Origin of the sequence: Elizabethkingia sp. YR214 (assembly GCF_003058195.1) — a bacterium.
GTDB lineage: Bacteria > Bacteroidota > Bacteroidia > Flavobacteriales > Weeksellaceae > Elizabethkingia.
The window spans coordinates 1-56562 of the sequence record NZ_QBUH01000012.1 but is presented as its reverse complement, the minus strand read 5'-3'; the positions used below and the strand labels follow the sequence as shown (position 1 = coordinate 56562).

Below are 56562 nucleotides of genomic sequence, written 5' to 3'. Positions count from 1 at the left end.
CAAAACTTTTGCTGGAGAAAGCCTGTAGCTTAGGCAGCCCAAAAGCCTGCGACCATTTGAAAGTGCTGAAAGAGTGTGAAAACAAAAAATAGTATAGGTGAAAATGAGCCATTGACAAAAGAATAAAGAAATTATATGCCTGGTGTGGTATAGTATTTTGATACAATCGATAAGAAAAAATGAACATCAGTAAAAAGACAAAGCATGAAAGTCCCTGTTTCAAAACAATTAATCAACTATCTTCTTCTTATCTGTATATCTGTTGCAGGTACAGGGATATTTGGTATGGTGGCAACAGGGCAAAAGTGGGATCTAAATATCATACTCATCTTGTTATCTGGAATACCGGCTATTTTATTTGCCTGCTTTTTGCTGAGTAAAAAAGTAGAATTTAGAGATCATAAAAAAATCCGCAAGCAGGACCGGATTTTCCGACTACCTTTTTCTTCCACAGTAGCCTTTGCGGCGTTTGTTGTCTGCATCCTTTTTTTAATAGCAGGATTGGCAACGGTTGTTGAAAATAAGGATACTATAGGACTGCTGATGTTGCTGGTCAGTTTGTCGATAATTATTTTTACTGCTGTTTGTGTAGAACATCCCGGAATATGGTTCAGCGATACATTCAATGCTGAGGATGCCATTGAACAATTTAGAGATGCATCACCAAAATCTTCATTGGATGAAGACGGTATTTTTTCATATGATAACAGTTCTTTTACCATACGGTTTGTGGAAGAGATCAAGACGATTCGTTGGGATGATATTGTTTTAATCAGCACTTATAAAAAAGACCTGTTAACAGTAGATTGCATCATGATAGAAATTCATTTAAAAGAAACTTTAATTTCAATTAATGATCAAGCCGAAGGATACATGAAGTTTATGGAAACCGCATCGCAACGGTTGCAGCATTTTAAGAAAGACTGGTTTATGGCGGTTGCTTTCCCTGCGTTTGAAACAAATGAAACAGTTATTTATAAAAGATTGAACGATGAAAAAACATAAAAAGAAAGTAGTATTCTGGATATGTCTGTTGATGTTTATGGCAGGAGTTTATATTGCCCTGCGCCTTGCTTTCGGTATATTTACCCCCCATAATCACTTTACTGCAAAACAGGAAATAAAACAAGGAAAGATCCGGATTATTGAAATAGGAGAGCTGCCTCCCAATTTTGATCAGAAGCAGGCATTGGCCAAAGCCTATGGCTTTGAATTTGAACCGGCCGGTTGCGAAGTGGCCTTGGAAAAGATTAATGGAATAAAGCACTACAATAAATTAATGATTAAAGCACTGGAAAAAGAACATGGAGCAGGCTGGTGGGAAAAATTTCAGTCCCGGTTGGATAGTATAGATGCTGCAAATACACAGGCTCCTTAACCTATAAGCTAATTACAGCGTATAATGGAAATTTTAAAAATACGACATCTGGTTTTTGTTCTGTTTACCTCATTCGCCATAAGCGGATATGCGCAAACAATGGACAACAGGGTACAACAAATAAGCAAAGAAGTAGAAAGCATATACACATCAAAGCTTGAAGCAAGACCGTATGCATATAGGAATAATTGCGGAGTAACTCAGGCCATCATTACAATATATCATGAAAATGGTGAGGTGAGAAAGGTAACGGACATTGGCACGGGCGATGATGATAAGGCATCTGGTTCATGGCACTATGAATACTATTATAAAAATGGGCATCTGATTTTTTCGTCCGAAACCAAACGGTATTATAACAATGAAATGAATAGACAGTACCGCGAAGACATCAGACAATATTTTGTAGAAAACCAGCTAATCAAGCAAATAGAAAACGGGAAAACCATTTGTCCAAAAAAAACTTTTATCAGTAAAAATGACATGAGATATGGACTTAAAACAATTACCAAAACATTAGATATTGGAGAGATTTACAAGTGTCCCGGTTTGTAATATTCATTAATAAAAAGTCATTACATTATAAAATATTTTATGAAAAAACCGTTATTATTATTCATTTGTTTGATATCTTTCACAATCCGAGCGGCATCTCAAACGCCCGAGCAAAGAACAGCTTCAGAGACCATTCGCAGTTTTGTAAAGTGGTATGGAGAGAATTGGGAAAAATTATCTAGGCTGGAATCAAATGCCATCAATACCGGAATTTCCGATCCAAAAGAAAAAACAATACCTTCACTCTATTCGATTAACTTTAGAGAAGTGGAAAAATATATAGCTGAGCTATCCAGTACCTGTTTTTTTTCTGAAGAATATCTGGAAGTACAAAGACAACAGTTTGAGGACGCCGATACATATTTTAAGGAAAATCCTCAGTATGAAGGACCGCCTGAAGGATTTCAGTATGATCGTTTCTTCCTGACTCAGGAAGATTTTTTTGAAGATATAAAAAATATTGACAATATCAGGATCACCGAAAAGCTATTGAAAAATAATGCTACCAATGTACGTATGTACTTGTCACATTGTAATATGACTTATAGCTACCTGCTTTCCATGCAAAAAGGCGAATGGCAAATTGATTCGATTACAGTTTACAGTATTCCATATGGCTAATATAATATTGAAGCAAATTTCCTTAAATCTTGAAGCAAAGAGTTCGAAATTTGTTCCTGTGAGTCTAAAAACAGGCAAAAAAAGGCTCAGATTTTAAATCCAAGCCTTTATGTTGTTATTTCAACTCTTCAGAAATCATTACTTTTTCGTTAATAATATTATCCCAAAGATTCTTATATGATATAATAATTCATCTTCTTCCATTAAACTCAAAATAAAAGTCATAAGAACCACCCACAATACCCTTTTCAGGAATATAAACAAAGCGATCTATACCCCTGTCGACATTGTAATTATCGGTTACATTCCAGCTATCAAAAGTCCAAAACTGGTAAGCTATTTGATTCTTCAGCATATACTGCTTGGAAAGATAATTTCTAATTAGAGTATAATCCAGTCCTACAAGGTGAAAAGCTAAATTACTAGTGTCCATTGGAAATAACTCCTTGTTAGCAGAGTAATTTTCTTTATAAAATTGAGACATCTCCTTTATTGAAAAAGGATTTTCTTTTATATTGATTGTCCCATAATCTACAATTAAAGGATACTTATAATCCCTGAGTTTAAAAAATTCTGTTAAACAATGGTCAGGTATGAAATAGTCATTTCCAACTTTTTTATAATACCATATTTTAACGTTTTTTTTATTTCCTTTTCAGTTTCATTATCTTTGAAAGAAATATCCTCAATTTTAGGAGATTTCATAATTTTATCCTTAATTAAATCATACTTTACACTATGATTCTTACTTTTGGAAAAGTCTTCTATAAAAAACAACTTTTTATATTTATGTTCTGATTTCTACCCTTGTCCAAAAAGTAGAAAAACTATAGAAAGCCAAAGCTAATGTTAACAAAATTTTACTTCTCATAATATTTATGGTTTTGAGCATTTAGTCCCAGCAGCAGTTTAGATTCCCTTTCGTTTTTTTCAAGTTCCAATTCCTTCATCAACCCCATTTGTCAATCCCCCAATAGCCAGATTATTTGCTAGCCTTCTAGGGAAATTAGGATTATAAGCTTGAATAGCATCAGCTACCATACTAATAAGCGGTAAATATGCTTAGTGATCACCTGAAATAAATTTAAATTTCATATCTCCCCCAACTGTATAAGATTAGAAAGACTGCTATTAAGATCAAGTAGCTGTTCTACAAATTTTTGTGCACGAAGATAGTCTTGAAGTTTATTAATAATTTCTTGATTAACATTTGGAGCAGGTGAACTACCTACCCCCTGATCAACTCCAGGATCACATAATTCATATGGAAGACTTCCACTACCATTACCGCCACCAGGATATGATGTTCCACCGCCGCCACCTCTTGGAGGTACATCGATAACAACCTTTGGAATATAATAATTGTCATACCCAAAATTGCCACTAGAGCAACCAGAACCTGCTATTGGTTTTATACTTGCATTTAATGCTAAAGTTACTCTTTGTTTTTGGTATCTAGCCAGAACTTCCTGAAAGTGATTTAAATTTCTTTTATATAGCTCATCTCCTTCGTTTATTGTATGATAACTAAAATAGGTTTCTTTTTGGCTAAGAACTGTCGCAACAAGGCTTACAACTTTATTTCCCTCAACTTTTGGAAAAACTACCCATTTATCACCATTTTCTTCTGTAATCGTTTAGGATCTGACAGCAAATTCAACATAAACACCTTTATTCTGGAAAACCGAAGCAGTTTTACTAGTAGAAGCGGTTAGGTTACCTAAAATAGCATTTTGCTAATGCCTGATAAGTTAGTTTTATAAAGCTCATCATATCTTTTCATTAGAAATGCAAAGCCATTAGCATAATTAATCTTTTCACCAGCTTTGGGAATGAATATTAGGAAATGATTGGAAGATTTCAGTTGAGATTGTTTTGTGGGGAGAGTGATTTTTATGCCTTTAACACTAATCTATTGAAAGAAAGTTACCTGATCCTTGGATAGAATGGTAAAAGAAACCCGCCGAATAAATCATTTGGCTAAAAACGAAATTTAAATATGAACACAGATTAACTATGTTTTTTGTATATTCGTTTTTGTGTAATTAATCATTGAGATTCAATATTTTAATAATACTTCAGACTCAATAAATATAAGTTAATGACAGGTATGAATTCAGCGGCTTTTCCAGTTTTGAAAACCGAAAGATTAACTCTTAGGCAATTATCGATTGATGATTGGCAAGATATTTTTGCTTTGCGTTCTGACCCCAAAATTAACGAGTTCCTTGACCGGCAAATCTGCAAGACAAAAGAAGATGCGATAAATTTCATCAACAGTGTCAATGGCAATTTTGAAAAAGGCAATTCTTTTTATTGGGCAATCACCTTGACTAAAACAAATACACTTGCAGGTACCGTAAGCTTATTTGACCTTTCAAGCGAAAATAGCAGTTGTGAAATTGGATATGAACTAATGACTGAATTCCAGGGACAAGGAATAATGACAGAAGCGATTCAAGCAGTAACTGACTATGTATTTCACACATTAAAATTCAAAAAAATTCTTGCTTTCACACACTATAAGAATAAAAATTCAATCAACCTTCTGCAAAAGTCTAATTTTATAAAATCAGCAGAATCGTCTACAGAAAATTCTAATTTGACTATTTTTACTTTGACACACTAATATTGACCTATTCTATAGATAAATTCCTGGCAGGTAGGTATAAAGTATAACAAACAAAAATCTCTAAGATCACAAATTGCAATCTTAAAGACTATGAATGACATACTCCGTGAAGCATCACGGTTGCAGCAATATTAATTAATTGTGAAAATTTATCAATGATGTCTTAGTTGAGTTCGTAATTCAAAATAACCAGACGCAAAATAAAGTGAACATAATCCTCATCAACTACCTTCCTGTTAATAAGTTTGTTTCTATACTCGTATGAACCTAGTATTTTCACTAACTTCTGATAGGTAACCAACTCCTCTCCTTTTATCATAATTCGATTATTGCCATTTTTAGTTTTAATAATAGCATCATCTAATGTTCTAACTTTAAATAACACATGGTTAAATTTTAAATCAGAACGTGTTGACCCAATATGTCTTTCAACAATATTAACCTTGAACGAATCAAATACAATATTGTTAAAAACAAGACTAGAACCTGATCCTTGTGTGTTAAGTTCAAGTTTATAATTCATACATTTTATCTTTTATTAATTTATGCAAAAGCGAAAGTCACATCACGCGTCACTGTTTTAAAAACTTGTTTCGAGCAGCAATTTCACCAACTTCACAATAGTACCTCAACTCTATCTTTTGATGCTTTTACATTCAATAAATATACTTCAGGAACAAAGGAATAAAATTACACATAATACTACATTTCTGTCGAATTTTTACCACATATTTTCAAATTTTAAAATAGATCGAGGTTTAGTCACAAAAGAAACAGACATTTTTCACTTTACAAAACATGTATAACATTGTGTGGTATATGATGTTAACTTTATACTATACCCAAAATAAAGGGGAAAATTTCCAACAGATTTTAGAAGACGATGTACACCGAAGACATCTTCTTATTTTGCAATCTTAATTCATGATTCATCAATAATACAGACAACGGAAATTTGTATTTTTACTCATATTTAGAGTAAACAAAAATAGCATCCGTGACAAAAATTAAAACGTATCACTTTCTTCCATGTAAGTATGGATTAGAATTACTGTTGGATATCGGGCGTATCGAAACACTGAATAATTATGTATTAGACAATACGTTGCATCAACTTAGTTTTTACGAAGTAATTTTCATCGAAGAAGGAACCGGAACATTTACACTGGGGGAAAATAAGATATTGATAGCTCCGCAAACTATTATTTTTACTAGTCCCGGGCAGGTGCGTTGCTGGGAAATTGAAGAAAAAGTTAAAGGCTACACACTGTTCTTTGATAAAGACTTTATTCATCTCTTTTTCTCAGACGAACTATTCCTATATCGTTTTCAGTATTTTCATCAATATTCACATCCTACTGAAATGCATATACCGGAGGAATCATTTGGAAAATGCCTGGAACTTGTGCAGGAAATAGAACAGGAATTTGGTCAACTTCAAAATGATAGCAATCATTTAATCAGGTCTCTTTTATATCAATTACTTGTCATCCTCAATCGATACTATGCAGATATTCATAACGTCCCTAGGGATACCTATGTTCATTCGGATTTTTACAGATTTAGATCTTTATTAGAAAAGAAATTTATAGACGACCGAAGTGTTGAAGCTTATTCAAAAGCACTTAATATCAGCGCTGGATTTCTTAATAAAATTTGCCGGCAGTTTAGTGGGTTATCTACTCAGCAAATGATCCATTACAAGATGATTTCAGAAATAAAAAAACAGCTTTATCAAAACAAGTCTGTAAAAGAAATCTCCTATGAATTTGGATTTTCGGATCCATCCAATTTTAATCGTTTCTTTAAAAAGCTTACAGGTATCACTCCCCAACAGTACCGAAAGAAAATATAAATGACCTTTTTAAAGATAAAATGACCTTTTTAGAAATTAGGCTTGTAACTAATTTTACAAAAAAAAGGAATATGAAAAAATACACATTTAGTTTTCTATTGTTGGTAATGAGCATACTCTTCGTACAGGCGGAACAATTACACGTTAACCCCAAGACCGGTAATGACAGTAATTCCGGAACAAGGACACAACCGCTAAAGACAGTTATGGAGGCAGCAAAACGTGTAAACTTAAATAAAGAACCGGAAGCAACGACAATTTTTCTTTCCGAGGGAGTACACTTATTAACTCAAACTGTTGTGTTCAACAATGACAAGTATACTTTGAAAAACCGTCTTATCATTCGTGCAGATGTTATGCCCGACGATTCAGAATGGACTCCTCAAAAAATGCCGGTTGTAGTAACTGCAGTCCCTCTTGAACCAGGTGTGGGCGGAGAAGAAGCTAAAGGTATACAACCAGAAGTGAGCCATGTTACCATTGAAGGCCTACGTTTTACTGGCAGCCCGGATTACTCGTATATAGATGGCACTAATCTTCGTCGCTCTTATCCTATCTGGCGGGATGGAAAAAACTTGGACGATTTACTTGTTACACAATGCCTGTTTACCGGAAATGCAGATGTATTACCATTGCACGTAGGAGTTATAGCCAATGGCTACGGTCTGGTAATCGATCATTGCGTCTTTTTTAATTGTAAAATTCCGGTTGTTTTTTGGAAAAACGATGGTAGAACTGGTAGTCGCAGTGCCATGCGCTATTCACTTGTATATGGCGGTTACTTTTGTGGTGTCTGGACTACACAAGGAACCAACGGAGACAATTTTGATTTTCACCACAACATCATAGCAAGTACCAATACAGTATGGATCAGAGAAAAAGGAAGTAAAAACCGATATAAAGCTTCTGATTGTATTTTTACCGGTTATAACAAACTAGCGGGATATGGAAGCGGCCCATTAAGCGATAGCGATGCAACTGCAACAGATTTTCTGGAAATAAAAAATGTACAAACCACCGGAACTATAAAAATTGAAAAAGATCAAAGTAAGCGTAATTACCTGCAATTAGCTGAAGGCTCGATTGGTTCAAACTTAATGGCAGGACTATTCAAAAAGAATTGATAAACTATAAAATATAGCAAAATCATAGCTTAATACTTTATATAAAAGGCTATATCGTGTAGATATAGCCTTTTATAAAGATATACTTATTGAATCTACTATTTTGTCAACACCACATTTGGTACTTTTGTAATATTTCCAAAAGTGACATTTACATTATTTATAGTAGCATCCTTATAGCCAGTCGTTTTATCAGTACTGAAGTTAACATCATAACTTCCGGAAGGAAGTCCCTGCATTTTAAAATAGCCATCCATATTAGGAATAGCTGAAGCAATGGTATCCGTACCTTTCAATGTGTATACTGTAGCCTTAGCTTCTTTAGGTCCTACATTTCCTTCAATCATTCCATTGGTTAGTTCTGTGAAAGTACGAATCACTGGTTTTAAACTGTAAGATCCGTTACCTGTTTTAACAATAGATTTAGCAGCATCAAAATCTATCCAAATCTTATATACTTTTCCCGCTTCTAAAGTATAATGTACATTAAGCTTTAGTCCACTCTGTTGGGCAGAAGGTGTTTCCAATGGAGAGGTAATCCCATTTACTCGGATTGTATTATTGTTCCCCAATACCAGCCTTAGCTGAGAAACCGTTCCTACTGGTAAGGAATTATCTCCTAATAATACATCCACTCCGTTTCTTAAATCTAAAAGATTGATAACTCCGGATTTACTAAGAGTAAATGTTTTCCAGGAATCTCCACCAGTCTGATATTCGATCGATTTAATATCAAGATTTATCTGTTCATAGTCTGCAGGTGCATCCGTAAGACGAATTTGCATTTGAGCAGTATCACTACCCGAACTATCATTATTAGAACAGGAAATAAAGGTTAATGTACTAAGTGACATTAATCCAATAGTAGTCAATAGCTTTTTCATAACAAGTTAATTTAAATATTGAAAAAAGGAGAGGTCAAGCCATTGAATATAATTTTTTGTTATAGATATATCATCGTTAATATCAAAAACCATACTAAGCATAACATGATGAATCTGATGCTTAATTTGTAATTACAAACGTATTTTCTTGATATTTATTATCTCATAAATATTTTATACTCATAAGTATTAGTATTTCAAGAATTAGCTATAATAAATATCCATTTATTAATCGAGTATAGAATATTTGTTGTCTTCATAAAATATTATCTTAACTAATAACTATTTATCTTTCATTAAAAAATAGCTTTATTTCAAAACTTATTGAATATGCTATTAACTTTGTGCCATGGCAAAAATAAAGAGAATAACTCCGACAGATTTTAGAGGGCAATATATGCCGGAGATATCTTCTGACTTTGCAATTTTAAAAACACCTATTCAGGTACATGATATAGCCAAGACATCTGGTTTTATCAAAGTTCCCACGCCACTACACAGACCCGAATTCAATTTCATAGTTCACATTACCAAAGGAAATGCAAAACAGCAGGTAGATGCTAATCTGGTCTCAATAAAAGAGAATGAAATCTTATTTGTCAGACAGGGAAACGTAACTTCGCTGGTAGAGGTAAGCCCTGATGCTGCCGGACATATGATCTTATTCGAGGATCAAACACTAAACCAACTTTTGTCCAAACAGGAATTGATTAAGCTTTTTTCCGCAAATGTGGTTATTCACCTGCCAAAGGAAAACAGTATATGGCTTGATTCTTTATTTGAGTTATTAACAATCGAGATTTATCAACCGGATCCAAACCTTGGTATCTGCTATTCTCTTTTCCAGGCCGGTCTCCAGAAAATATTTACCTCGGCCAAAGAGCTCAATAAAAATATGAATCGAAGTGCTGAGATCACTTTCAATTTTAAAGAGCTGGTTTACAAAAACTATCTGGAGCATAAATCGATACTTTTTTATGCCGATGCTTTATCTGTTTCCGAAAACTACCTTCACAGATGTATAAAAGAAACTATTGGCGAGGGACCAAAAGAATGGATTAATAAAGTTAATATACTGCAAAGCCAGTTGCTTTTACAAGACCTGACAAAGAGTATATCCGAAATTGCTTTTGAGCTTAATTATGGTGATCCTAGTTATTTTGGACGCCTCTTCAAAAAGATAACCGGAGAAACACCTTCAGAATATCGGACAGCTTTTATGCAAGATTTGTCCGGGTAAAGCGTGGTTTAGTTTTAAAGCTGCCTTTGTTTTCAGCCCATCTTTGTATCATTAAATACAGAGAAAATGAAAACATTCGTAATTCTAAAAAAAAGAGATCACAAATCTCCCTTCTATGACACACAAAGTATAACATCCAAATGGTTATATTTTGGTTTAGTTGTTCTTTTTACCTTTTTCTTTTCAGGTAAAATTTATGCCCAGATTATTCAGGATATTGGCGGGATATCAGTCACAAGCCATAGCAAAGCAACATTTAAAGATTTACCGCCAGAAAGTCCGGATCCGGAAAATAAATTTAGACTGAATACGTATGATGCATGGATACCTATACCCCAGGTTAAAATAGGAAAGACAAGCATTTTTGGAAATCTGAATTACCGTCTGATGGATTTTAATTATGATAACAATACCATAGATGATCCAAACCGACTTAAAAGAATTCAGGAAATAAAACCAACCATAATTATCCGACATCCTATTTCAGAAAAATGGTCTATTCTGGCGATAGCCATGCCGGCACTTGCAGGAGAAAAGTCCGTTTCTTTCGATAATTTAGTTCTCGACGGCATCCTTGGTGTGTCTAAAAAATTTGGCCCCGAATCAAATTTCGAAATCGGCGTTGGTGTCCATGCTCTCCACTCTTTCGGAGAAACTTTAATTACTCCCGGAATATCAATCGACTACAGAAGTACAGATAATAAATGGCTGGCACAGTTTTACTGGCCAAGACTAAATGTACTCTATAATGTAAGTCCGAATACCCAAATAGGCCTGGCTGGTTCGATAGACTGGACAAGGTTTAAACTAAAAAGCTTTCGCGGCTATAATGGCAAAGAAGCCGACTATGCTCAGTTCTCTACCATTCATGGCGGGCTACAGCTAAATCAACGTATTGCAGGGGGAATCTGGTTACAGTTACAAGGAGGGGCAGGACTTTTCAACAGCTATGAGCTATTTGACATAAATCAGAAAACTGTAAACAATTTTTCTGTTTCCAACATGGCTTATGGAAAAGTAACACTCACCTATCGTATTGGCAAGAAATAAATAAGCAACGGAAAAATTACATGAATATCATGAAAGAGAAAAACTATATTTCCTCAGGTTTTAGTATCCAATCTATGATTGCTGCAGCACTACCTTCCTATATATTTCCTGCTCTGATGTCTTTTTTATCAGGTTACTTTTTTCAGAAGACCGAACTTATGGCAGCAAGCTACACAACTATAGGCATGTCTTCATTACTATCCACAATATTAAGTTTTATTATATTATGGCAGTTTAGATTGAGACTAATTTTAGCACGGAACAAATCGATAAGATCTTTGTTAATCATATTATTGATGATGGCCTTGGGACTAGCTTTCACCTTCATCACTAACCTTCCATCAGAGCGATTCAATATAACTTTTTCAGCTTTTCTGGGCGCAGCAATAATAACAATCCGTCAACAGATAAAAGATTATAAAGATGAACAATATTAAACCTGTTATCGTTGTCTTTGGATGTACAGGTACCATCGGAAGAGAAGTAATGCAGCAACTAAAAGGTCGCGACTGTATTGCACGAGGAGTTCTTAGAAATCCTGAACGCATCTACCCCGTACCAATCTCATCAAACATCACTTATGTAAGCGCTAGTCTTCACTCTATAAAACAGCTTAAAGAAGTATGCTCCGGAGCGGACGCTTTATTTCTTCTGACGGCTACATCTCCGGATCAAATTGAAAATGAAATTAACATAATCAATGCAGCCAGACAATGTGGTATCAAAAGAATTGTCAAACTATCTGCGCCCGCAGTACAGCCATTATCCATTGTAAAAGTCAGCCAGTGGCATAGCACAATAGATAATTACCTTATGCGTAATATAGATGAATTTTGTTGTCTGAAACCACATTCATTTATGCAAAATTGGGAACGTAATACATTTACAATTCAGCATTTTGGGAAAATTTACGGATCATTAGACAATGCTAAAAGAAACTATATTGATAGCCGCGATGTGGCGGAGATAGCTGTAAATTATTTATTAACAACTAAAGAGGTAAAACAAAGTTCGGTTATCCTGGCAGGGTCACAAGCTATTACAAATATAGAAATGGCAGAAAAACTATCCCATGTAACAGGCCAGAAAATCGAATATATAAACATTACACCGGATGAATTATTCAGTCAATTAACAAAGAAAGCAAAGCTACCGGAATGGCTGGCCTCGCATATTATTGAACTTGATGATCTGGCAATTAAAGTTCCTGAACCGGAAAGTGATACCATAGCAAGCTTAATTTCAAGAAAACCACGAATAATGGATGAATACCTACAGGAATCCAGACATCTTTTTAAAAGAAAATCGCTTTGGAAATTGTTGTTTTAATTTCTAAATTATATTGGGTTATAAAAATGTTTTACTCTTTCTTTCTAATCCTTCTGCAGTAGATTTCATTTAAACTTTGGCCAATTATTATGTGGATTGTCTAATTTAATAACATCACCTAAATTCTCTTTATTACAGATAAATAATATCGTTTTTGGTCTTTCGTTTACAATCTTTAGGTCCTGATCCGGAATTTTCTCATTTATTTCTCTAAGGCTCTCAGGACTTTTAGGATTGAAAATTGAAACTAATTTAATCACCCTGTCCTTAGTACTCCAAGTATAAGTATAAATATTTGAGTATTTACCATATCCTTTTAAGTCGACTTTTGTTTCATCACCATAGAAACGAATTAAATTAGTATACAATTTATTAACCTCTTCAGGCTTAAGATATGCTTCAGAATTGATTATCATTAATTTTCCTCCTTTTGAGGCTATCGCATTTATAGTAGAAAAATTAGTCTCATCAAATTTAGCTACAATATTTTTATTTGAATATTTAACCACCTGAAATTCAATCAATCCATTGTCAAAATCACTGACCTTAACATATTGCTTATTGTTTGAAATTTTCAGATTTTCTTCTTTATTCGAGTTAATATAGAATTTTTCTGCATTTATTGTCTTCAGATCTAAGGTTTTTAAATCAATTATATCTTTTTGGTACTCCTGTCCATTGCAATAAATGTAGAACGAAAAAACAGTAAATAATAATACTCTCATCTGGATTTGAAATTTGCTATTGTCTTAGTTATATATACAGCATAAACTTTAAACTTATTTTCACTCTCAATTTAATATTTATTTTTAATTTCTTAATAATATAAAATTCATGCAACTCTAATTTATAATTGTTTTAAAATCTAAGAACAAATGGACTATTACAGGCTATTTAGGAACAATATTTGCATGCTTACGCCCTGATTTTCAATTTAGAATTACCTGTAAATTTTACTGAAAAATTTATACCTTAAAAAAATAGATTTAATTTTTAGTAATGCTCTCAAAAGATTCCCTGCTGTTGAAAATAAAACTTCGTATTTAAAGTAATAAATCAGTTATAATTATGAGAAAAATATTTATCCCATTAATGATATGTTTCGGAATGGCAGTTCAGGCTCAGGTCAGCATCGGAGTAAGAGTTAATGCTCTATTCAACACCTCATCCTCCAACTGGAATGCCATCGGTACTACGGCAAAAAATGCTTTTACCAATCCAAAAGATGTAGCCGGTTTTAATATTGGACTTTCTACAAAATTTAAACTACCTGCTACTCCGATATTTTTAATGCCTGAGATCTACTATACAAACTTTAAAAGTAAAGTTACCTATGTAGATTATGATAACAGAGATATTTTTGAGATTTCAGCAAAGAGCCAGAGAATAGATATTCCGATACTGGCAGGTATTGACGTTATTGGACCTGTAAGTGTTTTTGCCGGGCCTGTATTATCTACTAACCTGTCCAATAATAAAGATTCCGGAAATTTTGAAGTTGATGGATCCGGAAAATTATCTGTAGGATATCAATTCGGAGCAAATGTAAAAATCTCTAAAATCATTGTAAACGCCAGGTATGAAGGTTCTTTTTCCAGAGACGAACGTAAATTCATCAATAAAACGAGTGGTAAAGCTATAAACTACGACAACAGACCAAGCATGCTTCTCCTTGGTTTAGGCTATCAATTCTAAAAACAATAAAAAAGCAGATAAATATTTATCTGCTTTTTTGATTTAATATATCTCAACATAATAAAACTGTTTTACTATGAAAAACGATGATGAATTAATGCTTGTTGATAAATACGCTGCTAAACCATTATTATATTTTTTTTTATTTATACTAGTTTTAATAATATCATCTATCGTATATTTTTGTTCTACAGATGAAAGGAGACACGACCATATTACGCTTATATTAGAAAAACACGCCAAAGTTATAAAAATTGCACCCTTTCCATCACAGCCAAGAGATCTTGCAGTTTCTTGGAATGATGGTAAAGTATCAACCTGGATGTTTAATTTAAAAGTAGGTGATTCTGTATCAAAAAACAAAGGCGATTATATTCTCTATATTTTCAGAAAAGATTCCATTATCCCAATAAGTCTGCCTTCTCAAGAAAAGTGGACTATAAATTCTTTATTTTAAATAGTCCCTATAGTTTTTTTGCATTTAACTCTACCTGAATTTCCCTTAGCTTTTCAGCATGATATTGTTCCTCACTCCGGTCAACAATTTCGAAATGTATAGTAGTTTCACCATAGGTATTATACAAATCCTGAAGTTCCTTATTAGAATGCGCTCCTGCTTTTAGCATACGGATATGGTGTTTTATTTTCTGTCGTACAATAACCGATGCATCTATAAATACATCTTTGGTTACCGAACAGTAAAAAATATAAATCCCTGAGACTAACTTCATACTGCAAGCTAAGCATAATTTAGTTTATATAAATTTCCTGGCATTTGCATAGAAATAAAAAACCTTCACCAAAATGGTAAAGGTTTTTACTTTATTAGAATTGTTATTTACTTCTGTGTAAAAGTCTGATAATGGTCTTTTGTTACATATACAAGTCCATCATTACTCATAATCAGACGGTCTGCATTTCTGTTTCCGCAGTTGTAGTTAAGGTCTGCTTCGTAATAGGTTCTGTTTGTCTTTTTTGGCAAAAGACCTTCTCTGTTCCCAAAGACATCTCCACCGATAGCTTTCCCTGGTAATACCGTACAAAGATTTCCTTTTGAAGCTACCCAACCAGCCTTTTGAGCCACACTTTTGGTAACATAGTAGTTAGGTAATTTTTTGTTCTTTTTTACATAGTCTACAACAACATCTTCATTGGTAAGTTGGTAAATATCAGAAGCAGCTGCAATCTGAGCTTTAGCCTCCGCAGAACCATTTAAATCTGCCCGGCTGTCATCGTTACTACATCCCGTAAAAATTGTGAAAATTGCTAAAATAGCAATGAATAAAAACTTTGCTTTCATAAAATTGTTTTGATGATTTACGCAAAGCTAATCTTATTCTGCGGTTTATAAGTTAATTGAATATTATATTTAAATATTAAGCATTCGTGGATCTATAATATCCATTGTAAGTTGCTTTTGTTTCCAATGTTCGGCCCTGCTTGAATATAGAAAAAACTTTCCTAGCTTATATTTAAATTTTAAATATCCCCTAAATTCTATTCCTTCAAAAACTCTGTACGGAGTCTCAGGATTTTCTTTTAGGCTCGCCTCAATTCCTGTTGTATAGGCAGTAGGTCCCGTTGTTTTATGAATATCATTTGGATACCTGTGATTTTCAATATTATCAACAATATGCTCTAAAACTTTTGCCAAAAAAGGATGTCCTTTTTCATAGACCAATGCCCACTGCACAAAAAACTGAGGATGGCGCTCTCTGCTCAGCACAGCAACATCATCAGGTCTTATTAGCGCTTTAAGAGGCTTCGATATACCACTATCTATATCAAGATATACCCCTCCTTTCTTATAGAGAATAGCATAACGAAAAAAATCTGCTTTCGCAGCTCCGATTGTTAAACGTTTATAAGCTTCGAAATACCGTGGTGGAAATTCTTCCTGCAGAAATTTGTCGATATCATCATCATCGTACAAATGGTAAGAGTAATCAGGATTCAGCCTTTTAATTTTCCAAATATGAAATCTCGTGAGCAGAGGAAGCTTCTTAGTTTTAAATGTCTGAAAGATGTTTTTTTGTATAGACATACTAATTAAGGTTTATTAATTTACTATTAGTTTTCTTTAAGTTTTCTTTAAGCTTAGATAAACTTTTATAAAAGGGGTTAAAAGAAAAAAAGAAGTTTAACATCTATTAACAAACAACTAAACAGATATAATTAACGAAAAACAGCCAAAATATATAAAATTAATCTATTGGATATTTAAATCGATATGAAATTACTTTTATATTCAAATTAATAATAAATCAATATATTAATAAATAAATAGTTTTATTACAAATAGTTATAAATTATTTTCAATAAAAAAAGCAGTAAAAAAAATAAAGAAACATTCCTGCATATTTTTTTTACTTTCATATAAACTTTTACCAGAATTTGATAAAATATACTGAAGCATTAAACTTAATTTTGGGGATAATTCTTATTAAATAATATTAGCCATGAAAGCAATGCTCAGAAATACATCTCTTATTATTTTCAGTTCTGTTATAATATATGCATGCAACACTGATAAACCTAAGAATAATACTCAGGCGATGGCAGAACAGATGACGGCAACTCCGTCCGACGGTAGATATGCCAAGGGGGACAAAGTACCAAATGAAACAGTATGCATGGTGAACGATGCTTATATGGGAAAGAAGCAAATAGAAGTTCCCCATGATGGCAAAACTTATTATGGCTGTTGCGAAATGTGTGTAGAACGTATTCCGAAAGATAAAAGTGTAAGAGAAGCTACTGATCCATTTAGTGGAGAAAAAATAGACAAGGCAAATGCATATATTGTAATGGTGGGCGACAATGGTGAAGTTGCCTATTTCAAGAATGAAGATAATTATAAAAAATTTGTAGCTCAAAATTCTTAGAAGAAGATTTTAGACGCTAAAAAACACAAAAGGCAGTATCATGTGATACTGCCTTTTCATTTTTCTTGTTTCTCAATATTATCCTTGAAGTGATAGCTTTAGATTTTTGTTATCCTCCTTCGTGAGTACCATAATATTTTTCACCTAGTTTTATTTTCTCCCGTCCATTTTCCATTCTCCATTTGTTGGTATCTCGTAAAGAATAGGCACAGCCACAATATTCCTGCATATAAAACTGCTCCTGCTTACTAATTTCCAGCATTCTTGCCGAACCACCTTTCTTTCTCCAATTATATGTCCAGTAGATGATGCCATCATAATGGCCGGCAGCCCGCATACCACAATCATTAATTTGTTCCATATTCTTCCACCTGGAAATCCCTAAAGAACTGGATATTATATCAAATCCATTTTCATAAGCATATAATGCGGTACGCTCAAAACGCATATCAAAACACATCGTACAACGTATTCCTTTTTCAGGTTCCCATTCCATTCCTTTTGCCCGGGAAAACCAATTATCTACATCATAATCTGCATCTACAAAAGGGATATTATACTTTTCTGCAAAGCGTATATTTTCTTCTTTTCGCAAAACATATTCCTTTTGGGGATGAATATTTGGATTGTAAAAGAATATTGTAAACTCTATACCCGAAGCAATAATTGCTTCCATCACCTCTCCTGAACATGGCGCACAACAAGAATGTAATAATAGTTTTTTACCTTCTTCCGGCAATACCAGTTTCTCTCTTATCAAACTCATATATTAATATATAATCTTTATTTCCCCTTAAAATCAGGAGTACGTTTTTCAACAAAGGCCCCAATGCCTTCATTGTGATCTTCTGTATCGAAGAGTTCTCCAAACAGGTAAGCTTCCTGTTTCAGGCCGTCAGTAATATGTATTTCAACTCCTGTATTTAGGGACTGCTTAGCTTTCGCTACTGCAGCAGGACCTCTGGAGGCAATAGTTACAGCCAGTTTACAGGCTTCATCCAGTAGTTTTTCCGGAGCAATTACACGATTGACAAAACCAAATTCTTGGCAACTTTCAGCTGTATAGAACTCACCAGAGAAAACTATTTCTTTTGCTTTGTACAATCCTATTGCTCTGGGCAGACGCTGCGTTCCACCAAAGCAGGGTAAAAGTCCCAGCGTAACTTCTGGCAAACCAAATCTGGCTTTTTCACTTGCCAGAATTATATCACATGCCAATGCAAGTTCACAACCTCCACCCAATGCAAATCCATTTACTGCAGCTATAACAGCGAAAGGTAATGCCTCGATTGCATTAAATACTGTCTGAGCAGTAACCGAAAATTTTTCTGCCTCTTCGGGGGTCATTTCCTGCATTGCTTTTATATCTGCTCCGGCTACAAAAGCTTTATCACCAGCCCCGGTAATTATAAGAGCCCGTATCTCTTTATTTGTTTTAATATAATCTGTAAATACCTTCAGTTCTTTTAATATATCTGCATTTAGAGCATTCAAAGCCTGTGGACGGTTAATCGTTAATATGCCAGTATATCCGTCCTGTGTATAAATTAATGTTTCGAAATCCATAGTCGTTATTGTTTGTTGAGAAACTGAATAATACTGGAGAAATCTATTTTTCCGTTACCTGCATCGCTCCACATTCGGTACAGGTTTAATGCTGTACTTCCCAGCGGAGTGGCTGTTTTTGTTTCCAATCCTGCTGCCGTTGCCAGGCCAAGATCTTTTGCCATAAGATCTACAGCAAAACCACCTGCATAATCTTTTGATGCGGGTGCATTCTCCATAACTCCCGGATAAGGATTGTAGACTTCCAGAGACCAGTTCCCACCTGAGCTCTTCTTCATGATCTCACTCAGTACTTTAGCATCCAGTCCTTGTCTTACCCCTAAATTAATAGCCTCTGAAGTTCCTATCATATGAACTGCCAGAAGCATATTATTACACATTTTAGCAACCTGCCCAGCTCCGGATTCTCCGGCATGGAAAATATTTTTCCCCATACATTCCAGTATGGGCTTTGCTTTTTCAAAGTTTTCCTGTGTTCCGCCAACAATAAAAGTTAACGTCCCGGCTTTTGCGCCACTCGTTCCTCCCGAAACAGGAGCATCTATCATGCTACAACCTTTTAGCTGTACTTTATCGGCAACCGTTCTGGCAGTAACAGCATCAATTGTACTGCTGTCTATCAGAAGCGCACCAGACCTCAGATTATTTATGAATTCATCGGAATACAAATCGGAAACATGTTTACCTGAAGGCAACATTGTAATAACTACATCTGCATCTTTAATAGCTTCTATCGAAGATGCAGCAACATGGCCTCCGGCTTCTTTTAAATGATTCAAGGCATCTGCTGAAAGATCAAAACCTTTAACCTCATAACCTTTTCTTACCAGGTTTGCAGCCATAGGCCCACCCATATTTCCTAATCCTATAAATGCGATTTTCTTCATGATCATCAATTAATTTATACTTAAATTCTTCAAAGGATGCTCTTCCACATTCCAGATGGGAGAAAAATAACCACCTACCCATTCTTCAGTAATTTCATCCTGCGTTGCCGGAACCCATTTTGGAGACTGATCCTTATCTACCAATAGAGCACGTACTCCTTCCGCAAAATCCGGATGTATACAACATTGACATGATAGGTTGAGTTCTGAGCGAAATACTTCCTCCAGACTCAGCTTAACTCCCAGCTTCAACTGTCTGAAAATGATAGCAGCCGAACTCGGAGAGCCCGATTTAAATGTTTTGATCCCCGTATCTATCCATTCATCTTCTCCCTGATGTGCTGTTAAAATATCAGCAAATTCTTTCAAGGTGTTTACCCCTTCAAACTTACGGATGAACAACTCACGGGCAGCAGCTTTAGATTCAGGCATTTTAATGCGGGCCGAAAATTTTTCGAGTACCTCAGAAACTGTTTTATAACGTCCACCACTCCAGTCTGCCTGTTCCAAAGCTTTTACAAGATCCTGTTTTGAGGCAGACTCTACATAATAGTCTGCCAGCCCCAGAAATCTACAGTCCGCACCATCCAGTCTGGCCCCCGTTAAACCAGAATACAAACCATAAGCGAAAGGCATTCTGTTTAAAAACCAGGTTCCACCGACATCTGGGTACAAACCTATTGTAATTTCAGGCATGGCCAGTTTACTTTTCTCTGTAACAATACGATGAGAAGCTCCTACCATCAGACCTATTCCGCCACCCATTACAATACCACTTCCCCATACAATTACAGGCTTGGGATACGTATGAATAGCATAATCTACTTTGTATTCTTTAGAGAAAAAATCAAGGCATTCTTGCGGAACTCTATTTGGATCAATCGCCTTTTGTTCCACAATTGCATCATAAAGTTTTCTCACATCGCCTCCGGCACAAAAGGCCTTCTCCCCTGCTCCCTGCAAAAAGATACAGGCAACCTCATCGGACAGTTCCCACTTTTTCAGAGCAGCACCCAATTGTTCTATCATCGGAAGTGAAAGAGAATTAAGGGTCTTTTCTGAATTAAGTGTAATAAACCCGACTTTATTTTTTATTTCTGTAAGTATTAAATCCATATTTTTAAGTGAAAATGAAGTGAATATAAAGTTAAGCTTTATCTGATCTGGAGCGTAGCTCCTTCCTCCAGTATTTTTCTGGAGATTACCAGTTTCATAATTTCATTTGTTCCCTCTACTACTTGATGTACTCTTGCATCGCGCATTAACCTTTCCACAGGAAAATCCTGCGTACAGCCATATCCGCCCAGAATCTGTAAAGCCTCGTTACAGATATTAAAACACATATCGGTAGCCAATCTTTTAGCCATTGCGCAGTATGTAGTAGCATTAGGGTCATTGGAATCCAGCTTAAATGCTGCCAGATGAATCATCTGCCGGGCTGCAACTAATTCTGTTACCATATCAGCAATCTTAAATTGTAATGACTGGAACTGTGCTAAAGATTTCCCGAACTGTTGTCTCTCGTGCATATAACGTTGTGCCTGGTTAATAGCTCCCTGAGCAGCTCCTACAGAACACGTTCCAATATTGATACGCCCGCCGTCCAATCCTTTCAGGGCAATTTTAAAACCTTCGCCCAATGTTCCCAAAAGATGACTTTCGTCCACCTCTACCTGATCTAAAAATATAAATCGTGTTGGTTGCGTATTCCAGCCCAGTTTTTTTTCATTTTCACCAAAGCTTATTCCCGGGCTTTTCGCAGAAACAACAAAAGCGCTAATTCCTTTTGAAGAAGCATCTCCTGTGCGTACCATTACAATAAGCACATCACTTTCTCCGGCTCCGGAAATAAATGCTTTTGTACCAGTTATCAGATATTTATCGCCTTTCTTTACAGCTGTTGTCTTGAGACTTGCTGCATCCGATCCGGATCCAGGTTCGGTAAGACAATATGATCCCAGAAGATCTCCTGTTGATAATTTTGGACACAATTCTTTCCGGATTTCTTCTTTTCCGTATTTATCAATCATCCACGAAACCATATTATGAATAGTAATATAGGCTGTAGTAGACGGGCATGCTGCTGCCAGTTCTTCAAATATAATAGCAGCATCCAGTCTCGAAAGACCTAAACCACCACTTTCCTCGCTTGTATAAATGCCACAAAATCCCAGCTCTCCGGCTTTTAAAATAGCTTCTCTGGGAAATATCTTTTTAGCATCCCATTCCGAAGCATACGGTGCTAACTCTTTATGGGCAAAACTCCTTGCTGCCTCCTGAAAGGCATACTGGTTTTCGTTTAAGTTAAACTGCATATCTTATTCGGTTAAAAATTGAATACTGAATATATGTTCAGCTCATTATTTTAAAGCTATAGTCATGTTTACATTGCCTCCCGGTACATCCTCCTCGAACCAGCGTGCAGTAATTGTCTTGGTCTCTGTATAAAACCGCACTCCTTGCTTTCCGTAGGAATGCAGATCTCCGAAAAACGATTTGCGCCAGCCTGTAAAAGAAAAGAATGGTAAAGGAACCGGTATCGGAAGATTAATCCCGATCTGTCCAACTTCTATTTCATGCTGAAACTTCCGGGCTGCTGCTCCGGAATTAGTAAAAATAGAGGTTCCGTTACCATAAGGATTGGCATTAATAATCTTTATAGCCTCATCCAATGTATCAGCCTTTAACAGCAACAATGCGGGCCCAAAAATTTCTTCTTTGTAAATATCCATATCTACCGAAACATTACTAAACAAAGTCGGCCCTACAAAATATCCGTTCTCATAACCTTCTACAGTACAGACACTGCCATCCAGCAATACTTCTGCACCCTGATTGTATGCACTCTGGATAAGCCTCAGAACCTTTTCTTTAGATTGTTTGTTGATCAGCGGACCATAAGCTGCAGAGTCATCGGACCACACACCAGGTTTAATATTGCTTAATGCTTTTTTGATATCATCGGTCCAGTTCTGAGCCTCACCCACCAAAACAGCTACACTAATTGCCATACAGCGTTGTCCAGCTGCTCCACAAGAAGCCCCAACCAGATTATTAATAACCTGCTCTTTGTTGGCATCAGGCATTACAACCATATGGTTTTTAGCCCCACCAAAAGCCTGTACCCGCTTCAGGTTATGCGTTCCTGTTCTATAAACATGCTCTGCAACAGGAACCGATCCTACAAAAGAAATAGCCCTTATATCAGGATGGTTCAGAAGATGATTCACCTGATCTTTGGCACCATGAACAATATTCAGTATACCTTTCGGGAAGCCTGCTTCATAGAATAGCTCTGCCATTCTCACAGAAGTCATAGGTGTCTGTTCCGATGGCTTTAGGATAAAAGTATTTCCACAGGCAATAGCCATAGGAAACATCCATAACGGAATCATTGCCGGAAAGTTGAATGGTGTAATACCTGCACATACGCCTAATGGCTGTACGTAACTATAAGTATCTACTGCTCTGGCTACATTTTCTACTGTCTCCCCCATCATCAGTGTAGGAATATTGCAAGCATGCTCTACCACCTCTATACCGCGCCATACATCTCCCATTGCATCGGCAAAGGTTTTACCGTTTTCTTTGGAAAGTATTTCTGCAAGTTCTTTCTGATGTTCTTTCAGGAGTTGCTGATATTTAAGAAAAAGCCGTGCCCGCTCAGGAGTAGCAACTTCCTTCCATATTTTAAAGGCTGCAGATGCTGTTTCAATAGCTTCATCTATCTCAGACAACAAGGTTAGCGGAACCTCAGCAATAGTTTCTTGTGTTGCCGGGTTTTCCACAGGTAAGTATTCGGTAGTTTTACTTTCTGTAAAAGCACCGTTTATTAATATTTTTATTTTTTCTGACATTATAAATAGGATTGGTGTAAATGGTATAAAAACGGAAAGCTAAGGTTACCAGAACGGTCCTTAACTTTCCGTTCAGTATAGTTTAAATCACTAGTAAATCGACAAATTCGTTTACGTCAAGATTCACCAGTGTATTGTAATCCAGTGATTTTTCCAGTAAAATCCGCTGTTGTTTTTCAGGGAAAATACGAGCCAGATTAACTTTATATTTTTTAATCAGCTCCGGAATACCTTCTTCTCTTCTGCGTTTGTGCCCGATAGGATATTCAACAATTATTTCGTCCAGTATCGTTCCGTCATTTAGTTCAACAGTAAGTGCATTGGCTATGGAACGTTTTTCAGGATCATGATAATCTTTAGTAAACTGTACATCTTCTACACATTCCATTTTGCCTCGCAGAATATCTATTCTTTCATCAGATGCTATGTTGTCTTCATAATCTGCTGCCGTAAGCCTTCCGAAGATAAGAGGTACAGCAATCATATACTGAAGACAATGATCGCGGTCTGCCGGATTATTCAGAGGTCCTTTTTTATCAATAATACGGATAGCAGCTTCATGTGTGCGGATTGTAATTTTGCGGATATCTGCAGTTGTTTTTCCTAATTCGTTCAGCTTTTTATGAAGTGTCATGGCCACTTCTACAGCTGTCTGAGAGTGGAATTCTGCAGGGAAAGAAATTTTGAATAATACATTTTCCATAACATAAGAACCATATTCTCTCTGGAATTTAAACTCATTTCCCTTGAAGGAAACATCATAAAACCCCCATGTTTTTGCGGTCAGAACAGAGGGATAGCCCATTTCCCCTGTTTTGGCAATTAATGCCAGACGGACTGCTCTGGAAGTAGCATCACCTGCTGCCCAGGATTTACGACTCCCTGTATTAGGTGCATGTCGGTATGTTCTTAGAGACTGCCCATCTACAAATGCAAGTGAAACAGCATTAATCAGTTCGTCTCTGGTAAGGCCAATCAGTTTTCCGACAACAGCTGTGGAAGCCAATTTCACTAACAACACATGATCCAGACCAACTTTATTAAATGAATTCTCTAAAGCAATTATCCCTTGAATCTCATGTGCCATAATCATGGCTTCCAATACCTGTTTTATTTTCAGAGGCTTTTTACCTTCTGCTATATTGGTTCTCGACAACCAGTCTGCCGTTGCCAGAATTCCACCCAGGTTATCGGAAGGATGTCCCCATTCAGCGGCCAGCCAGGTATCATTAAAATCTAACCAGCGAATAATTGCACCTATATTAAAAGCAGCCTGAACCGGGTCCAGCTGAAACTGTGTTCCCGGTACTTTAGCGCCATTGGGTACAATGGTTCCTTTTACAATTGGGCCCAGCAATTTGGTACATGCCGGATATGTTAATGCCTCCAAGCCACATCCTATCGTGTCCAATAGACAATAGTGTGCGGTTTTCCAGGCTAAATCATTCTTTATTTCGTAGTTCAGTACATAATCCGCAATAGCTGTTAAAACATGATCTGGTTGCGGTCTTTCGTTTGATATATGACTCATTGTAGTTTAAAATTGAATGTTATTTATTACTTAAAGGGTTTAGTAGGTTTACTTTCTGTCTGTAATAGAGACAAATTCTTTATTCTCTGGTCCAATGTAATTAGCACTTGGCCTGATTATTTTTCCATCTTGTCTTTGCTCTATGATATGAGCACTCCATCCTGTAACTCTGGAAATAACAAACAATGGTGTAAACATTAATGTTGGTACTCCCATCTGATGGTATGATACTGCCGAGAACCAATCCAGATTGGGAAACATTTTCTTTTCTTCCCACATTACTGCTTCCAGTCTTTCGGCAATATTAAATAGCAACATATCGCCTGACTCTTCGGAAAGCTCTCTTGCAACTTCCTTGATAACTACATTTCTTGGATCTGATATTGTATAAACAGGATGACCAAAACCTATGATCACTTCCTTATTAGTGATCCGTTGGCGGATATCTGCTTCAGCTTCATCCGGAGAGTTATACCTGCTTTGTATTTCAAAAGCAACCTCATTAGCCCCGCCATGTTTCGGGCCTCTTAACGCTCCAATTGCTCCTGTAATAGCAGAATAAAAGTCTGAACCTGTTCCGGCAATAACCCTACTTGTAAAAGTAGATGCATTAAATTCGTGTTCAGCATACAGGTTAAGTGAAATCTGCATGGCTTTTACCCAGGATTCAGAAGGCACTTTACCATGTAACAAATGCAGAAAGTGACCGCCAATTGTATCATCATCAGTATTTACTTCTATTTCTTTCCCGTTATGGCTGTAATGATACCAGTATAATAAGCCTGAACTGAAGGAAGCTAATAATTTGTCAGCAATATCTCTTGCTCCTGCCACATTATGATCGTCTTTCTCCGGTTGTATACTTCCAATAGCCGAAACCATAGAACGCATTACATCCATCGGATGTGCAGCCGCAGGAATACTTTTCAGAATGTTTCTAACGGAGTTAGGCAGGCCTCTCAGTGATTTTAGCTTAGATTTATAATTTTTCAATTGTGCTTCTGTAGGCAGCTGGCCGTATATAAGCAGGTAAGCAACTTCTTCGAACTGAGCTTTCACGGCCAGATCAAGAATATTATAACCTCTGTAATGTAAATCGTTTCCGCTTTTGCCGACGCTGCAAAGCGCTGTATTTCCTGCCACTACTCCCGAAAGAGCTACACTTTTTTTAGGTTTGAAAGTTCCTTCGTTACTTGACATCTTGGTTTGTTTTAAACAGTTTATCTAATTTTTGCTCATAATCGTAGTAGCCAATACTGGCATACAGTTCTTCTCTCGTTTGCATCGTATCCAATACATTGGCCTGTGTACCATCTTTGCGGATATGTTCATATACATTGAGGGCTGCCTTGTTTGCAGCGCGGAAGGCAGACAGCGGATATAATACCAGCCCTACCCCGGCAGCTTTCAGCTCGTCCACAGTGTACATTTTAATCATCCCGAATTCGGTAATATTTGCCAATACAGGAATACCTGTAGCATCTACGAATTTTTGATAAACACCAAGATCAGGAACAGCTTCTGCAAAAATAAAGTCGGCCCCTGCCTCTTTATAAGCTACAGCACGTTCCAATGTTTTTTCCAGCCCTTCATTAGCGAAAGCATCTGTGCGGGCACCGATCACAAAATTGTCGTCTGTGCGGGCATCTGTTGCTGCTTTCAGCCTGTCCGACATTTCCTCTTTGCTTACCAGTTCTTTACCCGGACGATGACCACAACGTTTCGCACCAACCTGGTCTTCAATGTGTAAAGCAGCTGCTCCGGCTTTAATCAAGGAAGTTACTGTACGGGCAATATTAAAGGCAGATGGACCGAAACCGGTATCAACATCTACCAATAAAGGCAGATCGCAAACATTTGTAATACGCTGAATGTCTGTAAGTACATCATCCAATGTTGTAATACCCAGATCCGGAACTCCTAGTGAACCCGCTGCTACTCCACCTCCTGAAAGGTATATTGCATTAAAACCTGCCTGCTGGGCTAGTAATGCATGGTTAGCATTAACAGCACCTACGATCTGAAGAGGATTTTCTTTTTGCATTGCCTCCCGGAATCGTAAACCGGGAGATCCTAAACTCGCATTTTTACTCATTTCAATACTATTGTTAATTTCATGTTTTTCTATCTGTAAAGCCTGTTGCTTTCTATCCTTTGGGACATCAGAATTTCAAAGTCAGTTAGTCCGATTAAAAACCAGAATTACATTCTTTGTAAGCTTTCTAAAAACTTTTACGGGGAATACTAAGAGGATCAGAATACGGGATATACTACAGAAGATAAGATGACTCTGTGTATATCATTCCTGTGAAATGATAATAATGTTGGGTAATACCAGAATATGCTTCTTTTTTACTATTATCAAAAAACAAAATACGTATCATACCTGACTATAAGCTTCAGACCGCGAAAGCATCGTCAATTCGAAAAAAGGCAGGTCTCCTGACTTGTAACAGTTATCATCGTTCTTCCCATTCTGTTGAATGAACAGTGAACTTATTGTTGATAATAACCTTATGTATTGTTACTTACAGTTGCGCGACAGTTCGTGATTTTCACACGATTCCCTTTTAATACACATCTAAGTGTAACCAATTCCGGTTGATATTAGAAACAAAAGAATTTGTTCCTGTTCTAAATATAGAAAATTTTGCCTATCATTTGTAAATATTTCAGTTCGGAGCTGGAAATTATTTATATTTTAAAGCGAACCAAAAGCCGGATCTTCGTCTGTAAGGGCATTATTGATATTTTGTATCTATGCAGTAAATAATTTATTTCACCCCGATACAATGGCATTTTTCGCCTGATTTTCAGGCAGTATACTCACCTAAAATAGGCACAGAAATCCAATATTTTGATTTTCAGGCAAGAATATTATAAAATATTCCGGACTAGTTCGACAGAATATAAACTAAAAAAGCCTCCTTACGGAGGCTTTAATTGTCATTTAATTCTATTTCTATTTTTTAAAAATCCATTCCTGAAGATTCTTCGGCATATCGTGAATAATCTTCTTTACCTCTTCAATATTGTCACATTTTTCGATATTGATACTAAACTTGAAGTTAGGCATCAAACATAGACTCACTTTTCCATAGTAATCGGATAGTTTCTGATAAAGTTCCTTTCGGATATTTTCGAAATAAAACTTTGCATCACTGAAGTTATCTCCGATACCGGAAACGTTATTATTTACTAACACTATTTCCATAAGGCTATATTTTATAATTGCTTAAAAATAAGAATTTTACATAAAATAAAAGGCATTATTTACTAACATTTCCACAATAACGTTCTTAAATTATTGATAATATTTCATCATAAAAGCAACACGATACAATAACAGAAAAGTACTATCAGGGTATTCCTTACTTTCTTAATCTGGTAATCTTTTCCACTTTTAGCCGAAACAAAAAGCCGGAGAAATAAATCCTCCGGCCACTTCATAAAAACAGATGTTTTTATATTAACATTATTTTTTATCTACAACAATTCTGTCTGGTCTGTTTGCCAAATCCCATGCTATAGTGAATACTAACTGAGTTCTCTTCATCAACAACGGATAATCTATTTTATCTGGTGTATCTGTAGGCTTATGATAATCTTCGTGGATACCATCGAAGAAGAAAGCAATCGGAATATTGTGCTTTGCAAAATTATAGTGGTCTGAACGGTAATAGATTCTGTCCGGATCTTTCGGATCATCATATTTATAATCCAGATACAGGTTGTGTGTTGCTTTATTAGCTTTCTCCACAGCTTCTTTCAACTGGGAACTTAGCATTTCTGAACCTACTACATATACAAAGTTCGGGTTATCTTTATGCAATGGGTCTACTCTTCCTATCATGTCGATATTCAAATCTGCCACAGTATTAGCCAACGGGAAAATTGGATTATCGGAATAATAGCTTGATCCGAAAAGACCTTTCTCTTCTCCGGTTACGTGAAGGAATAAAATAGAACGCTTTGGTCCATGGCCTGCTTTTTTAGCTTTGTGAAAAGCTTCAGCAATTGCCATAACACCAACAGTTCCGGATCCGTCATCATCAGCACCATTATAAATCTGGCCATTGTTCATTCCTACATGGTCATAGTGTGCAGAAACTACAATAATTTCGTTTGGCTTTTCTGATCCTTCGATGTAAGCAAGAATATTTTCAGAATCGTTGATCTTTTTTCTTTTGCTCATGTATTCTGAAGGAACTTTCTGATAATAAGAACTCATGCTGGGTGGATGTCCTATCCCGTTCTTTTTGTATTGGTTTATCATGTATTCACCAGCTTTCTTCTGTCCCGGAGAGCCAGTGTCCCTTCCCTGCATTTCATCACTTGCAATAATATACAAGTCTCGTTTCAGGTTCTCAGCCGAAATACTTTTCAGGGAACTTTCATATACTTTCTGAGGGTTCTGTACAGCACATGAAAAAAGAACAAGTGCCGACCCTACAGCCAATACAATTTTCTTCATAAACAATAATTTTTCCCGAAGATAAATAATTATTACAAAAAAACCGATAACTATTTTGAAATATCAAATAATTATCGGTTTTATATATTTTATTCTCAGTTGTTTTACACCCTGGTAATCAGAGTTAGTAAACAAAAGTTAAACCTGCGCTCCATCCCATATCACTATCATAATGTGAGGATAGCTGCAACCATTTCTGAAGAATATAACTAAGCCCCAATCGGTATTCCCGGTCTGTATTCACCATAAAATTACCTCTGATTCTCGGCGTTATCGGAATATCCTCACGTTGTAATACTAATCTTACCTTACCATTCTGATCCACACTTGCATCTGCTGTTACCAACCACGGCAGAATATATTGGAAACCAGCGGTGAAAACATGTCGGTTATTATGCTGTGCCAACTGATTGAACATTGTTCTTCTCGCATCTCCAGGTTCATTGTCCCTACTTCGGGTCTGGAAGCCAACATACGGATATAGCCATTGGAATTTACCTAAATAACGTCCAAATCTAACCTCAGCTTCATAACCATTTGTTTTGGTATATCCGGTATGCAATTCTCCTTGTAACTCATAACGGGCATCTCCTGCTCTTACAGCGACATGTGAACTTCTTGATTCCAATGCTACAGTAGCAGTATTAGCCCACATATGATTATCTTTCAGGAAATCCTTCCAGTCTTTCTTAGGATTGGTAAGATTGGGATTAGGTTTTGAATCTTCATAACTGAAAATCCTTCCCATTCCGGCCATCATGTGGTATAATATATGACAGTGGAAGAACCAGTCTCCATCCTGATTTGCAGGAAACTCTATTGTTACGGTCTCCATAGGCATAAGATCCAGTACATTTTTCAACGGAGCATAATCTCCTTTGCTATTGATTACTCTGAAATCATGTCCGTGAAGATGCATCGGATGACGCATCATGGAGTTGTTATATAAGGTAATACGAACTATTTCTCCACGCTTGATCTTAATTTTATCAGTTTCTATAACTGTTTTATTATCCAGCGACCATACATAACGACGCATATTCCCTTCCAATGTAAATTTCAGCTCTTTTACAGGAGCATCAGCAGGTAATGATGTCATTTCTGTAGATGCCAGCATATCATAATTCAGGATAACAGGTTTTTCTTTTGACATATCAGCCATATTATGACCAGCATGTTCGTCTGCTTTAGAATCTGAAAGTTGTAACGGAGCATCTTCATTTTTATTCCCCATATCATGTCCGGCATGTTCATCTGCTTTGGAGTCAGAGAGCTTTAGCGGCATATCATTTCCTGAATGATTTTCTTTTTTAGGTTTAAGCTTTTTCGGAGGATTCATCATGTCTTTCAGATGCTGCATTGTAGCTTTCCTTTCTTCTTCGGGTACTTCAGGATACATTACTGAATTAGCATCCATCTTTTGTAATCCCATTTTCATGTTCATTGGCTTCATATCCCCGTTCATCTTCATCATGTTATTCATACTTTTCATTCCTTCAAAAAGCATCAGTCTTTTTAGTTCCGGAGCTTCAACTTTTTCTCCTTCACCCAGCCATAATGATGAATGTCCGGTTCTGTCTTCAGAAGTTGCCCGAAATTCAAAACTTTTATTCTCAGGAATTGTCACCTCTACATCATACGTTTCAGAAATTCCGACGATCAATTTATCAACCTCTACAGGTTCTACATCGTTACCATCATTTCCTACTACTGTCATTTTTCCGCCAGCGTACGTCAGCCAAAAATAAGAAGAAGCCCCCCCATTCGCAATTCTCAATCTTACCTTGTCACCTGCCTTGAGGTTTTTATAAGAAGTCGAAGGCTGTCCGTTTAGCAAGAATTTATCATAATAGACATCGCTGATATCCATAGCCTCCATTCGCTTCCATTCGTTTTTCAGTTTGGTAAAGAAATTTCCGGAAGCAATAGCCTCGGAGTAACTTTGTACCGATTTCTTTTTTATCGCATACCAGTCGGCTACGCCCATCTGCAGCCTGCGCATTACCTGATGTGGATGTTCATCCGTCCATTCACTCAGCATTACAGGAATATCTGCCTGAACCTTTCGATCTGCTTCGGTTTCGCCTCTTTTCCGGAAAACCAGCATCCCATACATCCCCATTTGCTCCTGCAATCCCTCATGGGAATGATACCAGTATGTACCGTTCTGTGAGATTTTAAACCTGTAGACATAGGTTTCACCAGGTTTTATGGGTTTCTGGGTAAGAAAAGGAATACCATCTTCTTTGTTTTCAAGCATTACACCATGCCAGTGGAGTGCTGTATTTTCTTTTTTCAGTCTGTTATGCACATGTATTTCTGCTGTATCTCCTTCTGTAAAATAGAGTGTCGGAGCAGGAAGCTGACCATTAATGGCGTAAGCATGACCATGTTTCCCGGTATAATTCACCATGGAATCACTTACATAGAGATCGTAACGCACAATCTTGCCTTCAAAATTCACCAGCCCATTCTTAGGATTCCTTTTCAGGTCCAAATCTTCCTGTATCCTCTTTTCTTCTTTCATAGGTACCAGCTCCATTCCGCATTTAGGGCATTTTCCGGGTTTATCGCTTATCACTTCAGGATGCATAGGACAGGTATATTTCTGTACTGTAGCACTTTGTTGTAAGTTGGCTTTTTGTCCGGTATTTCCTTCATGCTGATGCTGTGCCTGTGAAAGGCTAAAGCCTGACACAAACAATATCATCAATAATTTCCTCATCGGTTTACTTTTTAATTTCAGATTTTACTGAACCACAAGTAAGCATAGAGTTGCCATAATAAGGATTTTTAATCTCCTTTTCATCACTTAACCATTGCCCTTTTGCCATAGGGCAATATTGTACATAAACTGGAGTTGAGGAAACTTTGAAATAATTGGCTATTGCAGCCATGTTATCGGAAAGATTGAAAAAATAATTTCTTTGTGTTGATATATTTTTTGCTTCTATAATAGCGCCTGCATCTTTTCTCAGTTTATTTACATTATCTTCTGACAGAACTTTAAAATCAACTGCAGATGCAGATTGTAAGAATACTTTTGCTGCAGCAGAAGCTTTTGCAGTATCATCCTGAGTTAAGGCATTCTTTATAGCTATATAATTATCGTAAAGTTTTTCAATCTGAGTGTTTGACTTTTGAGCAAAAGCAGTGATAGAAGTAGCCGAAAATAAAAGGCTTAAAAATAATTTTTTCATGTCTGTTGAATTTAGATTTTTATAAAATTTGAATTAAAAAACAGCTATGCACACATAGCATTATTGGATACTGCTTCAACTAAGAAACAGCTATTTTAATCAAATTCTATAATCTAAAATTACAGTTCAGTATAAAAATAGGAAGTTGCCGTAGCTCTGGCGGTGCATTGCTTAGATAATCATATCCTTTCTCTTCTTCAGAAAATAATACATTCTGACTAATAAAAGAAACCTCAGGCAACAATGCAAATGATGAAGCCAGTTGTAACTGTAGCAATTCTGCATTTTTAGCTACATCGGTTTTTACAAGCTCCAGTTTTGTTTTACAGCAATCCGGAGTCTTTACAGCTTTGCATTCGTCGGGTGAAGAAACCGGTGGTGTATGATTCATACCACAAGTCATAACCTCCTCTACACAGTAATGCATTTTCACTACTGCACCGGAGGATACCGCAGAGTAGAAAAATGCTAATAATATGAGAATGGTTTTCTTCATGACCCTGACAAAGTTATATATATTTTTTTATCTCAACTTATATTTTTCTGGGTTAATGTTAACAATGGCTATACAAACTGCTGCTATAAGAAAAACCATGAACTGGATCAACACAAAGTTCCAGCCGCCATAATGCCAGCAGTTGACTCCTAAAACTGTTCCTAAAGCTCCACCAATGAAATAACATGTCATGTAAACCGTGTTGATCCGACTGTTGGCTGATTCGTCCAATGTATAGATTGTCGCAATATTGGTAATCTGCATGGCCTGTACACCAACATCCATTATAAATACAGAGAATACAATCATCCATATATTCGATGGAAATACCATCATCAGAATCACTGAAGCTACTACAACCAGAATACTGTATAGAATTCCACGGGCAGGGCTTCCTTTGTCAGCCATCCTCCCAACAATTGGAGCTAACAAAGCTCCACCCAGTGCAACGATACCTAATAGTCCTATTTTATCACTTTTTAGGAAAAATGGTTCTCCGGTAAGGTGAAATGTAATTGTGGTCCAGAATGAGCAAAAAACACCAAATACCAATGCTCCTATAATGGATAATCTTCTCAACTTTGGGAAACGCTTGTACTGCGCAACGGTGCTTTTCAGTAACTCCCCATAGGTTCCGCTAAATTGTGTCCCTACATTGGGAAGGGTAAAATATACTAAAAGCATCATGACCATTATGACAAAAGCTGATATCATATAGATAGACTGCCATCCCCATAACCTAGCACTATAGCCGCTGACAACTCTGGCCAGAAGGATTCCGGATAGTAGCCCGGTAAAAACCATTCCCACTATTTTACCTTTATTTTCGGTTGCCAAAGTTGCTGCCATAGGCATTACAACCTGAGCAGCAGCTCCCATTGCACCTATAATCAGACTCATAAAATAAATACCATAAAGATTATGGATCAGTGCCATTCCAAATAATGCAAGAACCAGGACAAAAAGCATCACCAGGATTAATTTTTTCCGGTCCATCTTATCACCATAGGGTGTAATGAAAAAAAGCCCCAAACCATAGCCAGCCTGAGCCAAAGCCGGAAGAAGCCCAACCTCATTTTCGGATTTATGTAAAGATTTGGATACCTCATCCAGAATAGGCTGTACATAATACAAACTGGCTACACTAACACCAGCGGTAATGGCCATAATCAAAATCTGTAATCGGGATAATCCTTTTTGTATGCTATTTTCCATGCTGCAAATTTAAATCATACGCCATAAAAAAATCCCTTTAGTAGGGATTTAGACAATCTATTATATAAAAGATACAAGTATTAATTTTGTGGTGAATAAATCATCAGATTGCGGTAATGCTCTTTGAATCCTTTATTCAGGTATAATAACAGTGCATTTTTGTTATGTCTTTCAATTTCCAGCATTACTACTTTTAGCCCCTGCTCTTTGGCAAAATCTTTTACAAAGTCTACAGCCAGCTTTCCATAACCTTTACCTCTTGCTTTCTCATTCAGGAAAAGTTCATCCAGAAAAGCTATTCTTCCTCCGAACTCAAAACTGAATATATAAGTCAGGATTACATATCCAATCACCTCATTTCCTTCGTTGTACATAACAAAAGCACTTCCCAAATCCGGGTTTCGTACAAACTGGTGGAAGTTAGATCTGGTAAGATCTTCGTTAAAAGGGTATTGATCGATTGCATAAAATTCACGCATCATTGTTACCATTTCTTCTATTTGTCCTTCATCCAGTTTTCTGAAAAATTGATGTTCCATAAATAATCTGTTTGTAACAAAGATAAGCAAAGCTTTCTCAAGAATCAATTTCCAGATCGTAGTTATCCAATAAGCCAGCAAGATTTTGTGCTGAAAATTTTGCTTTCTTAACTTTATTTTTTGACAGATCAACAGAAAAGTATTTCGCTGTCCGGAAATCTGTTCGCTCTAATATGCTTCCTGAAAATACAGATCCTGACAGATCACTATTATCAAAAACAACATAGGAAAGGTTTGTATCACTAAAATCAGTTTCTATAATTCTGCAGTTTTTAAACAGCGTTTTGGCAATATTTTGCTGATAAAAAGATGAGTGCAAGATCTGACAGTCTTCAAAACGAAAAGACAAACCAAAAGGATTGCAGTTTTCAAAATGCAGCCCCATGAGCTTACAGTCATTAAACTTTACATCCTTGAAACTTGTTCTACCAAATTTTGTAAGACTAAAATTACAGTTCACAAATTGGCATTCCATAAATGAGATTGAGAATAAATCTGTTTCGGAAAAATCACAATTATTAAAGCTGCAAAACTCATAATCACCTTTTGGAAAAGGAGCATCTTTGAAATTGATTTTTTCAAAAGTTTTATCTAATTCGTAAACGGACATTGGGCATAATTTTAAGAAGTCACAAGTTAATGAAAATACTAAAGAAAAGTGCAACCTGTACAGGCTGCACTTCCAGATCAAAACATCTCATTTTTTTTGGTTCAACAAAATAAAAAAGGTTTGCCGACGTGCAAACCTTAATTTTTTTCAAAATTTATATTCTCAGATACAATTATGTCGATGAATAATTTCACTTTCTTATTTTCAACATCTTAAAGTTAAGAAAAAAAATATTCCGTTGGTATGAATCAATGTTAATTTTTTGCAATATTTAAATTATCCGTATCTACTTTGTCTTCCTTGATATTCCCGACATAAATATAAATAAACACGGCTATGAGGAGTAAGAAAAGGTAGAAACTGTTCTTTAGTAAGTCCGGATAGCTAATCGTATTTTTACTATAACCAGTAAGGATAAGCACTTGCGCACCATAAGGAATAATCCCTTGTACAAAACAGGAGAATGTATCCAGAATAGAGGCTGTTACTCTTGGTCTGATCTTATATTCTTCAGTAATTTTTTTGGACACCTTTCCGGTAATAACAATAGAAATAGTGTTATTTGCTGTTGCTGCATCGGTTACTCCTACAAAGGTTCCGATTCCTAATAAAGCGGATTTTGGTCCGTTTATTTTACTTCTTATCAGTTTTAGAAGGTTATCGATACCTCCTGCTTTTTCAACCATAGCAGCCAGTCCACCTGTAAGTAAGGATAGCAGGAATATCTCGGTCATACTTGTAAAACCTTCATATACTTTTTTACCAAAATCCAGAAAGCTGAAATCGTGGTAGATAAAACCAAAAATACCGCTTAGTACAATACCAATAATCAGTACAAAAAACACATCCAGACCAAAAAATGCCAGTATAATAACGGCAAGGTAAGGAATGATCAACACAGCGGAGGATAAACTAACAGGAGCAGCAGCATGTGCAACTTCATTAGTCCCTGCTCCTACATAAATATAAATAAAGAATGCTATAATAGCTGCTGGTAAAGCGAAGCCTATATTATTACGGAATTTATCCCGCATGTCGCAACCTAAAATCTGAGTGGCAGCAATAGTGGTATCCGAAATAATGGATAGGTTATCTCCAAACATGGCACCTCCTAATAAGGCTGCTCCAACAACATTGATATCGCAACCTCCGGCATTGGAAAGTCCAACTGCAATGGGACCTAATGCTACAATTGTTCCGACTGATGTTCCGGAAGCAATTGACAAGAAGGAAGCTACAAAGAAAATACCTGCCGGATAATATTGTGGAGAAAGGTTATTGATCCCAATATTTACAATAGCATCTACACTTCCTATTGATTTGGATACTGTAGCGAAGGCTCCAGCCAGTATATAAATAATACACATGGTAAGAATATTCCTGTCTCCACAACCCTCCAGAAAGGTAGATGTTTTCTCTTTGATGGTTCCTTTAATTATAATGAAGGCTGCAATTATTCCTACAACAATGGCTATAGGTGATGGCAATGCGTAAAAATCATTATAATAAATTCCGGCTCCCAGGAATACCAGAATAAAGATAAGAAATGGTATTAATGATCGTAAAGATTTGCTCTTTTGTGTCGTCATTCAATCTAATTTTTTAATTATTTTGATCAGCACACTTTCAGAAAATAGGGATGATTTCAACATTTTTTCCGGAAACGGCTTATCGATTTCAGCACCTTGCTTATTGTTGCAGGTTGCTACCCAAATTTTTGGGGTTCTTGATAATTTTAGAGTGCAAATATAGATTTTTAATTTAAAAAGTGAAAGATAATTTGAGAATAGAAACAAATCAAATGCATTAAAGTCCTCCCTAGCTTATAAATATTTATTGGGCCTGATAAGAGAAAGAGGCTATACCTTGCTGAAATGATTATATACAACCTTATGAGAGTAGACCAAAAAAACATAACTTTGATAAAAAAATAACGATGAAATATAACAGATGTGGCAGAAGCGGTGTGTTACTTCCCGCAATATCATTGGGATTATGGCATAACTTCGGATCTGTAGATGTCTTCTCTACAGCTGAAGCTATTATCAAAACTGCTTTTGATAAAGGAATCACTCATTTTGATCTGGCAAATAATTATGGTCCTGTACCCGGATCTGCTGAAGAAAACTTCGGAAAGATCGTTAGCAGAAATTTCAATGGTTTTCTCAGAGATCAACTGTTCATTTCTACTAAAGCTGGTTATACCATGTGGGATGGGCCTTATGGCGACTGGGGTTCTAGAAAATATCTTATATCCAGTCTGGATCAGAGCCTGAAGCGTATGAATCTGGATTATGTAGACGTCTTCTATTCTCACCGCCCGGATCCTGAAACACCAATAGAGGAAACCATGCAGGCTCTGGATTTTGCAGTACGCAGCGGAAGGGCTTTATATGCAGGAATATCTAACTATAATGCTGAACAAACACAGCAAGCTGCAAGCATATTAAGAGAATTAGGCACACCATGTCTTATTCATCAGCCTAAATACTCCATGTTTGTACGATGGGCAGAGGAAGGTCTACTAGATGTATTGGAAGATAACGGTATAGGTTGTATTGCTTTCTCCCCTTTAGCTCAGGGATTATTAACAGATCGTTATTTAAAAGGTATTCCGGAAAATTCGCGTGCAGCAAAAAGCCACGGCTTTTTGCAGAAAAATGATATTACAGAGGAAAAATTACAACAAATTACGGCTCTGAATAATCTGGCACAGGAAAGAGAACAAACACTGGCGCAAATGGCTATTGCATGGTTATTAAAAGACAAAAGAGTAACATCTGTACTTATAGGAGCCAGTTCGGTTGAGCAATTGCAACAAAATCTGGAAAGTATCAACAATCTCGATTTCTCTCAAAACGAATTACAACAAATTGAAGAAATACTGAAAACAAAATAGCCTGAGGAAAACCTCAGGCTATTTTGTTATTTTTAAGTGTAAGATTGAACTAGAACCACTCTTTTTTACCTTGAACATAAGTTCTGTCGAACTCCTCATCAGATTTAGTCAAATAGATAATACCTTCTACAAGACCAATAACACTTGCAATACCGCATGTAACAAATGTTCCTACAAGTTGTATAACACCTGCTTTAGTATATCCTAAATAGAATTTATGTACTCCAAATCCTCCTAATAGAATACCTAAAACTCCAGCTACAACTTTCTTCTCAGACTTATAAGGTACTTGTTGATTGTAGTTTTGTTGTGTTGTCTCTTCCATAATTTTAATACTTGTGTTTATTATTTAATAATTAATTATTTGCTGTTTTATTTACCAAACCCAGGCATTCCACCGCCCATTCCTGGCATACCTTTGCCCATCATAGCCATTAATTGTTTTCCTTGAGGTCCTTGCATCATCTTCATCATTTTACCCATTTGCTCGAACTGCTTCATTAGAGCGTTTACATCCTCAAGTTTACGCCCTGCTCCTCTGGCAATACGTTGCTTTCTGGACATATTAATAGTGCTTGGTCTTCTTCTTTCCTCCGGCGTCATGGACTGGATAATCGCTTCAATATGCTTAAAAGCATCATCGTTGATATCCACATCTTTTATAGCTTTTCCAACTCCCGGTAACATTCCTAAAAGGTCTTTCATGTTACCCATTTTTTTAATCTGCTGAATCTGCTTTAAGAAATCGTCGAAGCCAAATTCGTTCTTAGCAATTTTCTTGTGTAGTTTTTTAGCTTCCTCTTCATCAAATTGTTCTTGAGCTCTTTCTACTAAGGAAACAACGTCCCCCATCCCCAGGATTCTGTCTGCCATCCTTTCCGGATAGAAAATATCCAGAGCATCCATTTTCTCACCGGTAGAAATGAACTTAATTGGTTTTTCTACTACCGAACGGATTGTTAATGCTGCACCACCACGGGTATCACCATCTAATTTTGTAAGAACTACACCGTTATAATTAAGGACATCGTTGAAGGCTTTTGCTGTATTTACAGCATCCTGCCCCGTCATGGAGTCAACTACGAAAAGAGTTTCTGTAGGTTTTACAGACTGGTGAACGTTACGAATTTCGTTCATCATCTCTTCGTCGATAGCCAAACGCCCTGCGGTATCTATAATGATAACATCGTGCTTGTTTTGCTTCGCAAATTCTATTGCATTCTGAGAAATCTGAACCGGATTAAGGTTACCTTCTTCAGTATATACAGGAACTCCTGTCTGACCACCTAATACTTTTAGCTGATCAATCGCAGCAGGACGATAAACGTCACATGCTACCAATAAAGGGTTTTTGCTCTTTTTCTTCTTCAGGAAATTTGCTAATTTCCCGGAGAATGTTGTTTTACCAGAACCTTGTAAACCTGCAATTAGTATAATTGTTGGTTTTTCGGAAAGATTAAGTCCTTCATTGGTTCCTCCCATTAAATCCACTAATTCATCGTGAACAATTTTTGTCATCAATTGTCCCGGAGTAATGGATGTTAAAACATTTTGTCCTAAAGCTTTATCCTGAACTCTTTTTGTAAGATCTTTTGCTACCTTAAAGTTAACATCGGCATCTACTAATGCACGACGAATTTCTTTAACGGTTTCGGCAACATTAATCTCGGTAATCTTACCGCGTCCCTGGATATTTTGTAAAGCTTTATCTAGTTTGTCCTGTAAACTATTGAACATAATTAAATCTATTCTTTGGTAAGTTGCAAAAATAAGGAAAAGATATGAGATATAAAGTATGAAGTTAATATCAAGAGATAACAAGATATAAGACGTAAGAAATAAGATAATAGACATTGGTCTTTTAATCTTTATACACTACCTAATATTGTAACAATAAGTTCTTAAACCTTTTAGTTAAAGACGAACAACAACATACTAATAACAGTAAAACTTTTATATTTGCACCTGTCAATGGGGTGCCACTAGTGGCTGAGATGATACCCAGGAAGTTTTTCCGCACCTGATCCGGATAATGCCGGCGTAGGGATCTGTCATCTCCTCATCAAAATGATTTATTACAATGATGCAGGAAATTATTCTACAAACAACATGGATAGAATGGCTAGGTGTTATTCTTTCAATTTTTCAGGTCGTTTTATCACGACAAAATAATCCGATAAATTATCTCTTTGGTGTCGTAAGTATTATCCTTACACTAATCGTGATGTTTAATGCCAAGCTATATGCCGAGTTCACACTCAACCTTTATTATCTTGTGATGAGTATCTATGGCTGGCTTTACTGGAAGTATGGAAAAGCCCGACACGAAACACCGATTTCTTATACAGACAATACAGATAAACTAAAAACTGCAGGTATTGTTATTTTTAGTTTTGGGATTTTCTATTTCGCTCTTACCCATTTCACCAATTCGGATGTTCCTGTATGGGATGCCAGCGTAAGTGCTTTTGCATGGGCAGGTATGTGGCTGATGGCTAAACGTAAAATTGAAAACTGGATACTGCTAAATGTAAGTAACCTGATCTCAATACCTTTGATGGTACACAAATCTCTTTATCTGTATGCTATATTAAGTGTTATCTTATTCAGTGTAGCTGTTTCGGGGTATTTTAACTGGAGAAGGATATTCAGGGAAAGTAAGGTCACATAGAAAAATTACTATTATCAATATCTTCTAGCTGTATTTTGTATTTTTTCATAAATTAGTGACTTAATTATTTATTAATTCAGACACAAAAATCATGAAATTTTTAAATCTACTTTTTATTCCTCTTATTTTAGCAGGATGCAGCCAACGTGATGAAAACTCATCTTATTCTGAAGAATTCCAAAAGTATACAGGATCTTACAAGATTATTTCTTACAAATCAGATATCGCAGTAGATTTAAACAACGATAAAATTTTGTCGAATGAACTTGTTGATGAAATTGATATTCTAAAAAACAATGAGACATTTTTAGATATCAACCAAAACCAGCTCAATAATAACAAAAAAGTTATTTCTATATTTTTACCTAAAACACACATCACCTATGACTATCCTTTCAGTCCTGAAGGTTATATACAAAGTTTCAGTAGATTTGGTCTAATGTCAGAAGTGGAATTGAAGCTAGGAACTTTTAATTTGATGGAAAACAAGTACATAGAGAATGGAACTATAGACAATGTAGAATATAATAAGACTGTACACATTGAAACACAAATCAAGATAATTAATTCTAAACATCTGCAAACTTCTGTTATAAAAGAATATTATGATTTCAGTACTAAAAGCTGGAAGGCTTTAAACATCAAAATTATATTTGAGAAGATGTACTAATAGTTATCTCCCTCTTAGAATACCGGATAAAGCTTCCTGAATTTCGTCTTCATCTTTTAGTTTTACCAAAGCTTTTATTTTACCATAGGCACCGGAGTCAAATTCCAGTACTTTAGCATTGTATTTATTCAGAATAGTAAATACCTGATTCTGGTGGCTGAAATCGAACTCCAGAGTCAATATCTTTTCGAGTTCCTTAGTGATCATTTCTGCAAAGCTAAGTAGCTCTTTAGCTGATTCTTTGTAGATTTTCACCAGCCCGCCAACGCCAAGCTTAGTACCACCATAGTAGCGTACTACAACTAATAATATATTGGTTACATCGTGTCCCAATAGCTGGTTATAGATTGGCAATCCTGCACTTCCGGAAGGTTCTCCGTCATCATTCGCACGGTAATTCTCCCCTTTCAGTCCTAATCTGAAAGCATAACAGTGATGTGTTGCTTTAGGATGCAAAGTTCTGACTTCTTCCAGTCGCTTTTTTACATCATCTTCATCCAGAACCGGATAAGCATAAGAAATGAATTTACTCCCTTTTTCTTTCAGAGTAATATCTAAAATTGGTTTGGCGATCGTATTATAACTGTAATTGGATTCCAATATTATTTGTTTCTGTAAATCTTTAACTGATTATCTCTTAGTTGTTCAATAGTTTGAATTTCCTGCTGAAGTTTTGGTGCTTTGGTTCCGTTATTCAGGAACAGATTCTCTGCTCTGAATACCCAGGCTTCATCCCATAAATTCTTTTCTATAAACTGATTCAGGGTATAAGCACCGCCTTCTATAATAACAGATTGTATCTGATGTTTATATAAAATATGCATAAGATCAGACAGGAAATTTTCTCCAAAATCAGCTTTCAACCAATGGATATTACCTTCCGTTTTTTCTTCTATTTCATTTATGATAAAAGTTACAACCTCATTGTTGAATACCTTATAATCCACAGGCACTTTCAATTCTCTGTCTAAAATAATACGTACTGGATTATTCCCACTTACTTCTCTTACCGTAAGACCGGGATTATCATTCAATACTGTTTTTGTACCTACCAGAATAGCCTGCTCATCTGCACGAAGCTGGTGATTCCTTTGCTGAGAAAGTTTATTACTAATAGCGTACGGTTGAAAATCCTTATCCATAAACCCGTCTGTGGACTCAGCCCATTTTAGGATAACATATGGACGCTGCTCACGATGATAAGTAAAAAAACGCTTATTCAACTCATCACATTCTGCTTCCAAAATCCCCGTTATCACTTCTGTTCCGGCAGCTTCAAGAATTGCTTTTCCCTTTCCATTTACTTTGTCATGCGGATCCATGGAACCTATTACAACTCTGGGAATTCCCAACTCTACAATCTTTACAGCACAAGGAGGTGTTTTCCCGTAATGTGCACAAGGCTCCAGCGTTACATATATTGTGCTATCTTTCAGTAGTTCTTTATTCTCTACAGAATTAATTGCGTTGATCTCTGCGTGAGGTTCTCCTGCTTTATGATGCCACCCCTCACCTATTATCTGGCCGTTGGATACAATAACACTGCCCACCAGCGGATTAGGATAGGTATTCCCTAAAGCTTTTTTTGCCAGCTGCAGTGCACGCTGCATGTAAATGTGATGTTCTTCCATATCTAATAAAAAATCCAACATCGACAGAAACATCAATGTTGGACAGTTATATTTTTAGTGATCTTACTCTTCTGTCGGCTTCTCCTCTTTTTCCTCAGAGGTATCTGCTTTTGGATGATCGTGCTCTGTTATAATCTGATGTAATTTGGAGCGAAGTCCTTCCAGTTCTTCTTTTTTAGCATCCAGACTATCATAAGTAGCTTTTAGCAAAGGATTTTCTCTTGTTGGATTACTAAAGAAGGCCAGGTTATTTTCCAATTTGGAGACTTCTGATTCCATATCCGAAATCTGATTTTTAATCTTACGTGCTTTGTCTGTAAGTTGTGTTTCGGAAAGGTTCCCATCTGAAAGCTCGTAATCTTTCATTCTGTTCAGCCTCATCTTACTTCTAAGCGCTTTATTAAATTCAGTATTAATGCTGATTTTATCACGTGGAACTTTACCAATGGCATTCCATTCGTTTTTAATTCTGTTGATTACTTCAGCACTATTTTCTCCCTCCTCAATATCCTTAAGTTCATCCAGAAGTGCTTTTTTCTTTTTGTAATTAGCTCTCCAATCGTCTGTAGCGCCATCACCTTTCTCACGGAATTTGGCAAAGAAATGATTACATGCATCACGGAACTCGTCCCATACTCTGTTAGACTGGCTTCTTGGTACATGACCAACAGCTTTCCATTCTTCCTGAAGTTTTTTAAATAAAGGTACTGCAGTATCCCAATCTTCAGAATCCTGATTGTCTTTTGCTGTCTGAATCAACTGTAGTTTTCTTTCAAGATTCTCCTGTTGATTCTTTTTTAGTCCTTTATAGAAATTGTTTTTTGAAGCATTAAATGCACGAAGTGTTTCTTTAAAATCTGTCCAGTTCTGATTAGAAAGCTTTTTCGGGACACTTCCTAATGAAATAAATTCATTTCTTAGTTCCTCTACTTTTTTAATAGCTGACTGCCAGTAAGAATGTGCTGGTTCCTTTTCAGGATTAGAAAGTTTTTTAAGTTTTTCTATAATTTCATTTTTCTTCTCCAGATTGATTTTCTGATCAGCTTCGATCTGTGCAAATAATTCTGCTTTTCTCTGGTGGATAACATTGGAAATTTCTTTAAACTCGTCCCAGGTACTGTCTCTGAATTCTTCAGCTACAGGCTCTGCTTCTTCTTTCCATAATTTATGAAGATACTGGAGTTCATTTAATGCTTTCTGTACTACAGGCTCATCTTTCAGTTCCTTTGCACGTGCAATAATATGCTGTCTTTTCTCCAGATTATGAGCATATTCCTGCTCACGGTATTCTTTATTCAAGTCCAGCATCTGATAAAACTGATTCAGATGGTGGAAATAGTCATTGCTAAGTGTTTTAAATTCAGACTTTGCTACTTGTCCAGCTTTCTGCCACTCATCTTTAACTTCTCTTATTGCTTTAAAAAGATTGGTTCCCGCTTCGGTATTGGTATACAGATGTTTAAGCTTTTCAATAATAGAACGTCTCTGTAACAAGTTTTCTGCCTGCTCCTTCTCTACTTCTTTGTGATAGCTATCCTGTTTTTCCTTAAAAATATTGGAAAGCGCATTGAATTTGGACCTTAGCGGCGACTGATATTCAAAATTATCAGGATCACCTCCATCCGCAATATATGCTTCCTTTTTATCTTTTAATTCTTCGTCCCAAGCTGCATTGAAAGCATCACGAAGTTCTCCGAATTTTTTAGTCTGTGCACCTGCATTTGCAGAGTTTACAATATTTTCGGCTTCCTTAGCTATGTCTTCCATAGACAAATGCGTGTAATCTTCAGCATGAAAATCATGATCAGTTTCCTCGTCGTGGTCTGCAGTATGTTCATGATGCTCTGCAGCCGGACCAGCCTGTTCAGGATGTTCAGTTGATTGATTCGCCTTTAATTCTTCATTCTGATTGTTGTCTATTGAAGCCATAACAAGTCTATTTTAAAAATACGTAATGTTTCCATTACCTTTAATTGCTATAAATTTATTGTATTTTTAGTCTAAATTCCAAATTTCCCATGCTTTTTCTGCCTGTTGTTCAAGCATATAATAGCCATTAACTGTTTTTGCTCCTTTTTCGGCAGCATTTTTTATGAATTTGGTATAGTTGGGATTGTAGATTAAATCGATGATCAGGTGTTGTTCGGAAAGTCCCTCGAACGGAAATACAAGGCAGTCTTCAACATTTGGAAAAGTACCAACCGGAGTGGTCTGAATAATTAATGTATGCTCTTTTACAATTTCCGGAGTAAGCTTATCAAAATTCAGTTCCGATTTCCTGGAAACTGTTTTATGAGCAATATTATGCTTATCCAATACATATTTCACTGCCTTTGCAGCTCCCCCGTCTCCTAAAATAAGAGCCGATGTATGATAATCTTTTTTATGAGCAAGTAAAGTTTTCTCAAAGCCAAAAGCATCTGTATTGAAGCCTTTTCTTTTACCATCAGTAAGAACCTTTACAGTATTTACAGCACCTATCTCTCTCGCCTCATCACTTAATTCATCCAGAAAAGATATAACCTGTTCTTTATAAGGAATGGTAACATTAAAACCTCTCACATCTGTATCTTCTAACAGCTTAGCAATTTCATCAATCTGCTGCAGATCGAATAAATCGTAAGTGTGAGTAGGAAGCATAAGCTTTTTGAATTTCTGTTCAAAATGTTGCTTGGAGAATGAATAAGAAATGTTTTTACCGATTAATCCTAGTTTCACAGGTTTTTCCATACATCAAAGTTAGGGAAAACACAGGGAATAACGAAACACTATTTTTAAAGTTAATAGTTGATTCTAATCAGTTTTAAAATTCTTAAAACTTACGGATTATATAAAAGGATATTTTAGCTTCTTAGCTGGCGTTTGCTCCCTCTGGAGAATATCCAGGAAATAATTATCCCAAATAAAAGCGCTGTAGCAGCTACAATAAGATAATTCTGCCATTCAATCTTTACAGGAAAAGGCAATGCTGCTGTGGCTTTAAAGAAACCAAAATGTTGCTGCAAATAGCAGATAAGTGAACCTACAACTAATCCTACCGATACTCCGAATATCACAATAAGTATTCCGGTATTGAAGTAGACACTTCTTAGTTTGGCCATAGACATCCCCATTGAAATAAGGGATTTTGCCTGTTCTTTTTTATCCAGCTGAATAATGATAATGGCTCCTGCTAGGTTGAAAGTTGTAATAAAAATTACCAACCCAAAAATCAGATAGATCATCAGTTTTTCGGTGTTGATCATCTTCCAGAAAGCAGCATTTTCTTCTGCTTTGGTTTTCATTTCCAGGCCACTTCCCAGTTTTTCCATAAGGCGATTTCTTACCTCATTGGCTTTTGCAGGATCTTTCAGCTTTATAACAACTGAATAAGCTGTATTTTTAGGCATTCCAAGCAACTCTGCAGACAACTCCAGTGGAGCTACGATATAACTTCCCATCTGGCTATTGGTAAATACACCTGTTGTAAAAAAGTTCTTTTTGTTGAAGATATCAGCTTCTTTACTAATAAGCCCTACACCTGGGCGTGGCATCAGAATTTGGGCATAATCATCTTCAGAAGCTACGGGAATTTCCAGTCTGTTGTTCAGCTGGGTTTCCATTATAACTTCGTTAGAATATTTGAAAGACGGATATTTTCCGTAAAACACCGTCGAATCTATAGGATTTACTTTCGTATAAGCAGAGTCTACACCCCTCAGATAAACAATTTCTCCGTTTCCTTTGTAGTTAATGTAGGCTTTCTCTTCTATCACTTTGGAAAAGTGAGCTATCTCCTGCTCTTTTGATAAGATACCGGTAACTTTAGCAATATTCGGAATTACTTTTCCTTTTTCCGGAGACAATGTAAGATCGGCATGGATATCCGAAATCATTTTCTTATTAAGCTCGATAAGCCCAGAAAAAACAGAAACAATAATAAACATTGCCGCCACAGCCACCATCATAGCAAATGCGGACAGACTTGTAATAAAACTTACTGCCTGACTTCCTTTCTTAGAAATCAGATAACGTTGTGCAATATAAAACGGAGTAGATTTCAACTCTTATAAAACAGGATTATCGCCTTCGCCTTTTAATTCTTTTTCTATACGTTCTGCATCATCCAGCGAAGTATCCAGAAAGAAACTTAGCTGAGGAATAATACGAACCTGCTTCCCCATCTTTTGTCCTATAAAGTTGCGGTAAACAGCTTTATTTTCTTCAATCTCTTTCATAATATTCTTTCTCAGCTCCGGCGGAAAAATACTTAGGTACACTTTAGCTACTCCCAAATCCGCTGTTACCCGTACACCGGAAACAGTAATTAACAGGTTTTGTCCTGCGTTGGCAGCCTGTTGGCGAAAAAGTTCTGCTAAGTCTTCCTGTATAAGTTGTGCTACTTTCCTTTGTCTGTTACTCTCCATAATGCTGCAAATTTACTACTTTTGTTTGAATTGGAGTGTTTCTTATTTATGAATAAGCCCGACTCCCTTATAGCAACAATTATAGCAAAATAACAAAAACTTATGCTGGACAAAATTGAACATCTCGGTATTGCCGTGAAAAGTTTGGAAACTTCAGACTCTCTTTTCGCTAAACTTATAGGTAAAGAAGCTTATAAAATGGAGGAAGTAGAACGCGAAGGGGTAAAAACAAGCTTTTACCAGATTGGCGAGAGCAAAATCGAATTACTGGAAAGCACACGCGAAGATAGTCCTATCTCAAAATTCATAGAAAAAAAGGGAGAAGGTGTCCATCATATCGCCTTTGGAGTAGATGATATCTATGCAGAAATAGAAAGATTAAAAAAAGAAGGTTTTGAATTTATTTCCGAAGAACCAAAGGATGGTGCTGATAATAAGATTGTTGTATTCTTACACCCAAAATCCACCAACGGAGTACTGATAGAATTGTGCCAAGAAAAGCGCTAAAAGTTTGGTGTTTCCTAATTTTTTATTACATTTGCACACCAATAAAAAACAAAGGCTTTTAAGCCCTGAGTTTTAGGCCCTATAACTCAGTTGGTTAGAGTAGCTGACTCATAATCAGCAAGTCCTTGGTTCGAGCCCAAGTGGGGCCACTCTTAATATCAAGCACTTACAGTAATGTAGGTGCTTTTTTTATTTTTTAGGTCATACATAGGTCTAACTTTTTCTTCTAATTCCATAATCTCTTTTTCATTATTTTTGAGCCATGAACAATCCACTACAATATTTTGAGTATCTCTTAGATTCTGACCAGTCTGAATCAAAAAAACAAAATTGGATTAATTCAATTACAAATTATTATGACCACTATATTACGCAGGTTGATAAAGAAAAAGGTATTGTAACTGCTGTACTTCCTCTTTACTATTCTACATTAGACAATGGAAAACCAATTAAAGATACAGAAACTGTAGTTTCCACTTTTTATGAATCATTAGAAAATGAAATAAATTCTCAATTAAATAATTCAAAAAAAGAAATCTCAGATGAAATTATCAGAATAGTTGCAAACGGAATAGATCCTACTCAATATTTACAGCTACTAAAATTACGCTTAAGCAAATTACAAAAGAAAAGCTCTAATTATTACAAAAACTATCCTTTTGTAGCAGACAAAATAAAAACATTAGAATTTTTCATTCTTGAAAATTTACCTAACCCCTCTATTACTCTTAATAACCAAAACCCTTCTCCCTCTATACAAACTACAGCCCCTCTTATTACTAATTATTCTTCTCTATCATTTAAATGGGATTTAGTAAATCCTTCAGACACCGAACAACAACTCACTAAGCTTTATAATCTACTTATGGAAGCCCCGCCACTTATAAATGCAACAAAAGAAGATTTTATAAACGGCTTCTCTCAAAGAGAAATTATAAGAGGAATAAATTGGATGATAATAGCTAAAAACAAAAAGTGTTCTAAAACCTCTCTTATTTATTTTCTACAACAATTAATCGAAAGAAGTGACTTAATGGAAGAGCCAAATGATTTTAATAAAAAAATTGAATATGTATTTAGAGATCATAATGGTAATCCTCTCAATAATATAAAGCAATCCAAAAGCATGGCATCAGCAAATCCTACTCAGAAGGAAAGGTTAGATACGATTATTGATACGTTTATGGAAGCAAACTAAATATACAATTTATATTTTCATATACAGCCACTCTATTTTTAGAGTGGTTTTTTTTTGCAAAATAACCCCTCAAAATACCTTTACCCAAAGGTACTGGTAAAGTAAACATATGTAAAGATTTAATCCTAAGACTTTTGCAGCGCAAGTTTTGGAGAAGCCAAAACAAGATTAATTTAAAAAAAAAGAATCATGGCAAATGAAGAAATCATTTTTGCATTACAAGAAATGGATGAAAAAATCAACACATTAAGCCTCTCAGTAAAAGAGATATTAAATTTTGAGGAGGCAGCTATCTACCTACAAACAAGTAGGTCTTATCTCTACAAGTTAACAAGTTCCAAAACAATCCCTCATTACAAACCAACAGGGAAGTTAATATTTTTCAAAAAATCAGAATTAGATGAATGGATCATGAGTGGCAAGCAAAAAACAAAAGAAGAAACTTCCCAGATATACCTGTCCAACCTAGGCAAAAAATATAGTAGAGCAAAAAAATAATTAAAATATGAATGGCTTCATGTTTAGAAGCCATTCTTAAAAAAAAATATAAAATTTATGAAAATAGAAGAACAAGGAACAATACCTGCATCAGTAGAAAAAGAGAATCAGGCAAAATCAACACTTATTATACAGAACAATTCTCAAAATAACTCAACCTCCACAGCAATAATTCCAGAGCAAAATTTTTACAGCATAAGCTACAATGGAAATCAGGTTCATATTGAATTTAAAATTGCCAAAGTCTTAAAATTTCTGGAAAGCTTAGGTTTTAGAAGACTAAGAATGCCTAATGGAGGCTATGAACTAGTAAGAATACATAAAAACAGTATACTAATAAATTCTGATCAGGAAGATATGATGGAAGCCATCAAATATCAACTCCTTGAAATAGATCAACAACCAGAAGTTTGGGAACAATTTTTAGAAGGTATTTATTTAACATCAAAACTAGATACTGCTATGCAAAGAATTAGCGAGGTAAAATTAAATACAGCAACAAAAGATATTTCTTATTTCTTCTTTATAAATGGAGTTGTGGAGGTTACAAAAAATCAAATAAGATTAATTCCTTACGAAGAATATTCTGGTTATATTTTTAGAGAACAAATAATCCAGCATAATATAGATTTACGTGATTTACAGAGTGAAGAAACAGCAATGTTTGATACTTTTTTACAAAATGCCACAAATAATAATTCTGAACGATACAATTATCTAACGTCAACTATAGGCTACTTACTACACAGCTACAAAGATCCCTCACTTACAAAAGCTGTTATTTTAGTAGATGAGGAAATAGATTATGAAGGAGGAGCCCAAGGAGGAACAGGAAAAACACTAATATCAGATGCGTTAAAAACCATGATTAATAGTGTAGTAAAAGACGGGAGAACATTAACAACCAAAAGTAATAGATTCTTTTACCAAGATATCAGTTTAGGAAGCAGACTAATGATCATTGATGACATTAGTTCTGAAACTCTATTTGAAACATTCTTTTCTGTAATTACTGGTGGTATGGTGGTTGAAAAAAAAGGAAAGCAGTCTTTCACAATTCCTTTTGAATTATCTCCAAAACTACTCATCACAACAAATTATATGTTAAGTGGCAGTGGTGGAAATTCAGAGGAGAGACGTAAAATTGAAATTGAAATAGCACCATATTATAGAGGGAGGTCCATAAGGGATGAATTTGGTTGTACCTTTTTTTCAGAATGGACACCAAATCAATGGAATCTATTTTATATAACTATGTTAAAGTACTGCCAAAAATTTTTAAAATATGGAATTCAGTATAGTCCACCAATAAACCTAATAGAAAATAAGCTTATCTCAGAAACTGATATATCATTTGTTGAATTTATGGATTCAAACGTAAAATTCACTGGGGATTCGTATGAATACAGAGAAGAAAAAATAAAATTATTCCAAGCATACAAAGCTCTTCACACATTAGAAACAAGATCTCTCACAATTAATATGTTTAGAAAGTGGTGTGATAAATATGCTACAGCAAGAGAATATAAAATTTACCATCAGAAAAGCAACTCTAAAAGCTACCTTATTCTATCTAGCTCCACCGATAAAAGCCTAAAGTGCCAAAGTGCTACAAAATAATAAAAAGAAAAACATGTACGGATACGTAGATAATGAACAAAAAAAGGAATATTATAAAATGACTGAGGTTGCAAAAAAAATAAACATCAAAAATTTTGGCAGAATCAAAATTTTCAAATTATTAAGAGAGAAAAAAATACTCAATGAAAATAATCATCCAAAACAAGAGTTTATTGATCAAGGATATTTTAAACCAATAATTAACACGATTCATATTGCAAAAAATTATTCATTTGGCTCTTCTTCTTGCCTAGTTTCAGAAAAAGGTATAGAATTTATAAAAACAATAATTCAAATTAATCCTAAAATGTAAAATAAGGCTCGAAAGAGCCTTGTTTTTTTGAAAATTAAAGCCAAAAGTTACATTAGAATCTGATAGTACAACATATGCTTCTTTCCATCTATATTATAATCTTTAATTACTTCCTTATTTCTCAATATTTCTATAAAGGATTGTTTATGAAATATATAGTACACTCCTATAAGTATATCTAATGAGAAAACTAACTCCACTTTGTTTACTTTTATATTAGAAATAAAAATAGGCTTTAGATATATATAACTATCACAACCTTTTATTCTTTCCTTATCCAGAACTTCTAAATCAAACTCCCATTTTTCATAATTCTCTCCTAGTATAAAGGGATAATGAAAGCTTTCCATAATTCTTGTGTATAAAAAAAGAGACTGTCCTTTTGAGACAGCCCCTACAAATTAATTACTTATTTAGCTTTTTTCTAAAATACTTAAAGTATACCAATATTGCCACTAAGCTAATCCCAAGAAAAATAAATAAGCTTCTCATATTTCTTTCAAACAGAATTTCACTTGCAGCTTTTTCCATTTCTTCACTAGTCATGGAGTTTGGGTCCCAATTTAGTTCTATAGCTAATTTTCTTGTTTTTGGAGATAAATCTGGAGATAAAGTAGCACTCTCAGAACCAGCTCTAAAGCCTAGCCCTGAAGGTGATTTAGTTCCCTTAGTTAAATTAGCTTCTTGTGAAGGAGGATAATTACCTGCTCTCTTAAATATTTGTTTTATGATATCATTATCTGATTCTTTCTTAGATTTTGAGGGGGTATATTTAATATCTCCAATTCTTAGAATATTTTGATAATTCCTAAAGGACTTTACTTTTCCATTTTTAAAAGTAACAGAAGCAATTCCTGATTCACCATAACCCCAAATCTCCTCTCCTAAACCTTCATATGATTCTATACTTACAGGTTCCCCTTGAACATCTTTAACATTCTGTTTTGTTGAGCCTATATTTATGTATTCTTGAGAATGCATCTTTATACTAAGTCCTAGTAATAGTAAAAATAAAATTTGTTTCATTTGATTAAATTTTCATTGATAATACTAAGTAATTATACTTCCCATGTGGATAAACCCAATATAATTGCCAACACTAACTTTATAATATTTCCCTTCTATTAGTCTTTCAAGAATTTTAACTTTTCCATCCTGAATAGAATATATCACCTTACCATTTACCATATCTGGTTCGTCATATAATTCTGCATGTGTATAAACTTTTACTAATCCTTTGTAATAAGGTTTAGGTAATTCTCCCTCTATCATTTTATTATTTAATTTCTTAGAATTTATTCTATTTCAGCATTTTTAGCTTCTCTTTCTTCAGTTAATAAAACTCCTTCTTGAAAGTCTTTTACTAATTGATTTATCAATTTTTTATAATCAGCATATGTCTGAGGATTATTTCTTTTAATATAATTATCACTATACTCAATGAAATTACCCCTGTATTTATCTAAAATCTCTTTTGATAAACTACTGCTATAATTATAAATATATTTGAAAAACTCATAATAAAGTTGTTCAGCTTGAGCATAATCTTGTTGTTTTTTTTCTAAAACTTTTTGCATAAGGTCATAATTAGGTTGATATATATAATCTGTATCAAATTTGGGTTGATAAGTCTGATATCGTTGCCTATCTATACTTGATTGATTTAAATTCTCTTTTGATTTTTGCTCCTCTAAACCTTTTTGAAACCCCCTATTATAACCATCTTGATAAGAATTAGAATTCTCTTCAATCTTAGGAAGTGGTGGTAATGGACTTAATGGAGGGATACATCCAATTCCTTTATCATAGCAGTAACCTTCATTGTAGCCTGCTTTAAATCCTTTATCAAAATTTGTTTGTGCAAAAGCTGTAATAGAAGTAAACACTAATAACATAAAGATATTTTTCATAAATATTATTTTAAATTAAACACTTGCCATATATGGCATTATAATCTGTAAATATATTAGGTTTCTTTGACTTGTCAAATATGTCAAGTTGGAAAAATCTGAAATTTTAACACAGGTTGGAAAAAGAATTAAAGAACTGAGAATACAAAAAGGTATTTCTCAGGTTGACTTAGTTGGTAGAATGGAAGGTAATATTGATCCTACCAATATATCTAGAATAGAAGCTGGAAGAACCAATCCTACACTCCTCACACTTCAAAGAATTGCTAATGCTTTGGAAATTACCTTAAAAGAATTACTGGATGTATAATTATCTTTTAGGAACATAAGTTTTATTGCCATTACTATTTATATAGTATTGTCCTCCCTTAGATCCAGTTTGTATACTTTGTCCACTCCCATAATTATAAGCTTCTGAAGAGTAATCTTTAGCTCTAGTTCCAGAAGTATTATTATACTGGTTATAATTTCCTTTTGTTGACATATTATCCCAGTTAGTATTGTTTTTTTCTGTTTTATAATGTGGTTCTACATAAGTTCCTGTACTGGGTTTGTAGTATCCACTCTGAAGCTTCACCTTTTGACAAAATACTAATACTGCTCCTGCAAATAGCCCTAATAATAAAAATGTCTTTTTCATAACTATAATATTTATATAGCAAATATATTATGAAAAAGAAACTATTTCAGATAGTTGCAAATTTGCAACTAAAATATTACACTCTTATTAATTGGGCTTAATTGGCTTTTAGGATTGGAATATACTTATAATCAGAGCCAAAATTATCTGACGTTATAATATAATTGTCTGCATATTTCTTGTCCATAACTTGATAAAGTGTAGCTTTTATTCTAGAGATGTGTGTATAAATAGCTCTATTATTAGGAGAAACTAGTTCTTCAATAGAATTTGTCATAATAGCAAGATCTGAAAATTCAGAAATATCAAAGTATATCTCCATTAATTTATATTTATACTTATCAAACTCTTTTATATTAATTCCATTAGGGTTCTGGCAAAATAAAATATAAATAGCTTGTGTGAGATTACTAAAAATAACTTCCATATTATTAAATTGAGAAATCAATATTCTATTATCCTCAGTTATTATTACTGGCTTATAATTGCTAAACACTATTTTTTCAGAAAATTCATCTAACACTTTTCTTAGTATTGGTAAGACATACAATAATTGTTTATTATGATATAGCTTTCTTAAATCATCTCGTATCTCATCTATTTTTCTTAATGAATTATAATCTAAGTTTTCATATAAAATCCTCTCAAATTCTTCTGTACTAAATTCTCTTGGAGAGAAGCAAAAACTTTCAGAATCATCCAAAGAAGCAATACCCTTAGTATTGATTATTACATTTAAAGCATCTATAATATTAATTTTCCCACAATATTGTTCAAAAAAAATTAATGTATCAGTACTCATCCTTTTTTTGATAAAAATACTGAATTTGGCTATAATATTATATCTAGGATTTTTCTTACTAAGGGATTTACCTTGAGTGGGTAGGTATATTAAACTATATCATGCAAAAGAAAAACCTAGAATATAAACTTTTAAAGTCTATACTCTAGGATATTAAATTAAGCAAATGCTTCTTCAAGCTGTTTTGCAAGTTTCTCTTCATCACTTTCTACCCCATCAGGCAAATAAGTATACCTATGATGCAAAGTAATTTCTTCTCCAGTTTCCTTAATTACATAAACATAAGGTTCAGTTTCAATCTTTACTATTCTACCTGACATCTCAGTACCAATAATACTTTTACATGTTTCTTTATCAAAAGTACAAGTAACTGTAGCTCTTTTTGCAGTAGCATAGAACTGCCCTGTATCTTTGCTTTTAATCATTTCAATTCCTCCTTGTACCTGTAGCACATTAAACAAAGTACCATCTTCTTTTTGTCTTGTGATGTAACCAATAATTCTTACCATTTTTAAAGCTTTTGAGTTATAATACCTCTAACTTATCATACTAATAAAGCCAGAGTACAGACTCTATATCTGCACTAATAAGTGAGGGTGTCTAGTGTATGTTGAATTAAAAAAGCTATTTATTAGATACAAGAACCAATAGTATGATTTAGGAAAAGCAGATTTGATTTGCTAAAAAAGTATCAATAGAACACAACTTGTCTTTCTTAAGACATATATGGCAATAAGCTTATAGATAAAGAGTCTATGAATAAAAGAAAAGATCATCTAAAAATTAAAGAATTTCAATTTTCACCTGAAAAAAATTAATATCATCCTTAATAAGGAGGGGGAGTTTATCTTTTTTGGAACTGGGTGGGGGTAGTAAGTAAGGTAGTTCAAGCTCGTACAAAGTACGAAGTTAATTTTTTTAATATACAATTTTAGTAGAGTTAATATTATATTTACTATCTTCATTTAATATCCTCCCCTTGTGATTTAAAATATTAAAGTATATAAATGAAAAATGCTTTTAGTGGTTATACATATCAAAAACATATAACTCAACTTATTTTATCTATTATGGATGTATGTAAGTACCCCATATTTCAGACAGCTATTAATTGAGTATTTTTCTTTTCAGCAGCTAACATTTTATACTTATACTCAATAGGCGTAAGATTGCC

Annotated in this window: 65 protein-coding genes, 1 tRNA gene and 3 riboswitches (1 of these 69 only partly in view); of the genes, 25 read left to right on the top strand and 41 right to left on the bottom strand. The window is 35.2% G+C overall.

Features of this window, described 5'->3' with window-relative positions; all coding sequences use genetic code 11:
- From C8J95_RS17855 to C8J95_RS17835, 5 genes are all read left to right on the top strand, one after another.
- Window positions 1–92, top strand: the 3' portion of a protein-coding gene (locus C8J95_RS17855) for a tetratricopeptide repeat protein (protein ID WP_158267971.1). It extends 709 nt beyond the left edge of the window; only the last 92 of its 801 coding nucleotides appear in the window; its start codon lies beyond the left edge, outside the window; it ends in the stop codon at window positions 90–92.
- A 112-nt stretch (window positions 93–204) separates the two neighbouring features.
- The gene (locus C8J95_RS17850) at window positions 205–1005 is read left to right on the top strand and encodes a hypothetical protein (RefSeq protein WP_107810051.1); all 801 of its coding nucleotides are present in this window, start codon (window positions 205–207) and stop codon (window positions 1003–1005) included.
- Window positions 992–1378: a hypothetical protein gene (locus C8J95_RS17845; protein WP_107810050.1), complete on the top strand. Its 387-nt coding sequence runs from the start codon at window positions 992–994 to the stop codon at window positions 1376–1378. Before C8J95_RS17850 ends, C8J95_RS17845 begins: the two co-directional genes overlap by 14 nt.
- 24 nt (window positions 1379–1402) lie before the next feature.
- Window positions 1403–1933 carry a hypothetical protein gene (locus C8J95_RS17840; RefSeq protein WP_108454159.1) on the top strand — a complete coding sequence of 177 codons (531 nt, stop codon included), beginning with the start codon at window positions 1403–1405 and terminating at the stop codon, window positions 1931–1933.
- Window positions 1934–1972: 39 nt separating this feature from the next.
- Window positions 1973–2554 (top strand): hypothetical protein, encoded by a 582-nt coding sequence (locus C8J95_RS17835; RefSeq protein WP_146165481.1) that lies wholly within the window; start codon window positions 1973–1975, stop codon window positions 2552–2554.
- Between the two features lie 190 nt (window positions 2555–2744).
- Here the strand turns inward: C8J95_RS17835 and C8J95_RS17830 are convergent, their stop codons facing one another.
- Entirely contained in the window at window positions 2745–2987 is a 243-nt protein-coding gene (locus C8J95_RS17830) for a hypothetical protein (RefSeq protein WP_146165480.1), read from the bottom strand.
- A 143-nt stretch (window positions 2988–3130) separates the two neighbouring features.
- Entirely contained in the window at window positions 3131–3259 is a 129-nt protein-coding gene (locus tag C8J95_RS19090; protein ID WP_255412879.1) for a hypothetical protein, read from the bottom strand.
- A 1396-nt stretch (window positions 3260–4655) separates the two neighbouring features.
- Here C8J95_RS19090 and C8J95_RS17820 point away from each other — a divergent pair.
- Window positions 4656–5183 (top strand): GNAT family N-acetyltransferase, encoded by a 528-nt coding sequence (locus C8J95_RS17820; RefSeq protein ID WP_107810045.1) that lies wholly within the window; start codon window positions 4656–4658, stop codon window positions 5181–5183.
- Window positions 5184–5349: 166 nt separating this feature from the next.
- Here C8J95_RS17820 and C8J95_RS19085 read toward each other — a convergent pair whose 3' ends face one another.
- On the bottom strand, window positions 5350–5571 hold the full coding sequence (locus tag C8J95_RS19085) for a hypothetical protein (protein ID WP_255412878.1): 222 nt from the start codon (window positions 5569–5571) through the stop codon (window positions 5350–5352).
- A 612-nt stretch (window positions 5572–6183) separates the two neighbouring features.
- Here C8J95_RS19085 and C8J95_RS17810 point away from each other — a divergent pair.
- A complete protein-coding gene (locus tag C8J95_RS17810; RefSeq protein ID WP_255412877.1) occupies window positions 6184–7041 on the top strand; it encodes a helix-turn-helix transcriptional regulator in 858 nt (285 codons plus the stop codon).
- A gap of 71 nt (window positions 7042–7112) precedes the next feature.
- Window positions 7113–8165, top strand: a complete 1053-nt coding sequence (locus C8J95_RS17805) for a hypothetical protein (RefSeq protein ID WP_255412876.1) — start codon at window positions 7113–7115, stop codon at window positions 8163–8165.
- 98 nt (window positions 8166–8263) lie between these two features.
- Here C8J95_RS17805 and C8J95_RS17800 read toward each other — a convergent pair whose 3' ends face one another.
- Window positions 8264–9049, bottom strand: a complete 786-nt coding sequence (locus C8J95_RS17800) for a DUF4382 domain-containing protein (protein WP_107810041.1) — start codon at window positions 9047–9049, stop codon at window positions 8264–8266.
- A gap of 349 nt (window positions 9050–9398) precedes the next feature.
- Between C8J95_RS17800 and C8J95_RS17795 the strand changes: the two genes are divergently transcribed.
- The 4 genes from C8J95_RS17795 to C8J95_RS17780 all read left to right on the top strand — a co-directional run bounded on the left by C8J95_RS17795 (window position 9399) and on the right by C8J95_RS17780 (window position 12668).
- Window positions 9399–10289 carry an AraC family transcriptional regulator gene (locus tag C8J95_RS17795; protein WP_107810040.1) on the top strand — a complete coding sequence of 297 codons (891 nt, stop codon included), beginning with the start codon at window positions 9399–9401 and terminating at the stop codon, window positions 10287–10289.
- A 66-nt stretch (window positions 10290–10355) separates the two neighbouring features.
- Window positions 10356–11339, top strand: a complete 984-nt coding sequence (locus C8J95_RS17790; RefSeq protein WP_107810039.1) for a DUF6268 family outer membrane beta-barrel protein — start codon at window positions 10356–10358, stop codon at window positions 11337–11339.
- Window positions 11340–11368: 29 nt separating this feature from the next.
- Window positions 11369–11776, top strand: a complete 408-nt coding sequence (locus tag C8J95_RS17785; RefSeq protein ID WP_107810063.1) for a hypothetical protein — start codon at window positions 11369–11371, stop codon at window positions 11774–11776.
- Window positions 11763–12668, top strand: coding sequence for an NAD(P)H-binding protein (locus C8J95_RS17780; RefSeq protein ID WP_107810038.1), 906 nt, complete (start codon window positions 11763–11765; stop codon window positions 12666–12668). Before C8J95_RS17785 ends, C8J95_RS17780 begins: the two co-directional genes overlap by 14 nt.
- Window positions 12669–12733: 65 nt before the next feature.
- Here the strand turns inward: C8J95_RS17780 and C8J95_RS17775 are convergent, their stop codons facing one another.
- Window positions 12734–13393, bottom strand: coding sequence for a hypothetical protein (locus tag C8J95_RS17775; RefSeq protein WP_107810037.1), 660 nt, complete (start codon window positions 13391–13393; stop codon window positions 12734–12736).
- 343 nt (window positions 13394–13736) lie between these two features.
- On the opposite strand from C8J95_RS17775, the gene C8J95_RS17770 reads away from it, so the two are divergent.
- Together C8J95_RS17770 and C8J95_RS17765 are read left to right on the top strand one after the other, a co-directional pair.
- A complete protein-coding gene (locus C8J95_RS17770) occupies window positions 13737–14363 on the top strand; it encodes an outer membrane beta-barrel protein (RefSeq protein ID WP_255412875.1) in 627 nt (208 codons plus the stop codon).
- 76 nt (window positions 14364–14439) lie between these two features.
- Entirely contained in the window at window positions 14440–14820 is a 381-nt protein-coding gene (locus C8J95_RS17765) for a hypothetical protein (RefSeq protein WP_107810036.1), read from the top strand.
- A 7-nt stretch (window positions 14821–14827) separates the two neighbouring features.
- Here C8J95_RS17765 and C8J95_RS17760 read toward each other — a convergent pair whose 3' ends face one another.
- The 3 genes from C8J95_RS17760 to C8J95_RS17750 all read right to left on the bottom strand — a co-directional run bounded on the left by C8J95_RS17760 (window position 14828) and on the right by C8J95_RS17750 (window position 16407).
- Window positions 14828–15094: a hypothetical protein gene (locus C8J95_RS17760; protein WP_107810035.1), complete on the bottom strand. Its 267-nt coding sequence runs from the start codon at window positions 15092–15094 to the stop codon at window positions 14828–14830.
- A gap of 107 nt (window positions 15095–15201) precedes the next feature.
- On the bottom strand, window positions 15202–15663 hold the full coding sequence (locus C8J95_RS17755) for a ribonuclease domain-containing protein (RefSeq protein ID WP_107810034.1): 462 nt from the start codon (window positions 15661–15663) through the stop codon (window positions 15202–15204).
- 69 nt (window positions 15664–15732) lie between these two features.
- The gene (locus C8J95_RS17750) at window positions 15733–16407 is read right to left on the bottom strand and encodes a glycosyltransferase family 32 protein (RefSeq protein WP_107810033.1); all 675 of its coding nucleotides are present in this window, start codon (window positions 16405–16407) and stop codon (window positions 15733–15735) included.
- A 415-nt stretch (window positions 16408–16822) separates the two neighbouring features.
- Between C8J95_RS17750 and C8J95_RS17745 the strand changes: the two genes are divergently transcribed.
- Window positions 16823–17248 carry a hypothetical protein gene (locus tag C8J95_RS17745; protein ID WP_107810032.1) on the top strand — a complete coding sequence of 142 codons (426 nt, stop codon included), beginning with the start codon at window positions 16823–16825 and terminating at the stop codon, window positions 17246–17248.
- Between the two features lie 109 nt (window positions 17249–17357).
- Here the strand turns inward: C8J95_RS17745 and C8J95_RS17740 are convergent, their stop codons facing one another.
- The 18 genes from C8J95_RS17740 to C8J95_RS17655 form a co-directional block, all read right to left on the bottom strand.
- Entirely contained in the window at window positions 17358–18014 is a 657-nt protein-coding gene (locus C8J95_RS17740) for an epoxyqueuosine reductase QueH (protein WP_107810031.1), read from the bottom strand.
- Between the two features lie 17 nt (window positions 18015–18031).
- Window positions 18032–18814 carry an enoyl-CoA hydratase-related protein gene (locus tag C8J95_RS17735; RefSeq protein WP_107810030.1) on the bottom strand — a complete coding sequence of 261 codons (783 nt, stop codon included), beginning with the start codon at window positions 18812–18814 and terminating at the stop codon, window positions 18032–18034.
- 5 nt (window positions 18815–18819) lie between these two features.
- A complete protein-coding gene (gene mmsB, locus C8J95_RS17730) occupies window positions 18820–19701 on the bottom strand; it encodes a 3-hydroxyisobutyrate dehydrogenase (RefSeq protein ID WP_107810029.1) in 882 nt (293 codons plus the stop codon).
- A 9-nt stretch (window positions 19702–19710) separates the two neighbouring features.
- Window positions 19711–20817: an enoyl-CoA hydratase/isomerase family protein gene (locus C8J95_RS17725; RefSeq protein ID WP_107810028.1), complete on the bottom strand. Its 1107-nt coding sequence runs from the start codon at window positions 20815–20817 to the stop codon at window positions 19711–19713.
- Window positions 20818–20855: 38 nt separating this feature from the next.
- Window positions 20856–22016 carry an acyl-CoA dehydrogenase family protein gene (locus tag C8J95_RS17720; RefSeq protein ID WP_107810027.1) on the bottom strand — a complete coding sequence of 387 codons (1161 nt, stop codon included), beginning with the start codon at window positions 22014–22016 and terminating at the stop codon, window positions 20856–20858.
- A 45-nt stretch (window positions 22017–22061) separates the two neighbouring features.
- Window positions 22062–23558 carry a CoA-acylating methylmalonate-semialdehyde dehydrogenase gene (locus tag C8J95_RS17715; RefSeq protein ID WP_107810026.1) on the bottom strand — a complete coding sequence of 499 codons (1497 nt, stop codon included), beginning with the start codon at window positions 23556–23558 and terminating at the stop codon, window positions 22062–22064.
- Window positions 23559–23640: 82 nt separating this feature from the next.
- Window positions 23641–25089 (bottom strand): bifunctional 2-methylcitrate dehydratase/aconitate hydratase, encoded by a 1449-nt coding sequence (locus tag C8J95_RS17710; RefSeq protein WP_107810025.1) that lies wholly within the window; start codon window positions 25087–25089, stop codon window positions 23641–23643.
- Window positions 25090–25137: 48 nt separating this feature from the next.
- The gene (gene prpC, locus C8J95_RS17705; RefSeq protein WP_107810024.1) at window positions 25138–26289 is read right to left on the bottom strand and encodes a 2-methylcitrate synthase; all 1152 of its coding nucleotides are present in this window, start codon (window positions 26287–26289) and stop codon (window positions 25138–25140) included.
- Window positions 26279–27184 (bottom strand): methylisocitrate lyase, encoded by a 906-nt coding sequence (gene prpB / locus C8J95_RS17700; protein WP_107810023.1) that lies wholly within the window; start codon window positions 27182–27184, stop codon window positions 26279–26281. Before prpB ends, prpC begins: the two co-directional genes overlap by 11 nt.
- A gap of 319 nt (window positions 27185–27503) precedes the next feature.
- Window positions 27504–27700, bottom strand: a riboswitch (cobalamin riboswitch).
- A 351-nt stretch (window positions 27701–28051) separates the two neighbouring features.
- Window positions 28052–28303 (bottom strand): hypothetical protein, encoded by a 252-nt coding sequence (locus tag C8J95_RS17695; protein WP_009089860.1) that lies wholly within the window; start codon window positions 28301–28303, stop codon window positions 28052–28054.
- Between the two features lie 261 nt (window positions 28304–28564).
- A complete protein-coding gene (locus C8J95_RS17690; protein ID WP_045184013.1) occupies window positions 28565–29563 on the bottom strand; it encodes a M28 family metallopeptidase in 999 nt (332 codons plus the stop codon).
- Window positions 29564–29687: 124 nt separating this feature from the next.
- Window positions 29688–32288 carry a multicopper oxidase domain-containing protein gene (locus C8J95_RS17685; protein ID WP_107810022.1) on the bottom strand — a complete coding sequence of 867 codons (2601 nt, stop codon included), beginning with the start codon at window positions 32286–32288 and terminating at the stop codon, window positions 29688–29690.
- 4 nt (window positions 32289–32292) lie between these two features.
- Window positions 32293–32763: a DUF3347 domain-containing protein gene (locus C8J95_RS17680; protein WP_107810021.1), complete on the bottom strand. Its 471-nt coding sequence runs from the start codon at window positions 32761–32763 to the stop codon at window positions 32293–32295.
- A gap of 106 nt (window positions 32764–32869) precedes the next feature.
- Entirely contained in the window at window positions 32870–33259 is a 390-nt protein-coding gene (locus C8J95_RS17675; protein ID WP_107810020.1) for a hypothetical protein, read from the bottom strand.
- A gap of 27 nt (window positions 33260–33286) precedes the next feature.
- On the bottom strand, window positions 33287–34474 hold the full coding sequence (locus tag C8J95_RS17670) for an MFS transporter (protein WP_185124632.1): 1188 nt from the start codon (window positions 34472–34474) through the stop codon (window positions 33287–33289).
- Between the two features lie 80 nt (window positions 34475–34554).
- Window positions 34555–35013 carry a GNAT family N-acetyltransferase gene (locus C8J95_RS17665; protein WP_107810019.1) on the bottom strand — a complete coding sequence of 153 codons (459 nt, stop codon included), beginning with the start codon at window positions 35011–35013 and terminating at the stop codon, window positions 34555–34557.
- 37 nt (window positions 35014–35050) lie between these two features.
- Window positions 35051–35623 (bottom strand): pentapeptide repeat-containing protein, encoded by a 573-nt coding sequence (locus C8J95_RS17660; protein WP_107810018.1) that lies wholly within the window; start codon window positions 35621–35623, stop codon window positions 35051–35053.
- 254 nt (window positions 35624–35877) lie between these two features.
- Window positions 35878–37212: a Na+/H+ antiporter NhaC family protein gene (locus tag C8J95_RS17655; RefSeq protein ID WP_107810017.1), complete on the bottom strand. Its 1335-nt coding sequence runs from the start codon at window positions 37210–37212 to the stop codon at window positions 35878–35880.
- A gap of 52 nt (window positions 37213–37264) precedes the next feature.
- Window positions 37265–37361, bottom strand: a riboswitch (SAM-I-IV-variant riboswitch).
- Window positions 37362–37553: 192 nt separating this feature from the next.
- On the opposite strand from C8J95_RS17655, the gene C8J95_RS17650 reads away from it, so the two are divergent.
- Window positions 37554–38522, top strand: a complete 969-nt coding sequence (locus C8J95_RS17650) for an aldo/keto reductase (RefSeq protein WP_255412881.1) — start codon at window positions 37554–37556, stop codon at window positions 38520–38522.
- Window positions 38523–38571: 49 nt separating this feature from the next.
- Here C8J95_RS17650 and C8J95_RS17645 read toward each other — a convergent pair whose 3' ends face one another.
- The gene (locus C8J95_RS17645) at window positions 38572–38847 is read right to left on the bottom strand and encodes a TM2 domain-containing protein (protein WP_107810015.1); all 276 of its coding nucleotides are present in this window, start codon (window positions 38845–38847) and stop codon (window positions 38572–38574) included.
- A 47-nt stretch (window positions 38848–38894) separates the two neighbouring features.
- Complete coding sequence (ffh, locus tag C8J95_RS17640; RefSeq protein ID WP_107810014.1) at window positions 38895–40259, bottom strand: signal recognition particle protein; 1365 nt, start codon at window positions 40257–40259, stop codon at window positions 38895–38897.
- A gap of 225 nt (window positions 40260–40484) precedes the next feature.
- Window positions 40485–40587: riboswitch (TPP riboswitch) on the top strand.
- Between the two features lie 15 nt (window positions 40588–40602).
- Between ffh and pnuC the strand changes: the two genes are divergently transcribed.
- Both pnuC and C8J95_RS17630 read left to right on the top strand, forming a co-directional pair.
- A complete protein-coding gene (gene pnuC / locus C8J95_RS17635) occupies window positions 40603–41193 on the top strand; it encodes a nicotinamide riboside transporter PnuC (RefSeq protein ID WP_107810013.1) in 591 nt (196 codons plus the stop codon).
- Between the two features lie 91 nt (window positions 41194–41284).
- Window positions 41285–41863: a hypothetical protein gene (locus tag C8J95_RS17630; RefSeq protein ID WP_107810012.1), complete on the top strand. Its 579-nt coding sequence runs from the start codon at window positions 41285–41287 to the stop codon at window positions 41861–41863.
- Window positions 41864–41866: 3 nt separating this feature from the next.
- Here C8J95_RS17630 and C8J95_RS17625 read toward each other — a convergent pair whose 3' ends face one another.
- From C8J95_RS17625 to rbfA, 6 genes are all read right to left on the bottom strand, one after another.
- Window positions 41867–42463, bottom strand: coding sequence for a YigZ family protein (locus C8J95_RS17625; protein WP_107810011.1), 597 nt, complete (start codon window positions 42461–42463; stop codon window positions 41867–41869).
- A 2-nt stretch (window positions 42464–42465) separates the two neighbouring features.
- Window positions 42466–43527 carry a bifunctional diaminohydroxyphosphoribosylaminopyrimidine deaminase/5-amino-6-(5-phosphoribosylamino)uracil reductase RibD gene (ribD, locus tag C8J95_RS17620; protein WP_107810010.1) on the bottom strand — a complete coding sequence of 354 codons (1062 nt, stop codon included), beginning with the start codon at window positions 43525–43527 and terminating at the stop codon, window positions 42466–42468.
- A gap of 30 nt (window positions 43528–43557) precedes the next feature.
- Window positions 43558–45423, bottom strand: a complete 1866-nt coding sequence (locus tag C8J95_RS17615) for a DUF349 domain-containing protein (protein WP_107810009.1) — start codon at window positions 45421–45423, stop codon at window positions 43558–43560.
- A 66-nt stretch (window positions 45424–45489) separates the two neighbouring features.
- Window positions 45490–46224, bottom strand: a complete 735-nt coding sequence (locus C8J95_RS17610) for a shikimate dehydrogenase (protein WP_107810008.1) — start codon at window positions 46222–46224, stop codon at window positions 45490–45492.
- 113 nt (window positions 46225–46337) lie between these two features.
- On the bottom strand, window positions 46338–47537 hold the full coding sequence (locus tag C8J95_RS17605) for an ABC transporter permease (protein WP_107810007.1): 1200 nt from the start codon (window positions 47535–47537) through the stop codon (window positions 46338–46340).
- Between the two features lie 3 nt (window positions 47538–47540).
- Window positions 47541–47900 carry a 30S ribosome-binding factor RbfA gene (gene rbfA, locus C8J95_RS17600; protein ID WP_107810006.1) on the bottom strand — a complete coding sequence of 120 codons (360 nt, stop codon included), beginning with the start codon at window positions 47898–47900 and terminating at the stop codon, window positions 47541–47543.
- Between the two features lie 102 nt (window positions 47901–48002).
- Here rbfA and mce point away from each other — a divergent pair, with 102 nt between their 5' ends.
- From mce to C8J95_RS17570, 6 genes are all read left to right on the top strand, one after another.
- Window positions 48003–48407, top strand: coding sequence for a methylmalonyl-CoA epimerase (gene mce, locus C8J95_RS17595; RefSeq protein ID WP_078795244.1), 405 nt, complete (start codon window positions 48003–48005; stop codon window positions 48405–48407).
- 75 nt (window positions 48408–48482) lie between these two features.
- Window positions 48483–48556 (top strand) — tRNA-Ile (locus C8J95_RS17590).
- A gap of 113 nt (window positions 48557–48669) precedes the next feature.
- Window positions 48670–49605: a hypothetical protein gene (locus tag C8J95_RS17585; protein WP_107810005.1), complete on the top strand. Its 936-nt coding sequence runs from the start codon at window positions 48670–48672 to the stop codon at window positions 49603–49605.
- 189 nt (window positions 49606–49794) lie between these two features.
- Complete coding sequence (locus tag C8J95_RS17580; RefSeq protein ID WP_107810004.1) at window positions 49795–50103, top strand: AlpA family transcriptional regulator; 309 nt, start codon at window positions 49795–49797, stop codon at window positions 50101–50103.
- 57 nt (window positions 50104–50160) lie between these two features.
- A complete protein-coding gene (locus C8J95_RS17575; protein ID WP_107810003.1) occupies window positions 50161–51723 on the top strand; it encodes a primase-helicase family protein in 1563 nt (520 codons plus the stop codon).
- 13 nt (window positions 51724–51736) lie between these two features.
- Window positions 51737–52036 (top strand): phage antirepressor KilAC domain-containing protein, encoded by a 300-nt coding sequence (locus C8J95_RS17570; RefSeq protein WP_146165479.1) that lies wholly within the window; start codon window positions 51737–51739, stop codon window positions 52034–52036.
- 47 nt (window positions 52037–52083) lie between these two features.
- On the opposite strand, the gene C8J95_RS17565 is transcribed toward C8J95_RS17570, so the two are convergent.
- Genes C8J95_RS17565 through C8J95_RS17550 form a run of 4 tightly spaced genes read right to left on the bottom strand, consistent with a single transcriptional unit; the run spans window position 52084 to window position 53946 of the window.
- Window positions 52084–52386, bottom strand: coding sequence for a hypothetical protein (locus tag C8J95_RS17565; protein ID WP_107810001.1), 303 nt, complete (start codon window positions 52384–52386; stop codon window positions 52084–52086).
- Between the two features lie 55 nt (window positions 52387–52441).
- Window positions 52442–53062: a hypothetical protein gene (locus tag C8J95_RS17560; protein WP_146165478.1), complete on the bottom strand. Its 621-nt coding sequence runs from the start codon at window positions 53060–53062 to the stop codon at window positions 52442–52444.
- 24 nt (window positions 53063–53086) lie between these two features.
- Window positions 53087–53308, bottom strand: a complete 222-nt coding sequence (locus C8J95_RS17555) for a hypothetical protein (protein ID WP_107809999.1) — start codon at window positions 53306–53308, stop codon at window positions 53087–53089.
- A gap of 23 nt (window positions 53309–53331) precedes the next feature.
- On the bottom strand, window positions 53332–53946 hold the full coding sequence (locus C8J95_RS17550; protein ID WP_108454158.1) for a hypothetical protein: 615 nt from the start codon (window positions 53944–53946) through the stop codon (window positions 53332–53334).
- An 88-nt stretch (window positions 53947–54034) separates the two neighbouring features.
- Between C8J95_RS17550 and C8J95_RS17545 the strand changes: the two genes are divergently transcribed.
- Entirely contained in the window at window positions 54035–54256 is a 222-nt protein-coding gene (locus C8J95_RS17545) for a helix-turn-helix domain-containing protein (RefSeq protein WP_107809997.1), read from the top strand.
- On the opposite strand, the gene C8J95_RS17540 is transcribed toward C8J95_RS17545, so the two are convergent.
- The 3 genes from C8J95_RS17540 to C8J95_RS17530 form a co-directional block, all read right to left on the bottom strand.
- Window positions 54257–54586 carry a hypothetical protein gene (locus C8J95_RS17540; protein WP_107809996.1) on the bottom strand — a complete coding sequence of 110 codons (330 nt, stop codon included), beginning with the start codon at window positions 54584–54586 and terminating at the stop codon, window positions 54257–54259.
- A 97-nt stretch (window positions 54587–54683) separates the two neighbouring features.
- Window positions 54684–55388 (bottom strand): hypothetical protein, encoded by a 705-nt coding sequence (locus C8J95_RS17535; RefSeq protein ID WP_107809995.1) that lies wholly within the window; start codon window positions 55386–55388, stop codon window positions 54684–54686.
- Between the two features lie 158 nt (window positions 55389–55546).
- Window positions 55547–55897 (bottom strand): hypothetical protein, encoded by a 351-nt coding sequence (locus C8J95_RS17530; RefSeq protein WP_107809994.1) that lies wholly within the window; start codon window positions 55895–55897, stop codon window positions 55547–55549.
- Window positions 55898–56562: the final 665 nt, after the last annotated feature.

What these genes read in the sequence shown, in the direction of transcription:
- C8J95_RS17580 (WP_107810004.1), top strand. Translation starts at nt 49,795, where the DNA reads ATGGCAAATGAAGAAATCATTTTTGCATTACAAGAAATGGATGAAAAA.
- C8J95_RS17670 (WP_185124632.1), bottom strand. Translation starts at nt 34,474, where the DNA reads ATGGAAAATAGCATACAAAAAGGATTATCCCGATTACAGATTTTGATT.
- C8J95_RS17565 (WP_107810001.1), bottom strand. Translation starts at nt 52,386, where the DNA reads ATGGAAAGCTTTCATTATCCCTTTATACTAGGAGAGAATTATGAAAAA.
- C8J95_RS17770 (WP_255412875.1), top strand. Translation starts at nt 13,737, where the DNA reads ATGAGAAAAATATTTATCCCATTAATGATATGTTTCGGAATGGCAGTT.
- C8J95_RS17715 (WP_107810026.1), bottom strand. Translation starts at nt 23,558, where the DNA reads ATGTCAGAAAAAATAAAAATATTAATAAACGGTGCTTTTACAGAAAGT.
- C8J95_RS17820 (WP_107810045.1), top strand. Translation starts at nt 4,656, where the DNA reads ATGACAGGTATGAATTCAGCGGCTTTTCCAGTTTTGAAAACCGAAAGA.
- C8J95_RS17630 (WP_107810012.1), top strand. Translation starts at nt 41,285, where the DNA reads ATGAAATTTTTAAATCTACTTTTTATTCCTCTTATTTTAGCAGGATGC.
- C8J95_RS17570 (WP_146165479.1), top strand. Translation starts at nt 51,737, where the DNA reads ATGTACGGATACGTAGATAATGAACAAAAAAAGGAATATTATAAAATG.
- C8J95_RS17550 (WP_108454158.1), bottom strand. Translation starts at nt 53,946, where the DNA reads ATGAAAAATATCTTTATGTTATTAGTGTTTACTTCTATTACAGCTTTT.
- C8J95_RS17830 (WP_146165480.1), bottom strand. Translation starts at nt 2,987, where the DNA reads ATGGACACTAGTAATTTAGCTTTTCACCTTGTAGGACTGGATTATACT.
- C8J95_RS17690 (WP_045184013.1), bottom strand. Translation starts at nt 29,563, where the DNA reads ATGAAGAAAATTGTATTGGCTGTAGGGTCGGCACTTGTTCTTTTTTCA.
- C8J95_RS17695 (WP_009089860.1), bottom strand. Translation starts at nt 28,303, where the DNA reads ATGGAAATAGTGTTAGTAAATAATAACGTTTCCGGTATCGGAGATAAC.
- C8J95_RS19090 (WP_255412879.1), bottom strand. Translation starts at nt 3,259, where the DNA reads ATGAAATCTCCTAAAATTGAGGATATTTCTTTCAAAGATAATGAAACT.
- C8J95_RS17765 (WP_107810036.1), top strand. Translation starts at nt 14,440, where the DNA reads ATGAAAAACGATGATGAATTAATGCTTGTTGATAAATACGCTGCTAAA.
- mce (WP_078795244.1), top strand. Translation starts at nt 48,003, where the DNA reads ATGCTGGACAAAATTGAACATCTCGGTATTGCCGTGAAAAGTTTGGAA.
- C8J95_RS17790 (WP_107810039.1), top strand. Translation starts at nt 10,356, where the DNA reads ATGAAAACATTCGTAATTCTAAAAAAAAGAGATCACAAATCTCCCTTC.
- C8J95_RS17660 (WP_107810018.1), bottom strand. Translation starts at nt 35,623, where the DNA reads ATGTCCGTTTACGAATTAGATAAAACTTTTGAAAAAATCAATTTCAAA.
- mmsB (WP_107810029.1), bottom strand. Translation starts at nt 19,701, where the DNA reads ATGAAGAAAATCGCATTTATAGGATTAGGAAATATGGGTGGGCCTATG.
- C8J95_RS17755 (WP_107810034.1), bottom strand. Translation starts at nt 15,663, where the DNA reads ATGAAAGCAAAGTTTTTATTCATTGCTATTTTAGCAATTTTCACAATT.
- C8J95_RS17540 (WP_107809996.1), bottom strand. Translation starts at nt 54,586, where the DNA reads ATGAAAAAGACATTTTTATTATTAGGGCTATTTGCAGGAGCAGTATTA.
- C8J95_RS17610 (WP_107810008.1), bottom strand. Translation starts at nt 46,224, where the DNA reads ATGGAAAAACCTGTGAAACTAGGATTAATCGGTAAAAACATTTCTTAT.
- C8J95_RS17685 (WP_107810022.1), bottom strand. Translation starts at nt 32,288, where the DNA reads ATGAGGAAATTATTGATGATATTGTTTGTGTCAGGCTTTAGCCTTTCA.
- C8J95_RS17560 (WP_146165478.1), bottom strand. Translation starts at nt 53,062, where the DNA reads ATGAAACAAATTTTATTTTTACTATTACTAGGACTTAGTATAAAGATG.
- C8J95_RS17675 (WP_107810020.1), bottom strand. Translation starts at nt 33,259, where the DNA reads ATGAAGAAAACCATTCTCATATTATTAGCATTTTTCTACTCTGCGGTA.
- C8J95_RS17845 (WP_107810050.1), top strand. Translation starts at nt 992, where the DNA reads ATGAAAAAACATAAAAAGAAAGTAGTATTCTGGATATGTCTGTTGATG.
- C8J95_RS17850 (WP_107810051.1), top strand. Translation starts at nt 205, where the DNA reads ATGAAAGTCCCTGTTTCAAAACAATTAATCAACTATCTTCTTCTTATC.
- C8J95_RS17840 (WP_108454159.1), top strand. Translation starts at nt 1,403, where the DNA reads ATGGAAATTTTAAAAATACGACATCTGGTTTTTGTTCTGTTTACCTCA.
- C8J95_RS17585 (WP_107810005.1), top strand. Translation starts at nt 48,670, where the DNA reads ATGAACAATCCACTACAATATTTTGAGTATCTCTTAGATTCTGACCAG.
- C8J95_RS17665 (WP_107810019.1), bottom strand. Translation starts at nt 35,013, where the DNA reads ATGGAACATCAATTTTTCAGAAAACTGGATGAAGGACAAATAGAAGAA.
- C8J95_RS17785 (WP_107810063.1), top strand. Translation starts at nt 11,369, where the DNA reads ATGAAAGAGAAAAACTATATTTCCTCAGGTTTTAGTATCCAATCTATG.
- C8J95_RS17725 (WP_107810028.1), bottom strand. Translation starts at nt 20,817, where the DNA reads ATGGATTTAATACTTACAGAAATAAAAAATAAAGTCGGGTTTATTACA.
- C8J95_RS17775 (WP_107810037.1), bottom strand. Translation starts at nt 13,393, where the DNA reads ATGAGAGTATTATTATTTACTGTTTTTTCGTTCTACATTTATTGCAAT.
- C8J95_RS17740 (WP_107810031.1), bottom strand. Translation starts at nt 18,014, where the DNA reads ATGAGTTTGATAAGAGAGAAACTGGTATTGCCGGAAGAAGGTAAAAAA.
- C8J95_RS17750 (WP_107810033.1), bottom strand. Translation starts at nt 16,407, where the DNA reads ATGTCTATACAAAAAAACATCTTTCAGACATTTAAAACTAAGAAGCTT.
- C8J95_RS17745 (WP_107810032.1), top strand. Translation starts at nt 16,823, where the DNA reads ATGAAAGCAATGCTCAGAAATACATCTCTTATTATTTTCAGTTCTGTT.
- C8J95_RS17530 (WP_107809994.1), bottom strand. Translation starts at nt 55,897, where the DNA reads ATGGTAAGAATTATTGGTTACATCACAAGACAAAAAGAAGATGGTACT.
- C8J95_RS17720 (WP_107810027.1), bottom strand. Translation starts at nt 22,016, where the DNA reads ATGCAGTTTAACTTAAACGAAAACCAGTATGCCTTTCAGGAGGCAGCA.
- C8J95_RS17710 (WP_107810025.1), bottom strand. Translation starts at nt 25,089, where the DNA reads ATGAGTCATATATCAAACGAAAGACCGCAACCAGATCATGTTTTAACA.
- C8J95_RS17760 (WP_107810035.1), bottom strand. Translation starts at nt 15,094, where the DNA reads ATGAAGTTAGTCTCAGGGATTTATATTTTTTACTGTTCGGTAACCAAA.
- C8J95_RS17780 (WP_107810038.1), top strand. Translation starts at nt 11,763, where the DNA reads ATGAACAATATTAAACCTGTTATCGTTGTCTTTGGATGTACAGGTACC.
- C8J95_RS17575 (WP_107810003.1), top strand. Translation starts at nt 50,161, where the DNA reads ATGAAAATAGAAGAACAAGGAACAATACCTGCATCAGTAGAAAAAGAG.
- C8J95_RS17615 (WP_107810009.1), bottom strand. Translation starts at nt 45,423, where the DNA reads ATGGCTTCAATAGACAACAATCAGAATGAAGAATTAAAGGCGAATCAA.
- C8J95_RS17835 (WP_146165481.1), top strand. Translation starts at nt 1,973, where the DNA reads ATGAAAAAACCGTTATTATTATTCATTTGTTTGATATCTTTCACAATC.
- C8J95_RS17735 (WP_107810030.1), bottom strand. Translation starts at nt 18,814, where the DNA reads ATGGATTTCGAAACATTAATTTATACACAGGACGGATATACTGGCATA.
- C8J95_RS17645 (WP_107810015.1), bottom strand. Translation starts at nt 38,847, where the DNA reads ATGGAAGAGACAACACAACAAAACTACAATCAACAAGTACCTTATAAG.
- prpB (WP_107810023.1), bottom strand. Translation starts at nt 27,184, where the DNA reads ATGAGTAAAAATGCGAGTTTAGGATCTCCCGGTTTACGATTCCGGGAG.
- prpC (WP_107810024.1), bottom strand. Translation starts at nt 26,289, where the DNA reads ATGTCAAGTAACGAAGGAACTTTCAAACCTAAAAAAAGTGTAGCTCTT.
- ribD (WP_107810010.1), bottom strand. Translation starts at nt 43,527, where the DNA reads ATGTTTCTGTCGATGTTGGATTTTTTATTAGATATGGAAGAACATCAC.
- C8J95_RS17680 (WP_107810021.1), bottom strand. Translation starts at nt 32,763, where the DNA reads ATGAAAAAATTATTTTTAAGCCTTTTATTTTCGGCTACTTCTATCACT.
- C8J95_RS17795 (WP_107810040.1), top strand. Translation starts at nt 9,399, where the DNA reads ATGGCAAAAATAAAGAGAATAACTCCGACAGATTTTAGAGGGCAATAT.
- C8J95_RS17655 (WP_107810017.1), bottom strand. Translation starts at nt 37,212, where the DNA reads ATGACGACACAAAAGAGCAAATCTTTACGATCATTAATACCATTTCTT.
- C8J95_RS17555 (WP_107809999.1), bottom strand. Translation starts at nt 53,308, where the DNA reads ATGATAGAGGGAGAATTACCTAAACCTTATTACAAAGGATTAGTAAAA.
- C8J95_RS17535 (WP_107809995.1), bottom strand. Translation starts at nt 55,388, where the DNA reads ATGAGTACTGATACATTAATTTTTTTTGAACAATATTGTGGGAAAATT.
- rbfA (WP_107810006.1), bottom strand. Translation starts at nt 47,900, where the DNA reads ATGGAGAGTAACAGACAAAGGAAAGTAGCACAACTTATACAGGAAGAC.
- ffh (WP_107810014.1), bottom strand. Translation starts at nt 40,259, where the DNA reads ATGTTCAATAGTTTACAGGACAAACTAGATAAAGCTTTACAAAATATC.
- C8J95_RS17805 (WP_255412876.1), top strand. Translation starts at nt 7,113, where the DNA reads ATGAAAAAATACACATTTAGTTTTCTATTGTTGGTAATGAGCATACTC.
- C8J95_RS17800 (WP_107810041.1), bottom strand. Translation starts at nt 9,049, where the DNA reads ATGAAAAAGCTATTGACTACTATTGGATTAATGTCACTTAGTACATTA.
- pnuC (WP_107810013.1), top strand. Translation starts at nt 40,603, where the DNA reads ATGATGCAGGAAATTATTCTACAAACAACATGGATAGAATGGCTAGGT.